The sequence below is a fragment of the Streptomyces sp. NPDC016845 genome, assembly GCF_044332585.1.
Taxonomy (GTDB): Bacteria; Actinomycetota; Actinomycetes; order Streptomycetales; family Streptomycetaceae; genus Streptomyces.
Genome location: NZ_JBIRPI010000001.1, coordinates 90177 through 147543 on the forward strand (window position 1 = coordinate 90177; position 57367 = coordinate 147543).

Sequence of the window (57367 nt, forward strand, 5' to 3'; positions counted from 1 at the left end):
AGAACGCCACTCCGCACCAGCGCGTCATGAAGCAGCACGCCGACGCCAACACCTCGGCCGTCCGCATGGACGACCTGGACACCCCGATCTGGGCCGCCGCCACGGAGGCCTGGCAGGACGTGGTCCGCCTCGGCGAGAAGAACGGTTTCCGTAACTCGCAGGCGTCCGTCATCGCCCCGACCGGCACCATCGGTCTCGCGATGTCCTGCGACACCACCGGCCTCGAGCCCGACCTCGCCCTGGTCAAGTTCAAGAAGCTGGTCGGCGGCGGCTCGATGCAGATCGTCAACGGCACCGTCCCGCAGGCTCTGCGCCGCCTGGGCTACCAGGAGGAGCAGATCGAGGCGATCGTCGCCCACATCGCCGACCACGGCAATGTGATCGACGCCCCGGGCCTGAAGACCGAGCACTACGAGGTCTTCGACTGCGCCATGGGCGAGCGTTCCATCTCCGCGATGGGCCACGTCCGCATGATGGCCGCGATCCAGCCGTGGATCTCCGGCGCCCTCTCCAAGACCGTCAACCTGCCGGAGACGGCGACGGTCGAGGACGTCGAGGAGGTCTACTTCGAGGCCTGGAAGATGGGCGTCAAGGCGCTCGCCATCTACCGCGACAACTGCAAGGTCGGCCAGCCCCTCTCCGCGAAGACCAAGGAGAAGGAGAAGGCTGAGGTCACGGAGAAGACCGAGGCGGAGATCCGCAAGGCGGTCGAGAAGGTCGTCGAGTACCGCCCGGTCCGCAAGCGTCTCCCCAAGGGCCGTCCCGGCATCACCACCTCTTTCACGGTGGGCGGCGCCGAGGGCTACATGACCGCCAACTCCTACCCGGACGACGGTCTCGGTGAGGTCTTCCTGAAGATGTCCAAGCAGGGCTCGACGCTCGCGGGCATGATGGACGCCTTCTCCATCGCCGTCTCGGTGGGTCTGCAGTACGGCGTGCCGCTGGAGACGTACGTCTCGAAGTTCACGAACATGCGCTTCGAGCCGGCCGGTATGACGGACGACCCGGACGTGCGGATGGCGCAGTCGATCGTCGACTACATCTTCCGCCGCCTGGCGCTCGACTTCCTGCCCTTCGAGACCCGCTCCGCGCTCGGCATCCACTCCGCCGAGGAGCGCCAGCGCCACCTGGAGACGGGCTCCTACGAGCCCTCCGAGGACGAGGTCGACGTCGAAGGACTCGCGCAGTCCGCGCCTGTCCAGGCGGCGCAGCCCGAGTCCCTGAAGGCCGTCGAGACGCCGAAGGCCGAGGCCGCCGCCGTGCAGCCCGTCCCGCAGCAGGCGCACACCAGCGCCGAGCTCGTCGAGATGCAGCTGGGCATCCAGGCCGACGCCCCGCTCTGCTTCTCCTGCGGTACGAAGATGCAGCGGGCCGGCTCCTGCTACATCTGTGAGGGCTGCGGCTCCACCAGCGGCTGCAGCTGATCGCTTGATCCGGAGGGGCGGCGGGACCGTACGGTCCCGCCGCCCCTCCGGCGTAGCTACCGATCGAGGGCGCCCATCGCGGCGGCGAACGTGGTGAGGTCACCGTCGAAGCCGCGTATCACCTCACGGAACGACCACTCGCCGTCGGCGCCCCGGGCGAATTCGCCGAGTGTGGCCGCAGAGTTGCCTGCCACCGCCGAGAGGTCGTGCTGCGACAGATCGGTGTAGCCCTTGCGGATGCGCACCGCGGTGTTCGACACGTCGCCGAAGACCAGGGTCCGCTCCTGCCGCTCGTTCTGCTGGAGGACGACGCCGACCAGCACGCGCGCGTACGTGGGCGAGAGCCGCTCCAGCTCGAGGCTCATCACCTCGTCGAACCCGAAGCCCTGACCCGTCCTGCTGTCCCGGTCGAGGTGGATGGTCCCGTCGGGGGAGCGGCTGTCGAAGTGGACCAGGTAGGCGGGGCTGCCGTGCGGGTCCTCACCGGTGTATGTCCCGGCGACGAGATCCAGGTCGTGCGGGGGCGAGCCCAACGGGCTGGGGTCCCATTTCAGGCCGACCTCGACCCGCTCGATCCCCTTGCGGAGACTGCTCACGAACTCCCCCTCTGTGACGTGATGTTGCTTGCTACGAACACGCTACGTCCTCCCACTGACACAGCGTGGCGGGTGCCGTCCGAGAACGGGGCGGTAGGAGCGGCCGCCGCATCGATCATTGATCCATGACCTGGAACGCGGAAGAACTGAGCAGCGAGGCCTAGCTGGAGCGGATCGGCTTCGAGGGTGATCCGGAGCGGGACGCGGAGACACTGCGCGCCCTGCACCGTGCCCACCTGGCGGCGTCCCCGTTCGAGAACCTGGAACTGATGCTGGGCAGGCCGGTCCCCCTCGACCTGCCCGCGGTGCAGGAGTAGCTGGTGCACAAGCGACGCGGCGGCTACTGCTACGAACGCAACCTGCTGTTCGCCGCCGTGAGCGCATCGGGTTCGCCGTCCGGGGCCTCGGCGCCCGCGTGCGGTTGAACACCACGTCCCTGCGCCCAATGACCCACATGCTGACGCGCGTACAGGTCGACGACGAGGAATGGCTCTGCGACGTCGGGTTCGGCGCGGCGGGGCTGCGGGAGCCGCTGCTGCTTCGCGACGGGCAACAGGTAACACAAGGAGCGTGGGAATTCGGCATCGTCAAGGAGGGCGAGGACGTCTGGGTGCTGGGCGGCAGGCGGCCCGACGACTGGCACGACGTGTACGCGTTCACCCTGGAGGAGCGCCACCCTGTCGACTGCACGGTGCTGAACCACTACACGTCCAGCCACCCACGGTCCACCTTCATGAGGCGGCCTGTGGTGCAGTACGGCACCGAGGACGCCCGCCGCATGCTCACTGGCGAGGCGTCCGTCATCGCCTACGCGGACGGGCGACGCGTCGAACGGGCCGTGCGGGCAACAGAGTTGCGTACGGTGCTCGACCAGGAGTTCGGCGTCGAGCTGAGCGATGACGACCTCTCCGCATCGGTGCGCACGCACTACACCGGAGAGTGACCTCAGGCCACGCACCGCGCCGTACGATGGCGCGGTGCTGGTCAAGTGGATTCGCTGCGCCGTGGTGGACCGTCGGGGGTTCGAGCGGGGTCAGCGGAAATGGGCGGGGCTCCTGGGGGAGCCGGGGTTCCGGGGGCAGGGCGGGGGCTGGAGCAGAAGACACCCCGACGTGGCGCATGTCTTCGGTTTCTGGGAGAGCCGTGCCTTCTACGACTCCTTCATGGCGCGCACCCACGACCGGCTCGCCGCGGGCCAGACAGGCACCTACCGCGACATGCAGGCAAAGCTGTTCGACCACCTCTTCGACGTGAAGACGGGCTTCGAAGCACGCTTCACGGACGCCGATGTCGTCCGCGTCGCGCACTGCAAGGTGCGGGCCGAGCGGGCCGAGCACTTCACGCTGATGCAGCAGAGGGTCTGGAACCCGGCGATGGCCGGCTCGCCGGGCATGGTCCGCGGTCTCTTCGGGGAGGCGCCGGGCGACGAGTTCCTGGTCCTTTCCATGTGGCTGTCGGCGGGCGAGCACGGCAAGTACCAGGTCCAGCGGGTGGAGCGGCTGTCCGTGCGCGCCGAGACGGAGCTCGACATCGAGGCCGTCGACGGTGACATCGTGCAGCTCGAGCCGACCTGGACGGTGTGAACACGCGACCACGCGCGCGTGCCGCGCAACTGGGAGAGGCGCCTGCGAAGCGCTTCGAGAACGCTTCAGACACTTCGAGAACACTAGAGACACGTCACATCCGCCGGATGGAGCCCGTACGAGTGCTCGAAATCGGCCAGACCGATCTAGTGTTTGGGCATGGCACGACCGCGGCGCATCGTTCTTGTCCGACACGGCGAATCCGAAGGCAACGCCGACGACACCGTGTACGAGCGTGAGCCCGACCATGCCCTGGCGCTCACCGAGGCCGGATGGCAGCAGGCCGAGGAGACCGGCAAGGGGCTGCGGGGGCTGTTCGGCCGCGAGCGGGTGAGCGTGTACGTCTCGCCCTATCGGCGCACCCACGAGACGTTCCAGGCGTTCCGGCTCGACCCCGATCTCGTCAGGGTGCGCGAGGAACCCCGCCTCAGGGAGCAGGACTGGGGCAACTGGCAGGACCGCGACGACGTACGCCTCCAAAAGGCTTACCGCGACGCCTACGGACACTTCTTCTACCGCTTCGCCCAGGGCGAGTCCGGGGCGGACGTGTACGACCGCGTCGGGGCGTTCCTGGAGAGCCTGTACCGCAGCTTCGAGCATCCGGACCATCCGCCGAACGTGCTGCTGGTGACGCACGGCCTGACCATGCGGCTGTTCTGTATGCGCTGGTTCCACTGGACGGTCGCGGAATTCGAGTCGCTGTCGAATCCCGGGAACGCCGAGATGCGGATGCTCGTTCTCGGGGAGAACGGGAAGTACGCGATGAACCGGCCATTCAAACAGTGGTGCGACCCCCGGTCCTACGGGGCCACCGGATAGAGTGGCAGGCCGATGACCATTGGCTCCTCTCCCGACAGGCGCTTGGACCGCGCCCTGTCCAGTCTGCGCGGACTGTCCGTGGGAGACGCCCTGGGATCGCAGTTCTTCGTGCCGGTGAACTATCCGCTGCTCAAGCGCCGGGCGGTGCCGGACGGGGTCTGGCAGTGGACCGACGACACCGAGATGGCGTGTTCCGTGGCGGCCGTCCTGGCCGCGCACGGTCGCATCGACCAGGACGCTCTGGCGCGGTCGTTCGCCGAGCACCATGACTTCGACCGCGGGTACGGACCTGCGGTGAACAGGCTGCTGCGGCAGGTGAGAGAGGGCGGCGACTGGCGGTCGCTGGCGTCCGCACTGTTCAAGGGCCAGGGGTCGTGGGGCAACGGGGCGGCGATGCGTATCGCCCCACTCGGTGCCTACTACGCCGACGACCCGGAGCAGGCCACGCACCAGGCGGAGATCTCGGCATATCCGACGCATCAGCACCGGGAAGCCGTCGTCGGCGCTATGGCGGTGGCCGCCGCCGCGGCGCTCGCGGCCACCCCGGCCGGCCCCCCGACCCCGCAGGAACTGCTCGACGGCGTGATCGCGCTCGTACCGCGCAGTGCGGTCGAAGCGGGACTGCGCCGGGCCAGGGACATGCTCGACTACGGCGACCCGGCGACCGTGGCCGCGGTGCTCGGGTGCGGGCGGCGGACCACGGCGCACGACACCGTGCCGTTCGCCCTGTGGTCGGCCGCGCGCGGACTCCACGACTTCGAGCACGCCTTCTGGAGCACCGCCCAGGTCGGCGGAGACATGGACACGACGTGCGCGATCGTGGGCGGCATCGTCGCTTCGGACGGGCGTGCCCTGCCGCCGGCCGAATGGCTGGAGCGGACCGAGGCGCTGCCGGACTGGGGCACCGGCCGTGACGGTCTGATCTCGGCGCGAACAGCGGCACCGTGAGTGCCGACCGGGTCTCGCGGTCCAGTGGCACCCACGACCCCGCACGGTTTCAGCCCGCAGGCCCCGTCGCGCTCGCAGTGCCGGAGAGCGCCGCCAGGTCGCTCTTGCGGACTTTGATCACCAGCAAAGCGACGGCCAGGGCGAGGACCGCCATGGCCGCCGCCGGTATGAAGGCCGTCGAGATGCCGTGTGCCAGCACCTCGTAACTCCATGGAGCGGGCAGCTCGTGCGTCTTGGCGAACTCGGCCTTCTGCTCCGGTGTGGCGTGAGCCATGAAGTCGGCCACCTGGTTCTTCGCCTCGTCACGGCTCGCCGCACCGAAGACAGTGGTCAGGATGGAAAGCCCCAGCGAACCGCCCACCTGCTGCGTCGTGTTGAGCAGGCCGGATGCCGCCCCCGCCTCGTGCGGTGCGACCCCGGAGACCGCGGTGAGCGTCACCGTGACGAAGTTCAGGCCCATCCCGAGGCCGAATATGAGCATCGGCCCGAGGACCCCGCTCACGTAGGAACTGCCAGGGCTGATGAACGTCTGCCAGACGAGCCCGACCACCACGAGGGCCGATCCGCCCGCCAGGAACGGCTTCGGCCCGAGCACCGGCAGGAAGCGCTGCGACAGACCCGCGCCGATCGCGATCGCCACCGTGACCGGCAGGAAGGCGAGACCCGCCTTGATCGGCGAGTAGCTCAGCACGTTCTGCACGAACAGCACGATGAAGAAGAACATGCCGAACATGGCCGCGGCGAGGCTCAGCATGATCACGTACGTGCCGGACCGGTTGCGGTCGGCGAACATCCTCAGGGGAGTGATCGGCTCCTTCGCCCGGCTTTCGATGGCAACGAACGACAGCAGCAGCACGACCGAGGCGCCGAACGACGCGAGGGTCAGGTTGTCCCGCCACCCCTCCTCGGCGGCGCGTATGAACCCGTACACGAGGGAGGCCATGCCGAGCGTGGACGTGAGCGCGCCGGATATGTCGAAGCGTCCCGGGTGGCGCTCCGACTCGCTGATGAATCTGGGCGTGAGGACCGCGATCAGGATGCCGATGGGTACGTTCACGAACAGCACCCAGCGCCAGTCGAGCCACTCCGTGAGCATGCCGCCGGCCAGCAGGCCGACGGCGCCGCCGCCCGCCGAGACCGCGGCGAAGACTCCGAAGGCGCGGTTCCGCTCGGGACCTTCGGGGAACGTGGTCGTGATGAGGGCCAGTGACGTGGGTGACGCGATCGCGCCACCGACGCCCTGAAGGGCGCGCGCGGCCAGCAGTTGCCAGGGTTCCTGAGCGAGTCCGCCCAGCAGGGAGGCGAAGGTGAACAGCAGGATGCCGGCTATGAAGACCCGGCGGCGGCCGAGGATGTCACCGGCGCGGCCGCCGAGGAGCAGCAGCCCGCCGAAGGTGAGCGTGTAGGCGCTGACGACCCAGGTGAGGTCGGTCGTAGAGAAGCTGAGGGCGTTCTGGATGTGTGGGAGCGCGATGTTCACAATTGTCGCGTCGAGGACCACCATGAGTTGGCAGGCGGCGATGACGGCGAGAGCGATGCCGGGGTGCCCCTCCCGACGGGCTCTTCCCGGCTTCTGATCGTGCGTTAACTGAGAGGTTGACACTATGGATCCCCCACGAACGATTTAGTGAACGAGCCCGTTCACTGTCGTGTCAACGGTAGTGACTCCCCTACAGTGAACGCAACCGTTCACTGAGATTGCTGCCGTACGTCTCGTGCCGCTCGCCCTGCTCAACGGAGAGATGACGATGGTTACTTCGCGCTGGACGGCCGATTCCGCTCAGACGGCCGCCTCCATGCGCAGGCGTGGACCCGTGCTGGAACGGGCCATCTTGGACGCCGCGCTCGATCAGCTCAGTACGGTCGGCTGGAACGGCCTCACCATGGAGGGTGTGGCCGCCGGTGCGCAGACCGGCAAGGCCGCGGTGTACCGGCGCTGGCCCTCGAAGGCGGACCTCGTCGTGGACGCCCTGCAGTCGGGGCTGCCCACGCTGGAGGACGCTCCCGATCTCGGCGACGTCCGCGAGGATCTGTTGGAGCTGTGCCGCCAGATGCGGGCGGCCATGTATTCACGCCCCGGATTCGCGATTCGCTCTGTGCTTCACGAATGTGATGCATTCACCGCTGAACGGTTCCATGGTGTGATCGTCGAGGGTGTCGTCGAACCCAGCGTCCAGATGATCAAGAAGGTCCTTCAGCGCGGGATCGAGCGGGACGAGGTACGGCCCGACGCCGTGAGCGATGCGGTGTGCGACGTCATTCCCGCGCTGATGATGTACCGCTCAAAGGTGTGCGGAAGTGAATGGGGGGAGGCGGATCTGGTGGCGATGATCGACCAGGTCATGGTCCCCCTGCTCCGGCGCCACGGGGACTGAGGCCAACCCGGTGTCGAGGTGTGACGTAGGCGGCGTACGCTGTATGCCGCCATGCCGTACGAACCACCCACCCACACCGTCGAGCGCTCACTGCGCGCTCGCACCGGCGTCAAGATCGTTGCCGGTGTCGACGAGGTCGGCCGCGGTGCCTGGGCGGGCCCGGTCACGGTCTGCGCCGCCGTCACAGGACTGCGGCGCCCGCCGGAGGGGCTCACCGACTCCAAGCTGATCAGCCCCAAGCGCCGCGAGGAACTCGCGGAGCTGCTGGAGAGCTGGGTCACCGCACATGCCCTCGGTCACGCCTCGCACGAGGAGATCGACGCCATGGGCATGACCGCGGCTCTGCGTCTCGCCGCCACCCGCGCCCTCGAGGCGCTCCCGGTGCGGCCCGAAGCGGTGATCCTCGACGGGAAGCACGACTACCTGGGTGCGCCCTGGCAGGTTCGTACGGTGATCAAGGGGGACCGTTCCTGCATCGCTGTCGCCGCGGCGTCGGTGATCGCCAAGGTCCGCCGCGACAAAATGATGGCCGAACTGGGCACCGACCATGCACACTTCGGGTTTGCGGCCAACGCCGGATACCCGTCGCCGGTGCACCGTGCCGCGTTGGAGGAGTGGGGGCCCACCCCGCACCACCGGCTCACGTGGGCGTATCTTGATGCGCTGCCCCAGTGGCGGCACCTCAAGAAAGCCCGCAGTTGGGCGGAGGGGAACGCTCCGGAGATCGAGGGCCAGCTCGGCTTCGACTTCTGACCATTGCCTTCGCATCTATGTGCCACCCGCTGACGCGAACCGCACCCGCGTTTGATAGATATCAGCTCATGCCTCTCATTCCCGAGGAGCCTCAGATTCACGAGAGTGCCCAGGGTCCCCGCACCGCGCCGACCCCTCGCCCTGTACCCGGCCCGCGTCCCGCGGCGCCGCCGCGACCCGGCCGCCCGGGTCCCGCAAGGCCCGCACCGCCCGCTCAGCGCACCGCGCGCGAGTCGGTGTCCGCCGCGAAGCCGGGACCGACGGCCCCCGCCGTCCCCTCGACCTCGGCCGCCCAGCCGCAGGTCCAGCTCATCCCGGCCTCGGCCGACGGTGCGCTGGACGCCGCGGAGGAAGCCGTCGACCTCCTGCTCGACACGGGCCGCGCGCCCGGCGACGTGCTGGTGATCACCACCGGCGACCCGCACCCGTGGGCCGCGCACGAGCTGTCGTTCGGTGAGGACGCCTATTGGGCGCAGCACGACGCGCGCGATGACGTCTTCTATGCCGACGCCTCCGCGCTGGGCCGTGCCGCTGCGCGCCCGGTGGTCGTCGTCGCCGTGAACGGCGGCGCCGACGACGCGACCACGCAGGCGCTGCCGCTCGCCCTCGGCCGGGCCGACGCCCTGCTGATCGTGTGCGGTGACCCGCAGCGCGTGAACACGCTGCTGGGCGCCGGAGTCTGACACGCCGCTTGCCGGCTGCCCGCACCGTTCGACGGTGTCCGGGGAGTCCGGCAGGCCGGTGCGCGGCCGCCCTGGCGGGCTTCAGCGAGCCGCCGCGCGGCGGAGCGTCTCCGTCGCGGCACCACCGGTCCGTGGCGTCGGCTCCCCTTCGCCGCCGAGCATGTCCGTCACGGAGCCCACGCTCGGGCGACGGCCGCCACGGCCCTCGCCGAGTACCTGCCAGCCGTCGCGCGTCATCGTGATGTACGCGCCACAGCGCAGCCCGTGCAACGTGCAGGCGTCCCGCAGCCCCCACATCCAGGCCCCGTCCTCCTCCGTCCAGCGAGTGTCGCCGTCGCGGCAGTACAGCAGGACCGCCGTACGGACCGGGGTACGGCGGCGCAGGTCGTGCGGGATGATCCGGCGCAACTGCGCGAGCAGGGAGTTGCGGAACGTCCAGCCGTCGGTACCGCTCTCGCGGCGGGTGAACGAGGCGCTGGCGCTCAGCCGCTCCTCCGGGTCGAGAACGGCCACCACGGCGGTCCGGGGTATCGGCCGGTGCCGCGCGTGCAGGCCGCTGACGACGTCACGTGGGCTGCGCAGCAGCGGAATGCCCGCCGCCGCCCACTCCGCGGGCTCCAGCAGCCTGGTCGGTCGGTCGGTGGCAGCGGCGCGCATCAAGGACGCGGACATCGACGCGGCCGAGGACGGAGCGAATCCGAAGGTCACGGTCCTCCCTTCGGCTGGACGCCCGTACGCGGGCAGAGGTCGGACTGGGAAGCGCGCCGCGGCACAGCCCTGCCGGGTCAAGGGGGCCACGCGGGGAGCACTGCCAATTCTTCCCGCCGCGCAGGCGCACGGCAACGAGCAATTGCGGTCCGGAGCCGGTATCTGGCGATGCGTCTTCAATGTTCTTTCCCACCGCCGGGGACTCCGACGCATCAGTCAGCCCTGTACCGCGAGGACCAGCGGCAACACCCCCGTGGCTCCGGCCCGTCGGAGCAGCCGGGCGGCCATCGCCAGCGTCCAGCCGGTCTCCGTGTAGTCGTCGACGAGGAGCACCGGGCCACCCGCGCGTGTGAGCGCTTCGGCCAGTTCGACGGGCACTGTCAAGGTGCCGTCCAGGGCGCGAAGACGCTGTGCGCTGTTGCTGCGCGGGATGTGGGTGGTGTCGCTGCCCGGCGCGTACTCGATGCGCCCCAGGAGAGGCATGCGGCCCACCTGAGCGATGCCCGCTCCCAGCGATTCGATGAGCTGGGGCCGCGTATGGGACGCCAGGGTGACCACGCCCATGGGGCGCGGCTGCGCATCCGGATCCGCGTTCGCCCATCCGCCCGGTCCCTTGGCCCAGTCGGCCAGGACCTCGACGACGGCCCGCGCGACGTCGTCGGGGACCGGCCCGTCGGGGGCCTGAGGCGCGAGCAGCGGGCGCAGACGATTGCCCCAGCCGATGTCCGAAAGACGTCCGAGCGCCCGCCCCGCGCCCGCCTGTTCGCCCGCCGGGATGCGCCCCTTGAGATCGATGCCGACGGCCGAGAGCCCGGTGGGCCACATCTTGCGGGGCTCCACCTCGACACCTGGACGCCCGAGTTCTCCCCGGGCCGAGTCCAGCGCGTCCTGCGGAACGGTGGCTTCGAAGCGGGCGCCCGCGCAGTTGTCACAGCGTCCGCAGGGCGCCGCCGCCTCGTCGTCCAGCTGGCGCCGCAGAAACTCCATACGACAGCCGGTCGTGGTGACGTAGTCGCGCATCGCCTGCTGCTCGGCCTCACGCTGCTTCGCGACCCAGGCATAGCGCTCGGTGTCGTAGGTCCACGGCCTGCCCGTGGCGACCCAGCCGCCCTTCACGCGATGCACGGCACCGTCCACGTCCAGGACCTTGAGCATGGTCTCCAGGCGGGAGCGCCGCAGCTCCACCAAGGGTTCGAGGGCCGGGAGCGAGAGCGGCCTGTCGGACTGCGCGAGTACGTCCAAGGTGCGCCGCACCTGCTCCTCCGGAGGAAAGGCGAGCGAAGCGAAGTAGCGCCAGATCGCCTCGTCCTCCTTGCCCGGGAGCAGCAGTACCTCCGCGTGCTCGACGCCGCGCCCCGCGCGCCCCACTTGCTGGTAATAGGCGATCGGGGACGAGGGGGAGCCGAGATGCACGACGAACCCGAGGTCCGGCTTGTCGAAGCCCATGCCGAGCGCGGAGGTGGCCACCAGCGCCTTCACCCGGTTCGCCAGCAGGTCTTCCTCGGCCTGCTGGCGGTCCGCGTTCTCCGTCTTGCCCGTGTACGAGGCCACGGTGTGCCCGCACTGACGCAGGTAGGAGGTGACCTCTTCGGCCGCGGCGACGGTGAGCGTGTAAATGATTCCCGACCCCGGCAGCTCGTCGAGGTGCCCGGCGAGCCAGGCCAGCCGGTGCGCGGCGTCCGGCAACGGCAGCACGCCGAGGCTCAGACTCTCGCGGTCGAGCGGGCCGCGCAGCACGAGGGCGTCCGAGCCGCCGCCGGTGCCGAGCTGATCCGCGACGTCCGCCGTCACGCGCGCGTTGGCCGTCGCCGTCGTGGCCAGGACGGGGACGCCCTGGGGCAGCTCGGCCAGCATGGTGCGCAGGCGCCGGTAGTCGGGCCGGAAGTCGTGTCCCCAGTCCGAGATGCAGTGCGCTTCGTCGACGACCAGGAGGCCGGTGGCTGCCGCCAGTTGCGGCAGGACATTGTCCCGGAAGTCCGGGTTGTTCAGCCGTTCGGGGCTGACCAGCAGCACGTCGACATCACCGGCCGCCACTTCGGCCCGTACGGCGTCCCACTCCTCCACGTTCGACGAGTTGATCGTGCGGGCGCGGATGCCGGCCCGCGCCGCCGCCTCCACCTGGTTGCGCATCAGCGCGAGCAGCGGGGAGACGATCACGGTGGGGCCGCTGCCGCGCTCACGCAGCAGCGCCGTCGCGACGAAGTACACCGCGGACTTGCCCCAGCCGGTGCGCTGTACGACGAGGGCGCGTCTGTGCTCCGCGACCAGGGCCTCGATCGCGCGCCACTGGTCCTCGCGCAGGCGGGCCGTCCCGGTCGGGTCGGACACCAGGCGCGCGAGTACGGCATCGGCCGCCGTCCGCAGATCTTCGTTGCTCATGCCCCCTATGCAACCCGATGGGACTGACATCGCGCGAATGAGGGCGGCGACCTGTGGACAACTCGTGTCGTGTCCCTGATCGAGGTTATCCACAGCCCGAAACGGAGCGTGCCGATTCACGGCATGGTCGTCCCATGACGAATCACAACCAGCCCGCCGGTGCGACCGGCCAGGCGAAGATCACCCTGAGCACGGCCGGCGAACTCGCCGAGGCGCTCCCGTACTTGCTCGGGTTCCGCCCCGACGACAGCGTCGTCCTCGTCGCCCTGCACAAAGGACGCTTCGGCGGCCGGGTGCGCCTCGGAATTCCCGAGCGTCCCGAGGACTGGCCGTCGGTGGCGCAGCAGATGGCCCACTGCCTGATCGGCGAGTGTGAGCGGCGGGACGGGAGGCCGGACAGCGTCGTCGCCTTCCTCTGCCAGGACGCGACGGTCATGGCGCCGGACTCCGCGCAGCGGGTCATGGAGCGGCTGCGCCCCTTCGCCCAGCTCCTGCGCACCGCGTGCGGCTGCCTGGACGTGCCCGTCACGGAAGCGCTGTGCCTCGCGAACGGCAGGTACTGGTCCTACTGCTGCCCGCGCCCCGAGTGCTGCCCACCGGAGGGCAACCCGATCAACACGGGCGAGACGTCGGTGATGGCGGCGACAGCGGCGTACGCCGGCATCCACGTGCGCGGATCGGTGCAGGAAGTCCGGGCGCGTCTGGCCCCGCTGCAGACAGCGCTCGTAGCGGAGCAGACGCGGGCGCTGGACGCGGCCGCGATGGAGCTCGTGCCGAGGATCTTCGCCGGTGTCTCCCGCGAGGAGGTGGAGGCGGAGACCCTCGACCTCGCCCGTCGCGTCATGCGCCGCCTCTTGGACGCGCCTGGCGAGGACGCGGATCTGGAGGCCGACCTCAGGGACGACGAACTGCTGGCCCACGACGAAGCCGCCACGCTGATCCTCGGTCTTCAGGACCGGGAGACCAGGGATCGGGCGGCCGAGTGGATGGAAGGCGCGGAAGCCGACTGCGCGCTTCGTCTGTGGAGGGCACTGGCACGCCGCTGCGTCGGCCCCTACGGGGAGTACGCCGCGGCGCCCCTGTCCCTCGCCGGCTGGATCGCCTGGTCACTAGGCGACACCGTCGAGACGGACCAGGCACTCGAGATGGCCCTCACCGTCGACCCGCGCTACGTCTTCGCCCGGCTCCTCAACGCGGCGAGGGCCGACGGCGTCGACCCGGAGCCGGTACGGCGGTCGCTGCGCGGACAGCGGGCAGGCCGGGAAGAGAGCGCCGACGCGGCCTCGGAAGCGCGGGTCCCGGAGTCTGCGCCGGGTGGCGGCGACGCCGTGGAGGAGGCGGGGACCGGTGGTGCCGACACCGCGACGGACGCCGGAGCTTCCCGGGCGGCCCGTGGTCTGGAAGCCGCGCTGCGGCGTCGCGGCGAACGCCGCCCACGCGCGGGGACCCGTCCAGCGCAGGCCGGGGCGCGGGCACCGCGACGGCCTTCCGGCAGCCGCCGCGTCAACAGGCAGCGCACCCGGGACGAGGGGTGAACAGCGCCGCGGCGCGGGCCCACCGCCCAGAAGGCGGGTGGTTCGCCCCACTGTGGCGTTACTTGCGACGGGGCGGCTCCGTTCATCCGGGTGCAGGCAACGGCGGCAGGACTTCGTCGGCGCGTTCAGCAGCCAGGCAGGGCGCCGAAGCTGTCGGCGACCGCGTGACAAGGGAGGCGCCTGATGCGGGAGTTGCAGCGAAGGCCCGTCGTGGACGAAGGACCTTGTTGTTGTCGGCGGACCGGCTGGTACGGGCTTCGGGGGCGCGCGGCGCGGGTCGTGCGTGTGGCTGTGGCTGTGGGTGGATCGGGGGATGGGGCGTTGGCTTTGGGCGCTACTTGCGCGGAGTTTCGCGGCGGCCGGGCTGTGCGTCCGGCCGACGCGGCACGGAGCGGCCGGGAGGCCCGGTCAAGGCGGAGTCCGACTGCGCGCACCTCGCAGGCGGCCGGGCCGGCGGACAGGCGGTCACCGTGACAGCGGACGTCTCAGGGCAGCCGACGGCGGGGGCTGCCCGGAAGGGGGTCCCTCGGGATGAGCCAGCCGATCACGCGGTCAGCCCTGTGCTGGGCGCTGGGCCGCCGCCATCCAGCGAGGATTCTGGCGCGACGGGGTACGAACGAAAATTCGGCCCGCCAAGGTGCGAGCAGGACGCCAATGCGTCAGGACACGGGCAGACTCCGGTTCCGTCGGGAAGTGACCGGGATGCGACTCTGCCAGTGCCAGACCACGGTTCCACGTCCTCCTGGCCCTCTCAGACGCCCGACCTGTCGGAGCCCTCGCAATACTCCGGCCCGTCGGAGCTCCGCAAGAAGCCGGACCTCCCGCTACCTCACCGGGGCAGCTCCCCACCGCGGCTCCCGCGGGACCCCAGCACTCCGAAGCTCGAGCACAGCCGTACCCCGTCGGCCCTCGACCCACCGCAGCTCCGCCAGGACCGGTCGGCCCGGCCTCTTTCGCCCGACCGACGCCCCTTGCTGCAACCGACCCGCCGACCAGCTACCGCCCCCTCGCGAACCATGTCGAGGCAACCGGCCTCAACGCCGAGACCCGCCTCGGAGCTGCCTCCCGTCCACCGGATACTGATCTGCGTTGCCCTTCCGGCCATGGCCATCTCCGCCGAGCACGGACAACTGACCGGACAGGGGCTCGAAGGCTTCTACCGAGGTGGGCGGCGGCTGCTGTCGCGCTGCCGGGTCCAGGTGGCGGGCCGGGAGCCGATCGCCGTAGGGGCCCGTATGGTCGCGGCCGATCGCGCCCGGTTCGTGGGCGCGGTGCGGGCGGCGCCGGACGCGGGGCCCGACCCGGACGTGCTCGTGGAGAGGATCCGGCACGCCGACGGTACGGAACGCATCGCCCTGCACAGTTCGGCCTCGAGACCCTTGCGGGTCCCCCTGGAGGTGGCGCTCGGCACGGACCTGGCAGAACTGGGCGCGGTAGCCGCTGGGAATCCGGGCAGGGAACTGCCCGCGACGGTGCATGACGGGGGGATGCGATGGTCGTCCTCCGCAGGCCACACCCTGGTCACAGCCCATCCGCCGCCCACGGACGCGCTGGCTTCCGCAGGGCTGCTTCGCTGGGAGTTCGAGCTGCCCCCGGGCGGCACCCGCACGGTGGAACTGCGCGTGCGAGCGGACGGGGGAGGGGCGAGCAGAACCCGAGGACGCAACACGGTCGTCCCGTTCGCCGTGGCCCAGGCTGAAGGGGACGACCCGCGCGTGGGGCCGCTGCTGCGCACCTGCATCGACGACCTGCGGGCGCTCCTGCTGTGGGACCCCGCGCATCCGTCGGACGTGTACGTGGCAGCAGGAGCGCCCTGGCGCTGCGGCATGGCGCCGGCCGAGGCGTTGGCCGCTGCCAGAATGGTGCTGCCTCTTGGAACGCGTCTCGCCGGCAGCACGTTGCGTGCCCTCGCCCGCACACAACGACACGCGCCGGGCCGGGACTTCGGGCGCCTCCCGGGACCGATGCGGCACATGGGCGCCCGACTGCCCCCGAGCTGTACCGGCATCGAGGCCACGCTCCAGTTCCCCGTGCTACTGGCCGAAGCACGTCGCTGGGGGCTCCCCGAGCGGGAAGTGGCCCAGCTGATTCCTGCGGCGGAGCGGTGCCTGCAATGGCTGCGCGCCGCGACCGGTGCGGGCACGTACCTGTCCGATCCCGGACCGGGAGCACCCCTGCGCTGCGAGACGCAGGCCCATGCCCACCGCGCCGCCGTCCTCGGCGCCGAGCTGCTCGACGCGTACGGCAGACCCGGGGCTGTGGAGCTGAGGCAGTGGTCGAGCGAGCTGAGGCTGCGGTTTCGGCAAGACTTCTGGGTCGACGACAGGACCGGCGGCGGACCCGCCGCCGCGCGGACCGCGGACGGCCGCCCGATCACGCACCTCGGCAGCGGCTCCGCCCACCTTCTGGACACCGGGCTGCTCGGAGCGGGTGCCTTCGCGCCGGGCTTGCTCGACAAGGTGCAGACCGAGCAGCTCGCGCGCCTGCTGAGCAGCCCCGACCTGGATTCCGGCTGGGGGCTGCGAACGCTCGGTACGAAGGAGGCCTCGTACAACCCGTTCGGACATCGAGCGGGAGCCGTACGGGTGCAGGAGACCGCGATCGCCGTAGCCGGTCTGGCCGCCGCCGGGTACGAGAAGGAGGCGTCCTCCCTACTTGGCGGGTTTCTGGCAGCCGCCGAGACGTTCGAGTACCGGCTGCCGGAGATGTACGCGGGGGAGCAGCGCGTGCGGGGCGGTGCTCCACTGCCGCACCCTGCCGCCTGCAGACCGGCTGCCGTCGCCGCGGCGGCCGGGGTACACCTTCTGGCCACGCTCGCGGGCATCCGTCCGGACGCACCTGCGGGGGCGGTGACACTGGCTCCGATGAGCAGCGCGCCGCTCGGCGAGATCGGCCTGACAGGGCTCCGCGTGGCGGGCCACGCCTTTTCCGTACGGGTCAGCCGACTCGGCCTCGCGATGGTCGAGGAGGCGGCGGACGTTCTGCAGTTGGGCGTGTGAGCGAGCGGGCCCCGGACGCTCCGAGGGCTGCCCCTGACCCGGCCCTGGAGCGGCCGGCCGACGGCCAGGGAGCGGTCATGAAGCGGGAAAGCAACGAGTGAAGGGAGTGTTTATCGTCAGGCAGACGACTATGATCGTCGCATGTCGCCCTACGACCCGTCGGCCTTCCCGCCCTTCGCTGTCACCGTCGACCTGGTCGTGCTCACAGTGCGCCGACACGCGCTGTGCGCGCTGGTGGTGCGCCGCGGGGAGCCGCCGTTCCAGGGGCGCTGGGCACTGCCCGGAGGGTTCGTACGGTACGACGAGGACCTGAACGCGGCGGCCGCGCGCGAGCTGTCCGAGGAGACGGGGCTGTGCGCCCACGACGCGGACGCGCCCGCCCAGGACAACGGGGCGCACCTGGAACAGCTGGGGACCTACGGCGACCCGAAGCGTGACCCCCGTATGCGTGTGGTGAGCGTCGCCCACCTCGCCCTCGCGCCCGACCTGCCGGCGCCGCGAGCGGGCGGCGACGCGCACAGCGCCCGTTGGTCTCCGGTCGAGGAGTTGCTGAACCAGGACGGGTACGAGCGCGAGGGCAGGGAGAGCGAGCTGGCCGCACCGCTCGCGTTCGACCACACGCGGATCCTGTCGGACGGGGTCGAACGGGCCCGATCGAAGATCGAGTACTCGTCGCTCGCCACGGCGTTCTGCCCGCCGGAGTTCACGGTCGGGGAGTTGCGCCGCGTCTACGAAGCGGTCTGGGGTGTCGCCCTGGACCCGCGCAACTTCCACCGCAAGGTCACCGGAACACCGGGGTTCCTCGTGCCGACCGGGGGCACCACCACACGCCAGGGCGGCCGGCCCGCCCAGCTTTTCCGGGCGGGCGGCGCCACGTTGCTCAACCCGCCGATGCTGCGCCCGGAAGTCTGACCCAAGCACGTCGGGTCGCCTCAACTCGTGCGCTCAACTGGGGCGTTGCGCGCCAGCAAGTATCGCTCGGCACGTCCGTTGCGCGAGGCCGAGGCGCAGGCCGATCAACGGTTCCCTTCGCGCACATCGGTGCGAGGAGGCCGGTCCTCCGTAAGACGCGCACGACTTTGCGGACGCCTGCGCCCGCTTCCTGCCCGAAAAGCCGGAATTAGCGCGTTATCTTGCTGAAGTACCCACGAGGCTCGCCCGCCGCCCGAGCGGTGGACGGGCCCCGGCCGCCGGGCGGTCGCCCATCCTGCGAGAGAAGCGATGATCCAGGCCATCGGACTGACCAGCAACGCCCGTAAGGAGCGCCGGCCCACGGTCGACGACGTGTCCTTCGACGCGCGAACGGGCCGTGTCACTGCGCTGCTCGGTGATCGAGGAGCCGGAAAGACGACCGTCGTGCGGCTCATGCTCGAGTTGCAACAAGGCCGTGGCATCACCTACTTCAGAGGCCGCCCTCTGCACCGTGTACACCACCCCGCGCGCGAGGTGGGAGTTCTGCTCGGTGAAGTGCCCGGCCATCCGGCCCGCACGGTCCGAGGCCACCTGCGCATGATCTGCGCCGCAGCCGGGGTGCCGGTCCTGCGCGCGGACGAAGTCCTAGAAGCCGTGGGCCTGGTGAGTCTGCGGGACGAGCGCCTCGGTACCCTGTCCCGCGGCATGGACCGGCGGCTCGGCCTCGCCTGCGCTCTGCTCGCGGACCCGCATACGCTGGTGCTCGACGGCCCCGCCGACGGACTGTCGATCCGAGAGAACAAGTGGCTGCACGGCATCCTGCGCGCGCACGCGGGGCTCGGCGGCACGATCCTGTTCACCACGGACGATGCCAGGGAGGCGGCGCGTACCGCGGACCGCGTCGTCACGCTCGTCGAGGGCCGCGTGCTCGCGGACCAGGACGCCACCGATTTCGCGCGCACGCGACTGCGGCCCCGGATCGCCGTCCGCAGCCCGTACGCGGCGCGCCTAGGCGTCCTGCTGACCAAAGAGGCACGCGCCGCCAAGCGCACCGTCGAAGTGGTCACCGAGGACGGCAGCCACCTCCTCGTGTACGGCAGCACCTGCGCGGAAGTCGGAGAGACGGCATTCCGGCACGGCATCCTGGTCCACCAGATCGCCGACGAGACCGGGGACGCGGGCCCCACGACGCCGCGCCCCCTACCGCCCGGCAACACTCCACCCCCGACCGTCGCCGGGCCCGAGCAGCCCACCTCTCTGGGGCAGCCCACCATTGCGATGCAGCCCACCACTGCGGGGCAACCGGCGACTCCAGGACAGCAGACCACCACCGTGATGCAGCCCACCGAACCGGCACGGCCCGCCACACCGAATCGACCCACCACGGCCGCACCCACGCAGGGAACCAAGCCCCCGCAGGCAACCGCTCCGCCCGAGCAGTCCACCGCCCCCGTGCAGACGCCCCCGCGCGCCACCCCTAAAGCGACTACCCCCGCGAATGCGTCACCACCGGCGAACGCGTCACCACCCACGAACGCGTCACCACCCACGAACGCGTCACCACCCACGAACGCGCCAGCACCCACGAACGCGTCAGCACTGGCGAACGGAACCGCGCCAGTGCTCCCTACCACCCTCACCGGCACCCCAGCGCCCCCCGCCACCAGCCCGGACCCGAGCCCCCGGACCAGCACGTTCATCCCTCTCGTCGACACGTCCGCCCGTGCCGTGACCCCCGATCACGACGCCTCCGACGCCCCGCGGCCCCCGCGACCCATCACATCCCTCTCCCCGCTCCCACCCCCCATCACCGTCCACCCCGCCCGCAGCCCCCTGCGCCCCATCCGCTACGAGCTGCGCCGGGTCACCGGTATCCCGACCGGCTACGCCACCGTCGGGCTCGTGCTGGCCGTCTCTGCAGTCCTGTCCGTACTGCTCGCCCGCGTCGGACACACGCCGCAGCCCCGCCTGCTCGCCGCTTGGCCACAGGAACTGCCCCTGCCGCCCGCCGCCCTCGGTGCAGGGCTGCTCGGCGCGTTCGCCTTCGGTGACGAATTCCGTCACCCCGCGCTCGCGGCGGACCGCGGCACCGTCCCCCGGCGACTGGGGCTGCTCGCCGGCAAACTGCTCGTCAGCGCGGCGACCGCTGTCCTCATGGCCGGCCTTGTCGTCGGCTGCGACACCGCGCTGCTCCACCTCGTATACGGATCGGAGCTCACGGAAGTTCCCGTCGACTGGTCCACGTTGACGGCGAGTTGGCTCGCGCTCGTCGTCGCGTGCGGATGGGCGGGGGTGCTCGCATCCGGAGTCTTTCGCTCCACCGTGGCAGGGCTCGCAGCCGTGGTGGCCGTCCCCATCGTCGTCATGCCGCTCGTACAAAAGGCGCTCGAAGGGCCGTCTGTGCGAACGGCCTCCGGGCTTCCCGCGAGGCTGCGCGACCTCGCCCTGGTGCACTGGCCATTCGGCGCGGAGCGCTTCGTCGCCGGGGCCCTGCGACTGCTCGCCGAACCCGTGGGCGGCGCAATGATGTTGTCGCTCGGCGCTCTGCTCTGCGTCTATCTGCTCGTGGTGCTGCGTCCCAGGATGCGATGACTCCGACCGGTCCCTGGCAACCGTCGACCGTGCCAGGGACCGGAGCAGACGCCACACCGGACGCGGCGCCATGTTGCACACCGGACGCCCTCAGCGCTGCCGCTGCACACAACTCCCCCTGTTTCGTCCGCTTCTTTCCGATAAGGCGTCAATTGCAGCGAGGGGGGAGATCACCCTTTCGTGTGCTTTTCACCAAAGACCTCAAGGGAGTTGGGGCCGGAGCCGACAACTCATTCCGTGAGTACCCTTGCGCACACCATGATGACCGCCGCCCGCTCCGCCGACTCAGGCCTCGTCGGACCGGGCGAACTCGACCGCTACCCCTACACGGGACCGGGCGCCGACCGCGTCGGCGCCCCCGTCTGGGACGGCCCGGACCAGGATCTCGGCCGCGTGGGCCGGCGCGCCGCGGGCAGCCGGGGCCGCGGTCTGCATGGCCAACTGGTCCAGCAACTGGGGCAGATGATCGTCTCCGGCGACCTCGGCGCGGACCGGCCGCTCGTGCCCGAGGAGATCGGCCAGCGCTTCGAGGTGTCCCGCACCGTCGTCCGCGAGTCCCTGCGCGTCCTCGAGGCCAAGGGCCTGGTCAGCGCCCGGCCGAACGTCGGCACGCGCGTGCGCCCCGTCAGTGACTGGAACCTGCTCGACCCCGACATCATCGAGTGGCGCGCCTTCGGGCCGCAGCGCGACGACCAGCGCCGTGAGCTGAGCGAGATGCGCTGGACGATCGAGCCGCTCGCCGCGCGTCTCGCCGCCGGGCACGGCCGCGAGGACGTGCAGCAGCGCCTCGTCGACATGGTCGAGATCATGGGGCACGCGCTCACGCAAGGGGACTCGATCACGTTCTCCCGCGCCGACGCTGAGTTCCACTCGCTGCTGATCCAGCTCGCCGGGAACCGCATGCTGGAGCACCTCGCCGGCATCGTCTCCGCCGCCCTCCAGGTCTCCGGCGGACCCGTCACCGGCTGTGACCGGCCGAACGAGGCTGCCGTCGCGCACCACGCGCGCATCGCCGAGGCGCTCGCCACGGGCGACGGGTCCGGCGCCGAGGCGGCCATGCGCCAGCTGCTGTTGGTCCACCCCGATGTCGAGCGTGTGGTGCCCGCGCCACGTGAGCACTGACCGTCCCGGTTCCGCGGCGGAACGAGGAGTACGGACCTGGTGTCGCCGGACGGCGCCCGCTGGGCGCCACGCGCGCGTAGGCGGGCGCTGTCCGGCGGATCGGCCGTGTGGGTGCGTCGCCCATACCCTGACCTGATCTGACTGGGTACGTAGGTTTTTGACCAATTACGGGGTGTGACTCGGGCCACGCAGATTGGGCGTAACGCTCCACGGAGCAACGCGATGACCTAAGAGGTGACAGCCGAGGAGGGAATACAGCAGCCGTACGAGGCGCTGTCCATCTCCCCGGCCCCCGCCCGCGCCGTCGGCCCATCCCCAAGTCGTCGGTCGTCGGCTCCGGTCCACACAGGACGGGGCCGGAAGCCGTTTTCCAACGTTCCGAGAGGTTGTTCGTGTCGGCCAGCACATCCCGTACGCTCCCGCCGGAGATCGCCGAGTCCGTCTCTGTCATGGCGCTCATTGAGCGGGGAAAGGCTGATGGCCAGATCGCAGGCGATGACGTGCGCCGTGCGTTCGAAGCCGACCAGATTCCGGCCACTCAGTGGAAGAACGTTCTGCGCAGCCTCAACCAGATCCTCGAGGAAGAGGGTGTGACGCTGATGGTCAGTGCCGCTGAGCCCAAGCGTCCTCGAAAGAGCGTCGCAGCCAAGAGTCCGGTCAAGCGCACCGCCACCAAGACTGTCGCGGCCAAGACGGTCACCCCCAAGAAGGTCGCTGCCACGACCGCTCCGGAGCCGACGGCCCCCGAGGTCGGCGCCGAGGAAGCCGAGTCGGTCAAGAAGACCACTGCCAAGAAGACGGTCGCCAAGAAGGCCACCGCGAAGAAGACCGTCGCCAAGAAGGCCACCGCCAAGAAGACGGCCGGCAAGAAGGACGACGAGCTTCTCGAGGACGAGGCCACGGAGGAGACCCCGGGTACGGCCAAGGCCGGCGAAGGCGAGCCCGCCGAGGAGGGCCAGGGCTTCGTCCTGTCCGACGACGACGAGGACGACGCGCCCGCGCAGCAGGTCGCGGCCGCCGGCGCCACCGCCGACCCCGTCAAGGACTACCTCAAGCAGATCGGCAAGGTCCCGCTGCTCAACGCCGAGCAGGAGGTCGAGCTCGCCAAGCGCATCGAGGCCGGTCTCTTCGCCGAGGACAAGCTGGCCAACGCCGACAAGCTCGCCCCCAAGCTCAAGCGCGAGCTGGAGATCATCGCCGAGGACGGCCGCCGCGCCAAGAACCACCTTCTGGAGGCCAACCTCCGCCTGGTGGTCTCCCTGGCCAAGCGCTACACCGGCCGCGGCATGCTCTTCCTGGACCTCATCCAGGAGGGCAACCTCGGTCTGATCCGCGCGGTCGAGAAGTTCGACTACACCAAGGGTTACAAGTTCTCCACGTACGCCACGTGGTGGATCCGTCAGGCGATCACGCGCGCGATGGCCGACCAGGCCCGCACCATCCGTATCCCGGTGCACATGGTCGAGGTCATCAACAAGCTCGCGCGCGTGCAGCGCCAGATGCTCCAGGACCTGGGCCGTGAGCCCACCCCGGAGGAGCTGGCCAAGGAGCTCGACATGACCCCCGAGAAGGTCATCGAGGTCCAGAAGTACGGCCGAGAGCCCATCTCCCTGCACACCCCGCTCGGCGAGGACGGCGACAGCGAGTTCGGTGACCTCATCGAGGACTCCGAGGCCGTGGTCCCGGCCGACGCCGTCAGCTTCACGCTCCTGCAGGAGCAGTTGCACTCCGTGCTCGACACGCTCTCGGAGCGCGAGGCGGGCGTCGTCTCCATGCGCTTCGGTCTCACCGACGGTCAGCCGAAGACCCTCGACGAGATCGGCAAGGTCTACGGCGTCACGCGTGAGCGCATCCGCCAGATCGAGTCCAAGACGATGTCGAAGCTGCGCCACCCGTCCCGCTCGCAGGTCCTGCGCGACTACCTCGACTAGTCGACGCCCGGCCGGAGCCCCTGTGCGGCTCTGCAGAGGCCCGGCACGTTCCCCGCTCGGGGAACGTGCCGGGCCTCTGTCGTACACGCTCTCGTACGTGCTCCGGTACGCGTTTCAGGAAAGATCCTCGCGGTGCGGCGAGCGCACGGCTCAATCACTCTAGGTGTTTCATAACAACCTAGAGTGAGGAGATTGTATGCGTCGTCCATTCACCGGAGCGCTGACCGTGCCGCTGGCCGTGCTGGTCGCAGCGGCCGTGCTGCCCCTGGCGCCGTCGGCCCCCGCGGCCGCTGATGAAGTGATCATCGGCGGCAGCCCCGTCAAGACGTCCGACCACCCGTGGGTGGTCGCGCTCTCCAGCCGTGACCGGTTCGGCGGAGCGCGCTCGGGGCAGTTCTGCGGAGGCGTGGTCGTCGGCCGCTCCACGGTCATCACAGCGGCGCACTGTATGAGCGAGGAAGTGCTCGGGGTGCCGCGCACCAGGGTCAGCGACCTCAAGGTGATCGCAGGCCGGACGGATCTGCGGACGTCGGAGGGGGCCGAGATCCCGCTGAGCAGCGAGTACGTCAACCCGGAGTACGACGCCCGTACCAACTCCGGCGATGTGGCGGTCCTCACCCTGTCCAAGCCGCTGCCCGCGGGAGACGTGCTCCCGATGGCGGCGGAGGGCGATCCTGCCTACGCGCCGGGGACGGACGCGAGCGTCTACGGGTGGGGCGACACGACCGGGGCCGGTGCCTATGCGGACACGCTGCGTGCCGCCCAGGTGAAGGTGCTGGCGGACGACGTCTGCGAGAAGGCGTACCCCGGCAGCGCGGACGGGAAGTACATCGCGGAGACGATGCTGTGCGCCGGGGAGCTGGAGGGGGGCAAGGACGCCTGCCAGGGCGACAGCGGCGGCCCGCTGGTCGCCAAGGGCAAGCTGGTCGGCCTGGTCTCCTGGGGGAGCGGCTGTGGGCGTCCCAAGAGCCCTGGTGTCTACACCCGGGCATCGGACGTGGTGAAGGTGATGCAGCAGCACGGCTGACGTGTGGATACGAGGACGGGCGGCCTCCCCGGGTGGGGGGAGACCGCCCGATCACCGGCCTGGTGCCGGAGCTGGCTCGTCGTGGGTGCGAGGCGTCAGCGTTCCTCGGTCTCGGCGCTTGCCGGAACGGCGGTGAGCCGCTCCGTCTCGTCCTGTATTTCAGCGGCGATCTTCTTGAGTTCCGGCTCGAACTTGCGACCGTGGTGGGCGCAGAAGAGCAGTTCACCACCGCTGGACAGCACGACGCGCAGGTACGCCTGGGCGCCGCAACGGTCGCAGCGGTCAGCGGCCGTCAGGGGGCTCGCGGGGGTCAGAACAGTAGTCACGTCGCCTCTTCTCTAGCTCGACGAGCTGTCGTACCAGGGTCAACATCCAACCAGGCCGAAAACGTTCCCGCTCGCGGCTTTTCCTCGAAAATTTTCTTCGAGACCGGCTGTGTGTTGCCGGGTGGCGGCGAATGTGCCGTATTGCGTCTCTTACGTGTACGGGTTCGCGCGTTCTGTCAGGTCGGTCCTCCCCGGCTGGCTTGCCGGTTGTTCAAGAGGACGTGCCCGGAGCCTAAATGGTTCATGCCTCGAAGGGAACGTGATGTGTGCGTCACCTCATCGAAGGATCGAACAAGCTTACGAGGGTGGATTAGTCTGGGCGGAGGCGAGGGTGGCGTTACAACGGCTCTACCAGGCCTCGGTACCCTCTGACGGGCGACCAGCGCCGGCCCTGTACCCACAAGGGCCCCATCTGAAATTCAGCGAGGAGCGAACCGCGTGACCGCCGACACGTCCGTGCCGTCCACAGCGTTGCTGACCGGAGCAGACCGGGACGGTTCCAACTACACCGCGCGGCACCTTCTCGTCCTCGAGGGGCTCGAAGCCGTACGCAAGCGTCCGGGCATGTACATCGGCTCGACCGACAGCCGCGGTCTGATGCACTGCCTCTGGGAGATCATCGACAACTCGGTCGACGAGGCCCTCGGCGGCTTCTGCGACCACATCGAGGTGATCCTGCACGACGACGGCTCCGTGGAGGTGCGGGACAACGGCCGCGGCATCCCCGTGGACGTCGAGCCCAAAACCGGCCTTTCCGGTGTCGAGGTCGTCATGACCAAGCTCCACGCGGGCGGCAAGTTCGGCGGAGGCTCGTACGCGGCCTCCGGCGGTCTGCACGGCGTGGGCGCCTCCGTGGTGAACGCGCTGTCGGCGCGGCTCGACGTCGAGGTGGACCGTGGCGGGCACACGCACGCGATCAGCTTCCGGCGCGGTGTCCCCGGCGCCTTCTCGAAGCCCGGTCCCGACGCGCCCTTCGACCCCTCGGCCCGGCTGAGCAAGGTCAAGAAGATCCCGAAGGCCCGCCTCGGCACCCGTGTCCGCTACTGGGCGGACCGGCAGATCTTCCTCAAGGACGCCAAGCTCTCCCTCGAGAACCTGCACCAGCGCGCCCGCCAGACCGCCTTCCTGGTCCCCGGCCTGACCATCGTCGTGCGCGACGAGTACGGGCTCGGCGAGGGCGGCAGCAAGGGCGAGGAGAGCTTCCGCTTCGACGGCGGCATCAGCGAGTTCTGCGAGTACCTGGCCCACGACAAGGCGGTCAACGACGTCCTGCGCGTCACCGGCCAGGGAACCTTCAAGGAGACCGTCCCCGTGCTCGACGAGCACGGACAGATGACGCCGACGGAGGTCACCCGTGAACTCGGCGTCGACGTCGCGCTGCGCTGGGGCACCGGCTACGACGCGACCATCAAGTCGTTCGTGAACATCATCGCGACGCCCAAGGGCGGCACCCACGTGAGCGGCTTCGAGCGCTCACTCACCAAGACGATGAACGAGGTGCTGCGAAGCCAGAAGCTGCTCAGGGTGGCCGAGGACGACATCATCAAGGACGACGCCCTGGAGGGCCTCACGGCCGTCGTCACGGTGCGCTTGGCCGAGCCGCAGTTCGAGGGCCAGACCAAGGAGGTCCTCGGCACCTCGGCGGCCAACAGGATCGTCGCCAACGTCGTGGCCAAGGAGTTCAAGGCGTTCCTGACCTCCACCAAGCGCGATGCCAAGGCGCAGGCCCGCGCCATCATGGAGAAGGCCGTCGCCGCGGCCCGGACACGCATCGCGGCACGTCAGCACAAGGACGCGCAGCGCCGCAAGACGGCCCTGGAGTCGTCGTCGCTGCCCGCGAAGCTCGCCGACTGCCGCAGCGACGACGTCGAGCGCAGCGAGCTCTTCATCGTCGAGGGCGACTCCGCGCTCGGCACCGCGAAGCTCGCCCGGAACTCCGAGTTCCAGGCCCTCCTGCCGATCCGCGGCAAGATCCTCAACGTTCAGAAGTCGTCCGTCTCGGACATGCTGAAGAACGCCGAGTGCGGCGCGATCATCCAGGTCATAGGGGCGGGATCCGGCCGCACCTTCGACCTCGACACGGCGCGGTACGGAAAGATCATTCTGCTCGTCGACGCCGATGTCGACGGCGCGCACATCCGCTGCCTGCTGCTCACGCTGTTCCAGCGCTACATGCGGCCCATGGTCGAGGCCGGCCGCGTCTTCGCCGCCGTTCCGCCCCTGCACCGCATCGAACTGGTCCAGCCGAAGAAGGGCCAGGACAAGTACGTGTACACGTACTCGGACCGTGAGCTGCGGGAGACGCTCCTCGAGTACCAGCGCAAGGGCGTGCGCTACAAGGACTCGATCCAGCGCTACAAGGGTCTGGGCGAGATGGACGCGGACCAGCTGGCCGAGACCACGATGGACCCGCGCCACCGCACGCTGCGCCGGATCAACATCGGCGAGCTGGACGCCGCCGAGCAGGTCTTCGATCTGCTGATGGGCAACGACGTGGCGCCGCGCAAGGAGTTCATCAGCAGCTCCGCGGCGACGCTCGACCGCTCGCGCATCGACGCGTAACCGACCCGCGCCATCGTGCGGCTCCACCCTCGGGTGGAGCCGCACGATCCGCCTGGGATCCATCCTGGCTCCGCTCCCCTGACCTGCCGCTCTCCGTAGCGTCGAAGGCGTCGCACCACGTCGCTCGCGACCGCTCACGGAGGCAGCCATGTCCGGGATCCCCGAACTCCTGACGATCCTCGTTGTCGCCGTGCTGGTCCTCGTGCGCCAGTTCAGGCCGGCGCGCCTGACCACGGACCGCAAGTGGTGGCTGCTGCCCGCGATCCTCGGCTTCAGTGCGCTGCACAACGGCTCCCTCTCGCCCACAGCCTCTCCGCCCAGCTCGTGCACCTGGAGGCGGCCCGGCTCCTCATCGAGCGCGGAGCCGACCGGGACCAGATCCCGGAGCGGGTCGTGGCGGCCCGCTCCATGGCCCGCGACGGGCTCACCGAGACCCGGCAGGCGCTTGTCCGCGCTGCGGTCCGTTACGCGTACAGGAACGGACTCGCGAAGCCACCGGAGGCGTTCATCACCTAATGGGGTGAAGGACTTGAGAGGAGAGTCCGGGATCTTCCCGGTCTGTCCATCCTTGGCCACGCGGCCGTAGTGGGCCGCGGACAAGGAGAGTTCGGTGGAGAAGCACGACGGGCGCGAGACGGCGCGGCCCCGGACCGGTGATCGCGGTGGTACGGGCGATCCCTGGAACGACGCGCCTGCCGCGGGGTGGGGCGACTGGAGCGGCACGGGTGCACCGGCGCCCTCCGTGCCCCACCAGGCCGCGCCCCGGGAGCGGAGCGCGGCGGGGGTCTATCTGGAGGTGCAGCGCAGTGCCGCCTTCCAGGAGGTGCGCGGACGCTACCGAAGGTTCGTCTTCCCCGCGGCGGCGGTCTTCTTCGCCTGGTACCTCGCGTACGTCGTGGCCGCCACGAGCGCGCCCGCGCTGATGGCCCGGCCGGTGGTGGGGGCGGTGAACGTGGCGATGGCGGCGGGGCTCGGCCAGTTCGCCAGCACGTTCCTGCTGACGTGGCTGTACGCGCGCCACGCCCGCCTGCGCCGGGACCGTCTCGCGCTTGAACTGCGCTGGAACACACAGGAACTGACCCGAGGGGCCCATGGCCGCGAGCGGACAGACGGTCATCCACGCATGAACGGTTCCCCGGACATGTACAGCTCCCCGAACGTGAACGGTTCCGCGGACCTGCACGGTTCGGTGTGGAGCGAGGGCGGGCAACGGTGACCGGGACACATCAGACGTTGGCGTTGGTCCTGTTCAGCGCGTTCGTGGCGGTCACGCTCGCCATCACGACCTGGGTGGGACGCAAGCGGCGCGGCTCGGCCGAGGAGTTCTATGCGGGCGGCCGCCTCTTCTCGCCGATGGAGAACGGATTCGCCATCGCCGGGGACTACATGTCGGCCGCGTCGTTCCTCGGTATCTCCGGCCTCATCGCGCTCTACGGCTACGACGGGCTGCTCTACTCCGTGGGCTTCCTGGTCGCCTGGCTCGTCGTGCTCTTCCTCGTCGCCGAACTGGTACGCAACTGCGGGCGGTTCACGATGGCCGACGTCGTGGCGTCACGGATGCGGGAGCGCCCCGTACGCATCGCGGCGGGAACTTCTTCGGTCACCGTGTCCGTTCTCTACCTGGTGGCGCAGATGGTGGGTGCGGGCAGCCTGGTCGCGCTGCTGCTGGGTGGCGAGAGCGGAGCGGCGCAGGCATGGACCGTCGTCGGCGTGGGCGCGCTCATGGTGATCTATGTGTCGTTGGGAGGGATGCGGGCCACCACGTGGATCCAGATCGTGAAGGCCGTTCTGCTCATGGGCGGGACGATCACTTTGACCGTGCTCGTCCTGGCGCGTTTCCACGGTGACGTCGACCATCTGCTGCGCTCGGCCGCGGCGCGCAGCGGGCACGGCTCCGACTTCCTCGTGCCCGGTCTGAAGTACGGCGGGAGCTGGACCGCTCGCCTCGACTTCATCAGCCTGGGCCTCGCGCTCGTCCTGGGCACGGCGGGCCTGCCGCACATCCTGTCGCGCTTCTACACCGTGCCGACCGCGCGGGCCGCCCGCCGCTCGGTGGTGTGGTCCATCGGGCTCATCGGCAGCTTCTACCTGATGACGATCGTGCTCGGGTTCGGCGCGGCCGCCCTCGTGGGCTCCGCCGCCGTACGCGACTCGAACGCGGCGGGGAACACGGCGGTTCCGCTGCTCGCTCTCGACTTGGGCGGCGGCGCGGACTCCACGGGAGGCACCGTGCTGTTCGCGATCGTCGCGGCGGTCGCCTTCGCCACCATCCTGGCCGTCGTCGCCGGGATCACGCTCGCCTCCTCGGCGTCCGTGGCGCACGATCTGTACGCCTCGCTGCGGCGCGGGCGCGGCGGGAAGCAGCGCAGCGAGGTCGCGGTGGCGCGGGTCGCCGCGGCCGGTGTCGGTGTGGTCGCGATCGCGCTCGGGCTGCTCGCGCGCGATCTGAACGTGGCGTTCCTGGTCGGCCTGGCCTTCGCCGTCGCCGCGTCCGCCAACCTGCCCGTGCTGCTGTTCTCGCTGTTCTGGCACGACTTCACGACGCGCGGGGCGGTGTGGTCGGTGTACGGCGGACTCGTCCCGGCGCTTGTTCTCGTCGCGCTGTCACCAGTGGTCTCGGGGAGCCCGACGTCCCTGTTCCCGGGGGTCGACTTCCAGTTCTTCCCCTTGGAGAACCCGGGGCTCGTCTCCATCCCGCTCGGCTTCCTGGCCGGCTGGCTGGGCACCATGACCTCCGCCGAGCCACCGGACGAGGCCAGGCACGCGGAGACCGAGGTGCGGTCCCTGACCGGCGCCGGGGCGGCCTGACCGGGCGCCGCCCTCAGCGGCCGGCGGCCCACTCGTAGCGGTGCTCGGGCCGCCCCGTGTCGCCGTACTTCAGGCTCAGCCGCACCCGCCCCGTGCGTTCGAGCAGCTTCAAGTAGCGCTGGGCGGTCTGGCGGCTGAGCCGGGTCAGGTCGGCCAGCTCCTGCGCGGAGAGCGGCCCCTCGGCGTTCATCATGGCCTTGCGCACGAGTTCGGCGGTGGTGGGGGAGTGGCCCTTCGGCAGCTCGGGCGCGGGGGTGGCCGACAGCGCGCCGAAGAGCCGGTCGACCTCCGCCTGCTCGGCCTCGCCGCCGCCGTCGAGGGTGCGGCGCAGCGTCGCGTACGCCTCCAGCTTGCCGCGCAGGCCCGCGAACGAGAACGGTTTGACGAGGTACTGCAGCGCCCCGTGGCGCATGGCCGCCTGGACGGTCGCCACGTCGCGCGCCGCCGTCACCATGATCACGTCGATCTGGTGGCCGCGCTCCCGCACGGCTCGGGCGACGTCGAGGCCCGTCTCGTCCGGCAGGTAGTGGTCAAGGAGGACGAGATCGACGTCGCGGTCCTCGATGCGTTCCAGGGCCTCGGCCGCACTGTGCGCCTTGGCGACCACGCGGAAACCGGGGACCTTCGCCACGTAAGCGGCGTTCACGTCGGCGACGCGGGTGTCGTCGTCCACGACCAGGACCTCGATCATCGGACCTCCTCGGCCGGGTTCGGGACGGTGCCGTCGGCGGGCTCGACATGGACATCGACCGAGCCGACCGCGTCGGCGCGGGCACCGGGCCCACCGACCACGTCGGCACAACCATCGAGCCCACCGCTGCCCTCGGCGCGGAGTTCAGGCCTACCGCTGCCCTCGGCGCGGGCATCAGGCCCACTGTCGCCCTTCGCGCGGCCACCACGCCCACCGACGGCCTCGGCGAGGGCCTCCGGCAGGACGACGACGAACTCGGCGCCTCCCGCGGGCGACGCCGTCACCGCGGCCGTGCCGCCTTGCCGCTCGGCGAGCCGCCGGACGAGCGCGAGGCCGATGCCGCGCTTGCCGTACGCCGGCGGCTCCTTCGTGGTCCAGCCCTCCATGAACACCGTCTCGCGCTGATCGGCGGGGATCCCCGGACCCGTGTCGCGCACCCGTAGGACCGCCGCGGGCCCCTCCGCCCGCAGAACCACCTCCACGCGCGCGTGCCGCCCGGAACCGGCCGCAGCGTCGACGGCGTTGTCGACCAGGTTGCCGACGACGGTGACCAGCCCGCGGGGGTCGATGAGCCGGTCCGGCAGCGCGGTGTCGCGCGAGATGTCCAGCGCGACCCCGCGTTCCGCGGCGACCGTCGCCTTGCCCACCAGCAAAGCGGCGAGCAACGGGTCCTGGATCTTCTCGGTTATCTGCTCCGCGGTGACCCGGTGCGCGCCCGCGACCTCGCCGACGAACTCGGCCGCCTCCTCGTACATCTCCAGCTCGAGAAGGCCGAGGAGCGTGTGCATGCGGTTGGCGTGTTCGTGGTCCTGGGCGCGCAGGGCGTCGATGAGCCCGCGCGTGGAGTTGAGTTCGCGGCCGAGCTGCTCCAGCTCCGTACGGTCGCGCAGGGTCGCGACGGCGCCGCCGTCGTCGGTGGGCATGCGGTTGGCCACCAGGACGCGTTGACCGCGCACGGTCAGCAGATCGGTGCCGGAGACGTGGCCCGCGAGCACGTCCGTCGTACGCCCCGGACCCAGCGCGTCCTCCAGGAGCTGCCCGCCGGCCTCGGCGCCGAGGCCGAGGAGCCGCTGCGCCTCGTCGTTCAGCAACCGGATCCGTCCGGCGCTGTCCAGGGCGACGACGCCCTCGCGGATGCCGTGCAGCATCGCCTCGCGCTCGGCCAGCAGCGCGGAGATGTCGGAGAACGCCAGGTCACGGGTCTGCCGCTGCACACGCCGCGAGATCAGGTAGGCGGCGAGCGCGCCTACTGCCAACGCTCCGCCCGCGTAGGCGAACAGCCCCGGGATCGCGTGGATCAGGCGGGCGCGGACGCTGTCGTACTCGATGCCGACCGACACCGCGCCCACGATGGCCCCGTCAGCGCCCCTCAAGGGCACTTTGCCGCGCGCGGAGCGCCCGAGGGTACCGTCGTCGATCTCCATCACGTCGCGGCCCGCCAGAGCGTCACTGGGGTCGGTCGAGACGACCCGGCCGACCTGGCCGCGGTCGGTGTGCGACCACCGCACCCCTTCCTTGTTCATGATCACGACGTACTCCGCGCCGCTGGCCCGCCGGATCCGCTCAGCCTCGGCCTGCACGGGACCGCCCACCGTCGGACGCGAGGACCGCAGGTCGGCGGCGATCTGCGGCTGTGCCGCCGTGGTCTGCGCGATGGCGAGGGCACGCCGCATCGCCTGGTCGTCGAGCTGATCGCTCAGCGGGGCCAGGAACAATCCGGTCGCGAGCACCGCCACCCCGGCGGCGATCGCCACCTGCATCAGAAGTACCTGCGCGAACACACGCCTCGGCAGACCGAGACGCAGGCGGCGGGCGGGGGTGGTCGGGCTCATGGTGACGAACGGTACGGGTCCTTCCGCCCCCGTTCGAAGCCCTTGTGGCGCGGATCTCGTACGACGATGCCGACGCTCGGGGGTACCCACCCGCGCGGGCCGACACCCGCCCGGGTCACTCCTCGGCCCGGCCGGGCGGTGACGGCAAGGGCTGTGGCGGACGCGGACCCACGTAGTGGCCGGTGGGCCGCATCCGCAACGGCCGCTCCTTGTACTCCTCCAGGGCGTGCGCGATCCAGCCCGCGGTGCGCGCCACGGCGAAGATCGTCTCCCCTGCCTCGGGCGCCATCCCGTACGTGGTGGTGAAGGCGGCGAGGGCCAGATCCACGTTGGCGCGCAGGTCCGTGTGGCGGGCGGTCGTCGCCACGACGTCGCCGGCCGCTGCCAGCGCGGGATGCGCGGCGGGCAGGTCCTCCAGAGCGGCGAACAGCGCCCGCGCGCGTGGGTCCTCGCCCTTGTAGAGGCGGTGGCCGAGCCCCGGCACGCGGCGGCCCGCCCGCAGCTCGTCCGAGACCACCGGGCCGGCGCTGCCGCGGTCCAGGACGTCGAGGAGCATCCGGTGCGCCAGGCCGCTGGCAGCGCCGTGCAGGGGGCTCTCCAGGACGCCCAGGCCCGCGGATACGGCCGCGTACGTGTGCGCCCTGGCGGACGCGGCGACGCGGACCGCCAGCGTGGAGGCGGCCAGGTCGTGGTCGACCAGCAGGGCGAGGGCCATGTCCAGGACGCGCAGTGCCGCTTCGTCGAGCTCCAGGTAGGACAGACGGCCCCACAGACGCCGGGCGATCGGCTCGCCGTCCGTGTACGTCTCCCGTTGCAGGGGTTGCGCCGCCGCGAGCGTCGGGATGAGGGAGCGCGCGGCGCCGAGCACGGACTGTTCGGACAGGTCGTAGCGCATGGGGTCGGCGGTCGCGGCGGCGACCGCCGCCACCCGCAACCGGTCCGCCGGGCTGCTGTGCTCGGGCAGACCGTTCACCGCGCGGCGGGCCGCCGCCAGCGACTCCTTGGAGGCGACGAACCGTGCGCCGGGGCGCAGGGCGCCCGTCCACAGCCACTCCGCGACCTCCTCGTACGAGTGACGGGCCGCCAGCTCCACCGCGTCGACCCCCCGGAAGAAGTACCGGTCCGCGTCGATGAGCGTGATCCTGGTGCGCACGGACAGCTCGTCGGGGCTCGAACTAGGAGCGCCGTCCCGCCTGTTGCGACGGGCGAGAGCCTCCACCTCGGCGGCGTCGAAGGTGCTGCCGCGTCTGCCCTGGCCGCGTCGGCTGGTCAGCTGCCCCCGGCTCACGTAGGCGTACACCGTCTCGGGCTTCACGCCGAGCAGCTCGGCGGTCTCCTGAGTGCTCAGTCGGCGGGTGGCCTGGGCCGGTGCGGGTTCTTGATCCCTCATGCGCGTCACCGTATCCGCATCGTGTCGTATTGATTGAATCAATATTGACAGGGATCCAGTCAAGCATGGACAGTCGAATCAAGTTCAGGGAGGAAACATGCCGAACAACGGGACCTCGGCCGCCGCCGCAGCCACCGCTGCCGCCACCACGGCCACCCCTGTCGTCGACGTACCGCGCGGACTGGCGGGCGTCGTCGTCACCGACACCGCACTCGGTGACGTCAGGGGGCAAGAGGGCTTCTACCACTACCGCCAGTACTCGGCCGTCGAACTCGCGCGGACCCGCAGCTTCGAGGACGTCTGGCACCTGATGGTCCACGGCGAACTGCCGGACGCGGCACGGGCGGCGGCCTTCGCGCGCGAGACCGCGGGAATGCGCGTCCTGCCCGATGATGTGCGGGCCGCGCTTCCCGCCATCGCCCGCGCGGGCGCGGTCTCCGGGCCGCTGGCCGGACTGCGGACGGCCCTCTCGCTCTTCGGTGCCTCGCAAGGCTTCCGGCCCGTGTACGACATCGATGCCGGCCGGCGCCGGGCGGACACGCTCGTCGCGGCGGCGGTCGTTCCCACGATCCTCACCGCCCTGCACCGGCTCGGCGAAGGTCTTGATCCGGTGGAGCCGAGGGCGGACCTGCCGTACGCGGCCAACTATCTGTACATGTTGACGGGGGTGGAGCCGAACCCCGCCCACGCGAGGGCCGCCGAGCAGTACCTCATCTCAACCATTGATCATGGATTCAACGCGTCCACCTTCACGGCGCGCGTGATCACGTCCACCGGAGCCGACGTGGTCGCCTGTCTCGTCGGTGCGGTCGGCGCCCTCTCGGGTCCCTTGCACGGCGGAGCGCCCAGCCGCGCGCTCGACACCCTGGACGCGATCGGAACTCCGGACCGCATCGATCCCTGGATCCGTGAGCGGGTCCTGGCCGGCGGCCGGATCATGGGGTTCGGGCACCCTGTGTACCGCACGGAGGACCCGCGCTCGCGGATGCTGCGCGGTATCGCCGAGGGGTTCGGCGGCCCGCTGGTGAAGTTCGCCGTCGAGGTCGAGCGCCAGGTCGAGGCCATCCTGGCGGAGCTGAAGCCCGGCCGTGAGCTGCACACGAACGTGGAGTTCTACGCGGGCGTGGTCATGGAGCTGTGCGGACTGCCCCGCACGATGTTCACGCCGACGTTCGCCGCGGCACGCGTGGTCGGCTGGAGCGCCAACATCCTGGAGCAGGCCGAGGACTCGAAGATCATCCGCCCGGCGGCGCGGTACGTGGGGGCGGAGCCGCCGGTGGCGGTGCCCACTCTGCACTGAGATGCCATGACGGCCACCGACGGCGCGAGCATCGTCGGCGGCCGTCATGGGGGCGGTTCTCACGAAGGCCGAAGACCGCGGAGAAAGACGGGAAGGCGGAGGAACGAGAGGGCTAGCGGAACGAGAGGACTCGCGGAACGAGAGGGCTCGTCAGGCGTCAGGAATGTCGCTCTTGGCGCGCAGCAGAGTTTCCCGGTTCACGATGACGATGCGCTCGTGGTCGGCGACCCCCGCGTCCGCCGGAAGTTCCTTCTTGAGCTCGGCGGTGGCCTCCGTGCCGATCACGGCGAAGTTCCCGTCGCTGAGTTCGAAAACATCGGGGCAAGTGGCGCCGGAGGCACTTCCGCGAGCGCTCGGGGGCACCCCGATGCGACGTACGATTTTCAAGGGGACCGGTTCCTTCTGGGAAGAGCGATGTTACGGCGCAAGCGTAGTGTGCCGAACGTTGCTGGAGGGTGCCGATACCTGTTCGTGCAGGGGGAGTTGACCGAAAACTTCACTGAGACGGGTGAGTGGCGGGAAGGGCGGCAGGGCCGGTCGGTGCAGGAGGGGCACCCGACTCAGAGGGACGGTGGTTCGCCCACCACCCACCACTCGTCCGTGTCCGACTCGTCCCGCTCCTGAAGGAGCGTTTCAGCGATGTGCCCGACCTCCGCTTCCGTGGAGTTGGGGTCGAGTGAGGCCCTGTGGGGGCGGGTGGCTTCCCAGTACTCCCTGATGTACGCGCTCTGGAAAAGCTCGCGCAGATGTCCCCGGAGCTGACGCCGGTCCAGGACGCCCGCCTCGTACAGGTGGAAGGCGTTGACGTACCAGAGATTGGCGTAGAGGTACTGCCGTCGTCGCTCCGGCGAGAGGTTCTGTCCGTAGCCGTCGATCACGACGGCCAGGGAGGGGTCGTCGATGGCCTTGCTCAGGAGCTCCCAGTGCATGCGCTGCTGATGGGCGCGGGCCAGCCGCCACTCCGGCACCGTCCTCGCGCGGCCGGGACCGTACTGCTGCCACAGATGTGCCGTGGCGGTGCCCGCGAGCGCACCCGTGATCATTGCGGCGACCAATGGTCGCCACATCCTCAAGGTCTGTGTGGCCATGTCAACCCCCGATTCAGGCGACCGCCCGCCGGACGCGGGTCGACGGGCTTGCGGACCGGCGAGCAAGGCGATGGGCGGCGCGCTTGCCGTCTCCCAAGGGTGCCGAGCGGCTCTGATCGGCCGGGAGGCGGAGAGGAGGCGCACGGAAGCATGCTCGGGTCGAAAACCGACGCCATATCGAACGCCTGCCCAGTGCGGGCGCCGGCAATCGTGCACTTCGCTGCCTATGACCACATGCCGCCATGCCTCAAGCTCACATGTCGCCACGCCTTAAGCCCACATGTCGCCACGCCTTAAGCCCACATGTCGTCACGCCTGAGGTCACATGCCGCCACGCCTAAGGTGGGGGCACAGTATTCGTACGAGGGTTGGAGAGAGCGCGTTGAGCAAGGCGAGCAACCCGGGCGGTGTGAGCCGGCAGATCCCCGTCGTCGTCCTCGCGGGGTTCCTCGGATCGGGCAAGACCACCCTGCTCAATCACCTGCTGCACCACAGCGCCGGCTCGCGGATCGGCGCGATCGTCAATGACTTCGGGGCGATCGAGATCGACGCCATGGCCGTGGCGGGACAATTGGGCGACTCGACGGTCTCGCTCGGCAACGGGTGCCTGTGCTGCGCCGTGGACGCCAGTGAACTTGATGTCTACCTGGACAAGTTGACTCGCCCCGTCAATACCGATCATGAGATGGACGTCATCGTCATCGAGGCGAGCGGCATCGCGGAACCGCAGGAACTCGTCCGCATGGTGCTCGCCAGTGAGAACCCGCGCATCGTGTACGGCGGGCTGATCGAGGTCGTGGACGCGGCCGAGTTCGACGCGACCCGGGAGAAGCACCCCGAGGTGGAGCGGCATCTGGGGATCGCGGACCTCGTCGTCGTCAACAAGGCCGACCGGGTCGCTGACGCGGAGCGGGAGCGCGTCCTGACCGCTGTGCGCGGGGCGGCAGGGCCCGCCGCCGTCGTCCGCGCCTCGTACGGACGCATCGACCCGGAGCTGCTCTTCGACTGCCGTCCCGCCACGGAACGCATCGGACAGCTCTCCTTCGACGATCTGCACCGCCACGACGAAAGCCATCACGACGAAAGCCACGACGAAAGCCATAGCGAGAGCCACACCGAGGCCCACGACGAGCGCCATGACGGCAGCCATGACGACAGTCACAACGAGATCCGCAGCGGCGGCGAGCCGCACGCCGCGCACCTGCACTCCGCCTACGACAGCCTCGCCTTCACCTCCGACGTGCCCATGGACCCGCGCCGGCTGATGGACTTCCTCGATGGACGCCCCGAGGGGCTCTATCGCATCAAGGGCTACGTCGACTTCGGCGCGGCCGATCCGGCCAACCGGTACGCCGTGCATGCCGTCGGGCGGTTCCTGCGGTTCTACCCGGAGCCCTGGCCCGTCGGCGACGAACTCGACGCCGAGCCGCATCTCACCCAGCTCGTCCTCATCGGAGCCGGGATCGACACGGTGACGCTCCGCAAACAGCTCGACACCGCCAAGGACACGGACAACGCCCCGCACACCATCGACGAGCACGGCATGTGGGGCGTCCTCCGCTACGTACAGGACAAGGGCGAGGACCCCGGTGACGGCCCGCGCGAGGCCGACGCCGTAGAGCCCGAGATGTAATGCCCCGTGAGGCCAGCTTGTAGCGGGTCAGCGCCCGGTGCACGGTGGACGGGTTCAGTTTCAGCAGGTAGGCGATGCGGGCCGGTCCCCAGCGAGGCGGGAAGCGGACCGCGATGATGCGCCGCTCGGTGCGGTTCGGGGTCCGGCCCGGGCTGTGATGCGGTGGCGACGAGGTGTCGCTCATGGCTGCCGCGCCGAGCGTGCGGTAGTGGTCCGCCCACCGCCGGGCCGTGGTCGGCGAGATCTGGAAACGCTCGGCGGCCCTGCGCAGCGGCCAGCCGTCCTCGACCGCGCAGCGGGCCAGACGCAGACGGCCGGTCTCGGTCAGGGGCGCATTGCGGTGGGCATGAGGGCCTTTCTGTCGGTGTAGACGTCGCAATCCACACCGAACCGGAAGGCCCTCACCTGTCCAAGCACCTGTCCAAGCACCTGTCCAAGCACCTGTCCAAGCACCTGCTCAAGCACCTGTTCAAGATCCCTCAACCGCGACCTGGCTCACCCGGCCACACCCCCCAGACAGAACTCCTAGACCGGCCCGGCCACTGCCGCGACCGTCTTCGGCAGCGAGATTCCCGATCCGTCGCGGCGCGGGTCCATCTCGGTCAGCTCGGCCGGCAGCCCATTCTTCTGCGCCGCGCGCGCGGGGGCCGGGCCCGCCCAGGCGAGGCTCAGGCAGTCCTCGCCCTTCAGGAACCGCTGGCATCGCACGCCACCGGTCGCGCGGCCCTTGCGCGGGTACTGGTCGAACGGGGTGAGTTTGGCCGTCGTCTGGACCGAGTCGTCGAGCGTGCCGCGCGAGCCCGCCACCGTGAAGACGACGGCGTCGGCCGCCGGGTCGACCGCGGTGAACGAGATGACCTTCGCTCCGGTCGCCAGCTTGATGCCGGCCATGCCGCCCGCGGGACGGCCCTGCGGGCGCACCATGGAGGCCTGGTAGCGCAGCAGCTGCGCGTCGTCCGTGACGAATACCAGGTCTTCCTCGCCGGTCCGCAGCTCCACCGCGCCGACGATCCGGTCACCGTCCTTGAGGGTGATGACCTCCAGCTCGTCCTTGTTGCTCGGATAGTCCGGCGTCACGCGCTTCACGACGCCTTGCTCGGTGCCGATCGCGATGCCCGGCGACGACTCGTCGAGGGTCGTCAGACAGACGACCTTCTCGTCCGCGCCGAGCGTGGAGAGGAACTCGGAGAGCGGGGCGCCGCCGGAGAGGTTCGGCGCGGAGGCTGTGTCCGGGAGCTGCGGCAGATCGATGACGTTCAGGCGCAGCAGCCGGCCCGAGGAGGTGACCGCGCCGATCTCGCCGCGGGCCGTCGCCGGTACCGCGGAGACGATCACGTCGTGCTTGGTGCGCTTCGCGTCCTCGTCGGCGGCGAACGGCTCGCCGTTGGCCGTACGGGCAAGCAGGCCGGTCGAGGAGAGCAGTACGCGGCACGGGTCGTCGGCCACCTGGAGCGGCACCGCGGCCACGGCCGGGCCCGACGACTCGAGCAGCACGGTGCGCCGGTCGGTGCCGAACTTCTTGGCCACCGCCGCCAGTTCCGTCGAGACGAGCTTGCGCAGCTCCGCGTCGGAGTCGAGGATCCCGGTCAGCTCGTCGATCTCGCCGTTGAGCTTGTCGCGCTCGGACTCCAGCTCGATGCGGTCGAACTTGGTGAGGCGGCGCAGCGGCGTGTCCAGGATGTACTGCGTCTGGATCTCGCTCAGCGAGAAGCGTCCGATGAGCCGCTCCTTGGCCTGCGCACTGTTGTCGCTGGAGCGGATGAGGCGGATGACCTCGTCGATGTCGAGCAGCGCGACGAGGAGGCCCTCGACCAGGTGGAGCCGGTCCCGCTTCTTGGTGCGGCGGAACTCGCTGCGGCGGCGCACGACCTCGAAACGGTGGTCCAGGTAGACCTCGAGCAGCTCCTTGAGGCCGAGCGTGAGCGGCTGACCGTCCACGAGGGCCACATTGTTGATGCCGAAGGACTCCTCCATCGGCGTCAGCTTGTAGAGCTGCTCGAGGACGGCCTCCGGGACGAAGCCGTTCTTGATCTCGATGACCAGGCGCAGGCCGTGCTCGCGGTCGGTGAGGTCCTTGACGTCGGCGATGCCCTGGAGCTTCTTGTTGCCGACAAGCTCCTTGATCTTGGCGACAACCTTCTCGGGGCCGACCGCGAAGGGCAGTTCGGTGACGACGAGGCCCTTGCGGCGCGCCGACACCGTGTCCACGGCGACCGTCGCCCGGATCTTGAAGGTGCCGCGCCCCGACTCGTACGCGTCCTTGATGCCGGACAGGCCGACGATCCGGCCGCCGGTGGGCAGGTCGGGCCCCGGCACGTACTTCATGAGTGTCTCGAGATCGGCGCCCGGGTGCTTGATCAAGTGCCGGGCGGCGGCGATCACTTCGCCCAGGTTGTGCGGCGCCATGTTGGTCGCCATGCCGACCGCGATGCCCGACGCCCCGTTCACCAACAGGTTCGGGTACGCCGCCGGGAGGACCAGGGGCTCCTGCTCCTGTCCATCGTAGTTCGGAGCGAAGTCGACCGTGTTCTCCGCAATCGACTCCGTCATCAGGTCGGCCGCCGGGTCCATGCGGCACTCGGTGTACCGCATCGCGGCCGGACGGTCGTCATTGCCCAGGGAGCCGAAGTTCCCGTGCCCGTCTACCAGGGGGACGCGCATGGAGAACGGCTGGGCGAGACGGACCAGGGCATCGTAGATCGACGCGTCGCCATGGGGGTGCAACTTACCCATGACCTCGCCGACGACGCGGGCGCACTTCACATAGCCGCGCTCGGGGCGCAGGCCCATCTCGTTCATCTGGTAGACGATCCGACGGTGGACGGGCTTCATCCCGTCGCGGGCGTCGGGCAGGGCGCGCGAGTAGATGACCGAGTACGCGTACTCCAGGTAGGAGCCCTGCATTTCGTCGACCACGTCGATGTCGAGGATCCTCTCCTCGAAATCGTCGGGCGGCGGGGTCTTCGTGCTGCGGCGGGCCATCGCTGCTGCGGCTCCTTCACCAACATCTACGGGAACATCTTTGGGAACTGTCGCGGACCATTGTGGACCGCCCCACTGACAACGCTGATCGCGACCCGTCCGAACGGGGCCGTCGACGGTCCGCGCGGAAGCCGCCGCGCTCGCTTACGGCGTACCCGGAGCGGGAACTTCGCCAGGTGGCCGCAGGCTTGCATACAGTGGCAGGACTGGCAGCGGTTTCGCCTTCACACAGTGGTCCGCGTCCTCAGTGCTTCCCGGTGTCACCAGTGCCACCAGTGGTACCAGCGGTATCAGTTTCTCAGCATTTTTCGATGTTCACGGTTCCCCCGCGATCGAAGGGACGTACATGCCCATGGGTCACACGGCCACCGCCGAGGCCGGCTCCGGCGGCCTGACAGCGACCGAGCACCGGCTGGCCAACGGCCTGCGTGTCGTGCTCTCCGAGGATCACCTGACCCCGGTCGCGGCGGTCTGCCTCTGGTACGACGTCGGCTCGCGCCACGAGGTCAAGGGGCGTACGGGCCTCGCTCACCTGTTTGAGCACCTGATGTTCCAGGGCTCCAAGCAGGTGCACGGCAACGGCCACTTCGAACTCGTCCAGGGTGCGGGCGGTTCGCTCAACGGCACGACGAGTTTCGAGCGCACGAACTACTTCGAGACCATGCCCGCCCACCAGCTGGAGCTCGCGCTGTGGCTGGAGGCCGACCGCATGGGCTCGCTCCTCACGGCCCTGGACGAGGAGTCGATGGAGAACCAGCGCGACGTCGTCAAGAACGAGCGGCGCCAGCGCTACGACAACGTGCCCTACGGCACCGCGTTCGAGAAGCTGACGTCCCTCATGTACCCGGAGGGCCACCCGTACCACCACACGCCCATCGGCTCCATGGCCGACCTGGACGCGGCCACCCTGGAGGACGCGCGGGCCTTCTTCCGCACCTACTACGCGCCCAACAACGCCGTGCTCTCCATCGTGGGCGACATCGACCCCGAGCAGACGCTCGCCTGGGTCGAGAAGTACTTCGGCTCGATCGCGGGACACGACGGCAAGCCCGCCCCGCGCGACGGCGCGCTGCCCGACGTGCTCGGCGAGCAGCGCCGCCAGGTCATCGAGGAGGAGGTCCCGGCGCGCGCCCTCATGGCGGCCTACCGGCTGCCCGAGGACGGCACGCGCGCGTGCGACGCCGCCGACCTCGCCCTGACCGTCCTCGGCGGCGGCGAGTCGTCCCGGCTCTTCAACCGCCTGGTGCGCCGCGACCGCACCGCCGTGGCCGCCGGGTTCGGCCTCCTCCGCCTGGCGGGGGCGCCCTCCATGGGCTGGCTGGACGTGAAGACCTCCGGAGACGTCGAGGTGCCGGTCATCGAGGCCGCCGTCGACGAGGAGCTCGCCCGGTTCGCCGAGGAGGGCCCCACGCCCGAGGAGATGGAGCGCGCCCAGGCGCAGCTGGAGCGAGAGTGGCTGGACCGGCTCGGCACCGTGGCGGGCCGCGCGGACGAACTGTGCCGCTTCGCCGTCCTGTTCGGCGACCCGCAGCTCGCCCTCACCGCCGTCGGCCGCGTCCTGTCCGTGACGGCCGAGGAGGTCCAGGAGGTCGCCAAGGCGCGTCTGCGCCCCGACAACCGTTCGGTCCTCGTGTACGAGCCGACGGCCCCCGCCGACACCGATGACGAGAGCGTCCCGAGCGACGAGGAGGCGGGCGCGTGACCGAGCAGCTCGCGACCATGGACTTCCACCCTCAGCCCCAGGCGGGCACCGCCAAGCCCTGGGCGTTCCCCGCCCCCGAGCGCGGCGAGCTGGCAAACGGCCTGACCGTGCTGCGCTGCCACCGTCCGGGGCAGCAGCTCGTCGCCGTCGAGATCAACCTCGACGCGCCGCTCGACGCCGAGCCCGCGGGCCTCGACGGCGTCGCCACGATCATGGCGCGCGCCTTCACCGAGGGCACCGACAAGCACTCCGCCGAGGAGTTCGCCGCCGAACTGGAGCGCTGCGGCGCCACGTTGGACGCCCACGCCGACCACCCCGGCGTCCGGGTCTCCCTCGAAGTGCCCGTCTCCCGCCTCCCCAGGGGCCTCGCGCTGCTCGCCGACGCCCTGCGCGCGCCCGCCTTCGCGGACAGCGAGATCGAGCGCCTGGTGCGCAACCGCCTGGACGAGATCCCGCACGAGAGCGCCAACCCGGCCCGGCGCGCCGCCAAGGAGCTCTCCAAGCAGCTCTTCCCGGCCGACGCGCGCGTGTCGCGCCCGCGCCAGGGCACCGAGAAGACCGTCGCCGCCATCGACGCGGCCGCCGTACGCGCCTTCTACGAGAAGCACGTACGCCCCGCCACTGGCACGGTCGTCGTCGTGGGCGACCTGGCGGGCACCGACCTCGACGCCCTGCTCGAGGACACGCTCGGCGCCTGGACCGGGAACACCACGGAGCCCCGCCCGGTCCCGGCGGTCACCGCCGACGACACCGGCCGCGTCATCATCGTGGACCGTCCGGGCGCGGTGCAGACGCAGCTGCTCATCGGCCGGATCGGGGCCGACCGGCACGATCGCGTGTGGGCCGCGCAGATCCTCGGCACGTACTGCCTGGGCGGCACGCTCACCTCGCGCCTGGACCGCGTCCTGCGCGAGGAGAAGGGCTACACCTACGGTGTGCGGGCCTTCTCCCAGGTGCTGCTCTCCGCGCCGGACGGGACGGGTGCCGCGATGCTCGCCATCAGCGGCTCCGTGGACACCCCGAACACCGGACCCGCGCTCGACGACCTGTGGAAGGTGCTGCGCACCCTGGCCGCCGAGGGTCTCACGGACGCCGAACGGGACACGGCCGTGCAGAACCTGGTAGGGGTGGCGCCGCTCAAGTACGAGACGGCCGCGGCCGTCGCGAGCACCCTCGCCGACCAGGACGAGCAGCACCTGACGGACGACTTCCAGGCGCAGCTGTACCGCCGGCTCGCCGAGACGGGCACCGTGGAGGCCACCGCCGCCGTCGTGAACGCCTTCCCGGCGGACCGCCTGGTGACGGTCCTCGTGGGTGACGCCGCGCAGATCGCGGAGCCCGTCAGGGCTCTCGGCATCGGTGAGGTGACCGTCGTCGCGGGCTGACCCCCGCCCCGTACGCCCCGGTTCGTCCCACGGAGCCCTGGCGGCCACCACGGCCGCCGGGGCTCTCTTGGTGTGAGTCGGCACGGATTGGCGTGGGTCGGCACGAGTTCCCGTATATGCCCGTTTTGGTACGGAGGTTGCCCGTCTGGCCTGTGGTGTGCGCTACAAAAGCCGGGATCCGTTTGTCGAACAAATGTGGTGCCCCTTAGCGTCAGTGCGGCTGTCCGCCAGACATGCGTCGCGCCCGCGACACCGGACAGTCATCGCCGAGTCCCCCACGGCGCGAGCCAGGGGAGCCGGGGACCCACCGCAGTCCCTGGGGTGAATCGGGCGCTCTTCCGGCCGTGAGGCAGGGGAGAGGGCCCGTAGGAGACCTTCCTGCTCCGAACCCGTCAGCTAACCCGGTAGGCGAGAGGGAAGGAAAGGATCAGCCACCGCATGGCGTTCACCCGTGCCACCGGGAAGCACCGTCGTCCGAGCCGCATCACGCGCACCACCGCGCAGGTCGCGGGCGTCGCCGCGCTCACCACGACCGGTGTCGTCGGCGGCCTCGCCGCCCCCGCGCTCGCCGCCCCCGCGGCCCCCGAGCAGAACGGCCTGACCCAGGCGATCGCCATCGGCGACTCCCTGGCCGCCCAGATCGACGCGCAGGCCACCGCCCAGCAGAAGGCCGCCGACGCGGCCGCCGCCAAGGCGAAGGCCGAGGCCGAGGCCAGGAAGAAGGCGGAGGAGGCCAAGCGCGAGGCCGAGGCGAAGGCCGCCAAGGAGCGCGAGGCCAAGGAGCGCGCCGCCCGCGAGGCCGAGCGCAAGCGCCTGCTCAACAGCTTCGTCGCGCCGATCTCCGGCTCGTACGTCTCCACGGGCTACCAGGCGAGCAGCGGCCTGTGGTCCTCCGGCAGTCACACCGGCATCGACTTCCACGCGGCGAGCGGCACGTCCGTGCACGCCGTCGGCGCGGGCACCGTCGTCGAGGCCGGCTGGGGCGGCGCGTACGGCAACAACATCGTGATCAAGATGAACGACGGTACGTACACCCAGTACGGTCATCTGTCCTCCATCGGCGTCTCCGTCGGCCAGGCGGTCACCCCCGGCCAGCAGATAGCCCTCTCCGGCGCCACCGGCAACGTCACGGGCCCGCACCTGCACTTCGAGGCCCGTACGAGCCCGGAGTACGGCTCCGACATGGACCCCCTGGCGTACCTGCGTTCGCACGGCGTCAACGTCTGACGTACGCGGCAACCGCCCCGCAAGGCCCGCAAGCCCTGAAAGCCCCGGCTCACCGAGCCGGGGCTTTCGCGTGCGACCGGGCCGCCCGCCGACTTCCCGGCCGTCCGGTCCTTGCCGTCTGGCCAAAAGTTATCCCTGAATTCCGGTCCGGCGTCGGAAATTCGGGAACCGTGGAATAGAGTCGGAGCGAAGTTGCTGTGAGCGCGCCCGCAAGGGCGTCGGTCAACCGCTTTGTGCGGGGATCAATAGCGGAGGTCGAAGCATGCGGATTCCCGCGCACTCGGTATGCACCGCGATTCGCGACGACATCGTCACGGGCGTCCACCCGCGCGGCAGCAGGCTCACCGAGGAGCTGCTCGCGCGCCGCTACGGGGTCTCGCGCGTGCCCGTGCGCGAGGCGCTGCGCACCCTGGAGGCCGAGGGGTTCGTCGTCACGCGCAGGCACGCGGGCGCGTGCGTGGCCGAACCCACCGGACAGGAGGCCGCCGACCTCCTGGAGGTCCGGCTGCTGATCGAACCGCTGGGCGCCGCACGGGCCGCGCAGCGCCGCACCGAGGCCCATCTGAAAGTCCTGCGCGGCCTGGTCAGGCTGGGTCAGGAGCGCTCCAGGGCGGACCGGGACGAGGATCTGCGCTCCCTGGACGGCTGGTTCCACGAGACGCTCGCGCAGGCCTCCGGCAGCCCCGGCCTGATCGCCCTGCTCGCTCAGCTCCGGCACAAGATCGCGTGGATGTACGCCGTGGAGAGCCCGGACCGGCCGGCCGAGTGCTGGGCCGAGCACGGCGCCATCGTCGACGCCGTGGCGCGCGGTGACGCCGAGCGCGCCCGCACGCTGACCGCCCGCCATGCCGAACGCACCGCGCCGGCCCACAAACTGCGGGTCCCGCGCGCGGGCGGCCCGGTGAGGACTTCGCAACATGCCGTAAACACGGCGAGGCTCCGGAATTAACAGAAAGCCCGTATACAAAGTGGTGGAGAATTCTTCGCTTATCGCGGGACCGAATTGGGCCGAAGTTCGAAAACGACGAAGCCGCGCGTCCCGAAAGGAATCGCGCGGCTGCGCCGTGAAAAACAGATCAGACGGTCTCGGGCAGCTCGTCGAGGCCCTCGGCGACCAGCTTCGCCAGCCGGTCGAGCGCGGCGTCCGCGCCCTCGGCGTCGGAGGCGAGGACGATCTCCTCGCCGCCCTGGGCGCCCAGGCCGAGCACGGCGAGCATGGACGCGGCGTTGACGGGGTTGCCGTCGGCCTTGGCGATCGTCACAGGGACGCCGGCCGCGGTGGCCGAGCGGACGAAGATGGAGGCGGGGCGGGCGTGGAGGCCCTCGGCCCAGCCGACGTTGACGCGGCGCTCAGCCATGTGATGCTGCCCTTCAGATGTTCCAAGGTTGTCTAGACCATTCTCACACACCGGGGAGCGTCGATCGACGTGGACCCGGGCCCCGTCGCTCGCCGCCTCTCGGCCATCCATAGCCTGCCTCCCACGCGCGCGGGACGCGACCCGTACGGCTTGTCGGTGCCCCGCTCTACTCTTGCGGCATGGAGACCGGCATGGAGACCCCGTCGGACGGGCACGCCTACCCCGCCCACTGGGAGGCGGACGTGGTGCTGCGCGACGGCGGCACCGCCCGCGTCAGGCCCATCACCCCGGCCGACGCGGAGCGCCTGACCAGCTTCTACGAGCAGGTCTCGGACGAGTCGAAGTACTACCGCTTCTTCGCGCCCTACCCGCGCCTGTCGGCCAAGGACGTCCACCGTTTCACCCATCACGACTACGTGGACCGCGTGGGGCTCGCCGCCACGGTGGGCGGCGAGTTCATCGCCACCGTCCGCTACGACCGGATCGACGCCACGGGCCGCCCCGCCTCCGCCCCCGCCGACGAGGCCGAGGTCGCCTTCCTCGTCCAGGACGCCCACCAGGGCAGAGGGGTGGCGAGCGCCCTTCTGGAGCACATCGCGGCCGTCGCGCGCGAGCGCGGCATCCGCCGGTTCGCCGCCGAGGTGCTGCCCGCCAACACCAAGATGATCAAGGTGTTCCGGGACGCCGGATACGTCCAGAAGCGCAGCTTCGAGGACGGCGTGGTCCGCCTCGAGTTCGGCCTGGAACCCACCGAGGCGTCCCTCGCGGTGCAACGCGCGCGTGAGCAGCGCGCCGAGGCCCGCTCCGTGCAGCGCCTCCTCGCCCCCGGCTCCGTCGCCGTGATCGGCGTCGGACGCGCACCGGGCGGAGTCGGCCGCGGCGTGCTCGACAACCTCAGGGACGCCGGATACACCGGCCGCCTCCACGCGGTGAACAAGGCGTTCCCTGAGGGCCTCACCGAGATCGACGGCATCCCCGCCCACCGCCGCGTGCGCGACATCGACCCCGCCGACCGCGTCGACCTGGCCGTCGTCGCCGTCCCCGCTCCGTACGTGCCCGAGGTCGTCGCCGAGTGCGGCGAACGCGGCGTACAAGGGCTGATCGTCGTCTCCGCCGGCTACGCGGAAAGCGGCGCCGAGGGCCGCGAACGCCAGCGGGAACTGGTCCGGCAGGCCCGCACCTACGGCATGCGCCTCATCGGGCCGAACGCGTTCGGGGTCGTCAACACCTCACCCGACGTCCGGCTCAACGCCTCCCTCGCCCCCGAGATGCCACGGCCGGGGCGCATCGGCCTGTTCGCCCAGTCCGGAGCCATCGGCATCGCCCTCCTCGCACGCCTGCACCGCAGGGGCGGCGGCGTCACCGGCGCCACCGGCATCTCCACGTTCGTCTCGGCGGGCAACCGCGCCGACGTCTCCGGCAACGACGTCCTGCAGTACTGGTACGACGACCCGGACACCGACGTCGCCCTCATGTACCTCGAATCCATCGGCAACCCGCGCAAGTTCACCCGCCTCGCGCGCCGCACCGCCGAGGCCAAGCCGCTCGTCGTCGTGCAGGGCGCCCGGCACAGCGGCATCGCCCCCACCGGGCACACCGTCCGGGCCACCCGCCTCCCGTACGCGACGGTCTCCGCGCTGCTGCGCCAGGCGGGTGTCATCCGCGTGGACACGATCACCGAACTCGTCGACACCGGCCTCCTCCTGGCCCGCCAGCCGCTCCCCGCGGGGCCGCGCGTCGCCATCCTCGGCAACTCCGAGTCGCTCGGCCTGCTCACCTACGACGTGTGCCTCTCCGAAGGACTGCGCCCCAAGCCGCCCCGCGACCTGACCACGGCGGCGACCCCGGCGGACTTCCGCGCCGCGCTCGACGAGGCGCTGGCCGACGACAAGACCGACGCCGTCGTCGTCACCGCGATGCCCGCGGTGGGGGAGGACCCGGCCGGGGACGCGGAGCTCGCGGCCGCCCTCAGCGCCGCCGCCGCGGTGGCCCCCGCCAAGCCCGTCCTCGTCGTCCACGTCGAACTGGGCGGCCTCGCCGAGGCGCTCTCCGCCGCGGCCAGCACCGGGCCCAACGCGCCCGACACGCGCGCGTCCCTGCCCATGCCCGCACCCGAGAGGGCACCCGAGGGCGCGCCGCGCCTCATCCCCGCGTACCCCGCGGCCGAGCGCGCCGTCCGCGCCCTGGCCGAGGTCGTGCGGTACGCCCAGTGGAGGCGCGACGCGGCCGAGCCCGGCAAGGTGCCCGAGTACGAGGACGTCGACGTGGCCGGGGCCGCCGCCCTCATCGACGAACTGCTCGCCAAGGAGGGCGACCCGCGCGGCCTCGAACTCACCGCCGAGCAGGCCCGCGACCTCCTCGCGCGCTACGGCATCGCCATTCGGCAGACCCTGCCCGCGCCCGACGCCACCGGCGCCGCCGAAGCCGCGCGCGCCCTCGGCTACCCCGTCGCCCTCAAGACGACCGCCCCGCACCTGCGCCACCGCGCGGACCTCGGCGGCGTACGCCTGGACCTCGCCGACGAGACGGACCTGCGGCGCGCGTACGAGGAGCTGACCGAGCACCTTGGCACCCCGGCCGAGCTGCGGCCCGTCGTGCAGTCCATGGCCCCGCGCGGCGTCGACACCGTCGTACGGGCCGTCATCGACCAGGCCGCGGGCGCGGTGCTCTCCTTCGGCCTGGCCGGCGCCCCGTCCGAACTGCTCGGCGACACCGTGCACCGCCTGGTCCCGGTGACCGACCGGGACGCGCAGTCGATGATCCGCTCCATCAAGACGGCACCGATGCTGTTCGGCTGGCGCGGCGCCGCCCCCGTCGACACCCCCGCCCTGGAGGAGCTGCTCCAGCGGGTCTCGCGCCTCGTCGACGACCACCCCGAGGTGGTCGGTGTCACGCTCGAACCCGTGGTCGTCGCCCAGCACGGCCTGACGGTGCTCGGCGCCACGGTCCGTCTCGCCCCGCCCCCCGCCCGCGACGACCTCGGCCCGCGCACCCTGCCCGTCGCCTACTGACCGCAGGCCTCCCGGCGGTTATCCACAGGCGCACCGGCAGCCTTCGTCCGGCCTTAGGATGGACCCCATGGCCAAGACCAGTACGACGACCCAAGGGCTGCGAGCGGCGATCGAGCGCAGCGGCTACTACCCGGCCCTCGTGGCCGAGGCGGTGGAGGCCGCGGTCGGCGGCGAGCCGATCTCGTCGTACCTCGTGCACCAGGAGACCACGTTCGACGCGAACGAGGTCCGCAGGCATGTCACCGTCCTGGTCCTGACCGGCACCCGCTTCATCGTCAGCCACACCGACGAGCAGGCCGCCGACACCACGTCCCCGACGCCGTACGCGACCACGTCCACGGAGTCCGTGAAGCTCGACCGGATCTCCTCGGTCGTCCTCAGCCGTGTCGTCGCCAATCCGGAGAAGTACGTACCGGGCACGCTCCCGCGCGAGGTCGTGCTCACCATCGGCTGGGGCGCCGTCTCCCGTATCGACCTGGAGCCCGCCGCCTGCGGCGACCCCAACTGCGAAGCGGACCACGGCTACACGGGCAGCTCCACCGCCGACGACCTGAGCCTGCGCGTCAGCGAGGCGGGCGACGGACCCGAGACCGTGCGCCAGGCCCTCGCCTTCGCGCAGGCGCTCTCCGAGGCCACCGTGGACGCGGGACGCCGATGACCCAGGCCGCCTGGGACGACGTAGAGCCGCTGCCCGTCCACACCGCTCCCGTCCCGGCGTACGGCACCGGATCGCTCGCCGACCTGCTGCCCACCCTCGGCTCCCACCTGGGCGTCCCCGGCTGCGAGGCCGTGATCCCCGAACTCACCCCGGCCGACCGTGCCTGCGTCTTCCTGATCGACGGCCTCGGCTGGGAGCAACTCAAGGCGCACCCGGGCGAGGCCCCGTTCCTCAGCTCCCTCATCGCGTCCTCGCGCGGCGGCACCGGCGCCCCGATCACCGCGGGCTACCCCGCCACCACCGCGACCTCCCTCGCCTCGGTCGGCACGGGCCTGCCGCCCGGCGCCCACGGCCTGCCCGGCTACACGGTGCGCAACCCCGCCACCGGCGAGCTGATGAACCAGCTCCGCTGGACCCCGTGGACGAAGCCGCACGTCTGGCAGCCGTACCCGACGATCTTCCAGCGCGCCCATGATGCCGGTGTCCACACGGCACAGGTCTCCGCGCCCGCCTTCCAGTCGACGCCCCTCACCAAGATCGCGCTCAGTGGCGGCACCTTCCACGGCCGCCTCTCCGGCGAGGACCGGATGGACCTGGCCGCGGCCCAGCTCGCCGTGGGGGACCGGTCTCTGGTCTACACGTACTACAGCGAGGTCGACGGCAAGGGCCACCGCTTCGGCGTCGACTCCGACCCCTGGCGCGGCCAGCTCATGTACGTGGACCGGCTCGCCCAGCGCCTCGCCGAGCAACTCCCGCCGCGCAGCGCCCTGTACGTGACCGCCGACCACGGCATGCTCGACATCCCCTTCGACGAGCAGTCGCGTATCGACTTCGACGAGGACTGGGAGCTGAGCGCGGGCGTCGCCCTGCTGGGCGGCGAGGGGCGCGCGCGCCACGTGTACGCGGTGCCCGGCGCGCAGGGTGACGTGCTCGCCGTCTGGCGCGAGGTACTCGGCGAGCAGTTCTGGGTCGCGAGCCGCGAGGAGGCGATCGCGGCGGGCTGGTTCGGGCCGCAGGTCGACGTACGGGTCCGCGAGCGGCTCGGCGACGTCATCGCCGCCGCCCGCGACGATGTGCTGATCACCGCCTCGCGCACCGAGCCGAAGGAGTCCCTGATGGTCGGCAACCATGGCTCGATGACCCCGGCGGAACAGCTCGTACCGCTCCTCGAAGTACGCCCCTGAAACCCGCTCCCCCTGTCGTCCGTCTCATCTCACGTGAAAGGTGCTCGTACCGCCATGCCCGAGCTGGTGTTCTTCTCCGGAACCATGGACTGCGGAAAGAGCACGCTGGCTCTGCAGATCGAGCACAACCGCTCGGCCCGCGGACTCCAGGGCATGATCTTCACCCGTGACGACCGGGCCGGCGAGGGCAAGCTCTCCTCCCGCCTCGGCCTGGTCACCGACGCCGTCGAGGTCGCCGACGACCTGGACGTGTACGCGTACGTCGTGGACCGCCTCTCGCAGGGCGGCAAGGTGGACTACGTGATCGCGGACGAGGCGCAGTTCCTCGCGCCGGGCCAGATCGACCAGCTCGCCCGCGTCGTCGACGACCTCGACCTCGACGTCTTCGCGTTCGGCATCACCACCGACTTCCGCTCCAAGCTGTTCCCCGGCTCGCAGCGCCTGGTCGAACTCGCCGACCGCGTCGAGGTGTTGCAGGTCGAGGCGCTCTGCTGGTGCGGCGCCCGCGCCACGCACAACGCCCGCACCATAAACGGCGAGATGGTCGTCGAGGGCGCCCAGGTCGTCGTCGGCGACGTCAACCACGCCGAGGACGAGATCGGCTACGAGGTGCTGTGCAGGCGCCACCACCGCAAGCGCACGACGAGCGCGACGGCGCGGGCGGCGGCCCTGTCGCCCGACGTGCTCCCCGTGGCCTGAGGCCGCCCGTTCTCCGGCCGGATCAGGACGGCGGCGACGTCACGAGCGCGAACTCCGCCCCCTCCGGGTCCGCCACCCGCGCGACCCTGCCGAGCGACCCGTTCCGTGCGGCCGTCACGGTGTGGCCGCCCAGGTCGGCGACCCGCTCCACCGCCTCGTCCACGTTGCTGACCTCGAAGTACGTCATCCAGTGCGATCCGCGATGGCGCGGCAGGGCATGCCCCACGCCCTGCACCGAGGCCACCGGACGCCCCTCCACGAGCAGCGTCAGACAGTCGAAGTCGGCGGAGACGACGGCCTCCTCGGTGTAGCCGAAGACCGACTGGTAGAACTTCGAGACGCTCGAGGTGTCCCGCGTCACCAGCTCGTTCCACGCCACCGCGCCGGGTACGCCCGTCACCGTCATCCCCAGGTGCTCCGCCGCCTGCCAGATGCCGAACACGGCGCCCGACGGGTCGGAGCCGATGGCCATGCGGCCCGCCTCGCCCGCGTCCAGCGGGCCCACGCCGACGGTGCCGCCGCACTGCCGCACCGACGCGGCGGTCCCGTCCACGTCGTCCGAGGCCAGATAGGGGGTCCAGGCGATCGGCAGGTGCCGGTCGGGCGGCAGTTCGCCGATTCCGGCCACCTCCCTGCCGTCGAGGAGGGCCCGCGCGTACGGGCCGAGCTGCTGGGGGCCCGGCCGGAACTCCCAGCCGAACAGTGCCCCGTAGAACTCCTGGGTCGCGGCCATGTCGTGCACCATCAGACTCACCCAGCAGGGTGTCCCCGGCGCACGCCTGGCTGCTGCCTCGGTCATCGTCACTCTCTCCTCGGAATGGAACCCTCGGAACGGACCCCTCAAGGGCCCGCACCCGGGAACCCACGTATCGTCGCGCCCGTGCTCGATGGTGGCACTCCGTGCCGCGGGGCGCTTCCTGGCCGCGCCGAATCCGCTGGGCTCCGCACAGAGAATGCCCGAAACGTTGTTTCTCAGACGTTTCCGCGCCACGACCCGGCCGTGTCCGACCGAATGACGCTCGGTAGTCGATCGAGCACGCTATCCGAAGGTGGGCGCTCGGGCCAGACCATGAGCAAGGATGACCCCCATGAATGCCATCATCACCGCATCCGACCTCGCGGGCGAGCTGGCGGGCGAACACCCGCCCGTGTTGCTGGACGTCCGCTGGCAGCTCAGTACCGCGAAAGCCACGGGGGAGCCGGCGTTCGACGGCCGCGCGGAGTACGTCGCGGGCCATGTCCCCGGCGCCGTCTTCGTCGACCTCGACACGGAACTCGCCGGTCACGCCGGTGCGGGCGGCGGCAGGCACCCGTTGCCCGACCTTGCCGCCTTCGGCGCGGCGATGCGCGCGGCGGGCGTCTCGGCCGACCGTGACGTCGTGGTGTACGACGGCGGGCAGGGCTGGGCCGCGGCCCGCGCCTGGTGGCTGCTGCGCTGGACGGGCCACCCGTCCGTACGGGTCCTGGACGGCGGCCTCGCCGCCTGGGACGGCCCGCTCAAGGAGGGGGCCCGGACGCCGGGCGAGCCCGGCACCTTCGAACCTGCACCCGGTGCCACCGGCCTCCTCGACGCGGACGGCGCCGCCGCTCTCGCCCGCTCCGGGCTCCTCCTGGACGCCCGCGCCGCCGAGCGCTACCGGGGCGACGTGGAGCCCATCGACCGCGTCGGCGGCCACATCCCGGGCGCCGTCTCGGCGCCGACCACGGAGAACGTCGGGGCGGACGGCCGGTTCCGCCCGGCCGCCGAACTCACCGACCGCTTCAAGGCCCTGGGCGCGACCGGGGGAGCGGGCGAAGTCGGCGTCTACTGCGGCTCGGGCGTGTCCGGCGCCCACGAGGTCCTGGCGCTCGCGGTGGCGGGCATCGACGCACAGCTGTACGTGGGCTCGTGGTCGGAGTGGTCCGCCGACACGTCCCGCCCGGTGGCGACGGGCCCGGACCCGCAGTAGCGGTCACGCGTACGTCGTAGGGCCCGCGCCGATCAGTCCGCGCGGGCCACTCACATACGGCTGCACTCAGCAGTACTCACTCCTGCTTTTTGAGTACTTACTCCTGCTTCTTGCGGCGCGTGCCGAAGACGATCTCGTCCCAGCTCGGCACCGCGGCGCGGCGTCCGGGGCGCACCCCGTCGGCCTCGGCCTGGCGGTCGGTGGTGCCGGTGAGGCGGTCCCGGTGGCCCGCGACGCTGCGCGGCATCAGCACGTCCGCGTACGCGGCTCCGGCCCCGGCCGACGCGGCGGGCGCGGCGGGCTCCTCAAGCTCGACGGCGGCGGGCGGCTCCGGCTCCTCCTGTGGCGGCTCGGGAGCCGTCGTCGGACGCTCGGGCACCACGATGTCGCCGCGGTAGCTGGGGACGGCCTCCAGGAGGCTTGTCAGCGAGTCGCGCTCCGAGGAGGAGGCGATCGCCGGCAGGTTCTCCTCGGCGGGCGGCTCCGGCGGCGCGGGACGCTCCAACTGCCGGTCGAGAGCGCGGTCCAGGGGGCGGTCCCTGGGCAGTCGCGCGATCCGCGGCACGAAGGGGAACGTGGGTTCGGGCGCGCCGATGTCGTCGGACTCGCCGATCAGCGAGCGCGCCTCGTCGTCCACGGCCTGGACGAGCCTGCGGGGCGGGTCGTACGTCCAGCTCGCCGAGTGCGGTTCGCCCGCGACCCGGTAGACGAGCAGGACCTCCCAGGTGCCGTCGTCGCGGCGCCAGGAGTCCCACTGCACGGTCTCCTTGTCGGCGCCGCGCAGCAGCAGCCGCTCCTGCACCGCCTCGCCGAGCTGGGGGCCGGTGTTCTCGCCGGGCCGGCGCACGGGGGTCTTTCTGGCCCGCTCGGCCATGAAGGCGCGCTCCGCGAGCACGGGGCCCTCGAAGCGGCGTACGCGGTCCACCGGGATGCCCGCGAACTGGGCGACCTCCTCGGCGGACGCGCCTGCCCGTATACGCGCCTGAATGTCGCGTGGGCGGAGGTGGCTCTCCACCTCGATCTCGATCTGGCCGAGGCGCGGACGATCGCCGCGCACGGCGGCCCGGAGGCGCTCATCGATCGGAAGCGTGTACTCCGTGCTGTCCGCAGCCTTCAGCACCAGCCGTGTGCCGTCGTTAGAGACGGCCACGACACGCAGTTCGGGCATGGGGACCTCCCGGGTGGTGCCTGCCGACGTCACGTGCGTCGCTGCTTCCGCTAGTCGAGTGTGGCCTGCCCGGGTGCAGCCTGCCACAACCTTGCCGAGTTGCCCGGCGTGTCGGGCATCGGCCCGAGAGCGCCGTTATGGCACGGTTATCCGTTCGCAACGCTAAGTGACAAAAGTCGTCACCCTGTGCAACGAGCCCCCTCCCGGTGGTCCTGGAAGGCCCCGGACACCCTGGCGGGAGACCGGACCCAGGGCTCGCAACAGTACTCCATTCGGGCCACTCGCGTGGATCGGCGCGCCGCCGAAGTTCTCGTGCCGTGCGGGAGTTGGGCCCGGGGCGCCTTGGGTGTGTGTCCGATTCGCGACGGATGCGCGTGGCGTGCTTCACGGAATCTCCAGAAACGGAACTGACTGCTTCGGCCATACGTCCCTTTCTCATACGGCACAGGAAGTTCGCGTAGCCTCGGGAGCTTCAGTGTGAAATAAGGCGGTATGTCGAGAAAGGCTGGTCAGAACCGGAGATGGGTGAGAGGCCGGACAACTCCCGCGACGAGCAAGGCGGGCAGGGTGCGCCCCAGGGGAAGAAGCGGCTGGATCTGAGCGTGCCTCAGGTGGCGGGCAGTGCCGTCGCCGCGGTCGTGGCCGCCAAACTCGCCTCCAGCTTCGGCGTCTACGGGACGATCCTCGGCGCCGGCGTGGTCAGCGCCATCGCCACCTGCGGCGGCACCGTCTTCCAGCACTTCTTCCGCCGCACCGGTGAGCAGATACGTGACGTCGCGGTGCAGACGAAGCCCAAGGGGCAGCAGATACCGGTGACGGCGCAGGGCCGTCCCGTACCGCGCACGTTCCGCTCGGACGCCTCGCTGGGCGCCACGGACGCCACGGACGTCACGAAGGCCATGGAGCCCGGCGCGCTGCCCACGACCACGACGTGGGGGACGGGGGCGGAGGTGGCCGCCACGGAGGGGCTGCTCGGTACGACGGGTCGGGACTCCGAGGAGACGCGGCTGCTCGGCACGGCGGCCGCGGACTTCGGGGAGGCGCGGCTGCTCGGCACGGTGACCACAGACTCCGCTGAGACGCGGCTGCTCGGTACGGCGGCCGCCGACTTCGAGGAGACGCGGCTGCTCGGCACCGCCGACCCGGACAAGACGCAGCTCCTCAGGGCCGGCGCGCCCGGCGTCGACGACGCCACGCGCGCGTTGCGGCCCGCCGCGGAGCTGCCGCCCGCCGACGAGGAGTTCACCGAGGGCACCGTCCACCGCACTCGCGTCAAGAGCTGGAAGCGGCCGCTGATCGCCGCGGCCGTCGTCTTCGGCGTCACCATGGGCGGCATCACGACGTACGAGCTGGTGGCGGGGCACAGCTTCAGCGGGGACAGCGGCAGCACCACGTTCCGGGACGCCCTCAGCGGGCACCGCTCGGCCGGGGACGACGACGGGGACGGCGACTCCACCCCCGGCACCACGCAGCCGTCCGACGGCAGCAGCAGCGGTTCCGACAGCGGCTCGCAGCAGGGCGACGGCTCCTCGACGGACGGGAGCGGGACGCCCACCCCGACGCCGAGCGACAGCGCCGGTTCGGGCGACGGCTCCGGCTCCGGCACGGGCTCGGACACCGGCTCCGGCACGGGTTCGGACCCTGGCTCGGACAGCGGTTCGGACAGTGGGTCGGACTCCGGTGACGGCCGGTCGACGCCGACCACGACGCCCACGCCGACCCCGTCGCAGAGCGCGGGACCGGGCGCGGACACCGGGTCGGGCACGGGGGCCGGTCAGCAGAGCCCGGCCCAGTGAAGGCGCTCAGTCGCCGAGGATCCGGCGCAGGTAGGCGTTGCCGAAGAGCCGGTCCGGGTCCAGGCGGTCGCGCAACTCCGTGAACTCGCCGAAGCGCGGGTACGCCTCGGCGAAGTACGCCGCGTCACGCGTGTGCATCTTGCCCCAGTGCGGGCGCCCCTCGTGCGCGGTGAAGATCCGCTCGGCGGCCGTGAAGTACCGCTGGTACGGGGTGCCCTTGTACATGTGGACC

At 70.9% G+C, this 57367-nt stretch carries 46 protein-coding genes, 3 pseudogenes and 1 riboswitch (2 of these 50 only partly in view); of the genes and pseudogenes, 33 read left to right on the forward strand and 16 right to left on the reverse strand.

Annotation, left to right across the window (positions count from 1 at the left end):
* Positions 1-1424: the final stretch of a vitamin B12-dependent ribonucleotide reductase gene (locus tag ACH4RC_RS00370; RefSeq protein ID WP_398193208.1), read on the forward strand. 1483 nt of this gene lie to the left of the window's left edge; only the last 1424 of its 2907 coding nucleotides appear in the window; its start codon lies beyond the left edge, outside the window; its stop codon occupies positions 1422-1424.
* 56 nt (positions 1425-1480) lie between these two features.
* On the opposite strand, the gene ACH4RC_RS00375 is transcribed toward ACH4RC_RS00370, so the two are convergent.
* Entirely contained in the window at positions 1481-2020 is a 540-nt protein-coding gene (locus ACH4RC_RS00375; RefSeq protein ID WP_398193210.1) for a TerD family protein, read from the reverse strand.
* 260 nt (positions 2021-2280) lie between these two features.
* Between ACH4RC_RS00375 and ACH4RC_RS00380 the strand changes: the two genes are divergently transcribed.
* The 6 genes from ACH4RC_RS00380 (at position 2281) to ACH4RC_RS00405 (ending at position 5370) form a co-directional block, all read left to right on the forward strand.
* The gene (locus ACH4RC_RS00380; RefSeq protein ID WP_398195593.1) at positions 2281-2337 is read left to right on the forward strand and encodes a hypothetical protein; all 57 of its coding nucleotides are present in this window, start codon (positions 2281-2283) and stop codon (positions 2335-2337) included.
* Between the two features lie 3 nt (positions 2338-2340).
* Complete coding sequence (locus tag ACH4RC_RS00385) at positions 2341-2445, forward strand: arylamine N-acetyltransferase (protein ID WP_398193211.1); 105 nt, start codon at positions 2341-2343, stop codon at positions 2443-2445.
* Positions 2436-2963 carry an arylamine N-acetyltransferase gene (locus tag ACH4RC_RS00390; protein WP_398193213.1) on the forward strand — a complete coding sequence of 176 codons (528 nt, stop codon included), beginning with the start codon at positions 2436-2438 and terminating at the stop codon, positions 2961-2963. The genes ACH4RC_RS00385 and ACH4RC_RS00390 overlap by 10 nt, the downstream gene beginning before the upstream one ends.
* A gap of 34 nt (positions 2964-2997) precedes the next feature.
* Positions 2998-3603 (forward strand): YdbC family protein, encoded by a 606-nt coding sequence (locus ACH4RC_RS00395; protein WP_398193215.1) that lies wholly within the window; start codon positions 2998-3000, stop codon positions 3601-3603.
* A gap of 159 nt (positions 3604-3762) precedes the next feature.
* Positions 3763-4422 (forward strand): histidine phosphatase family protein, encoded by a 660-nt coding sequence (locus ACH4RC_RS00400; RefSeq protein WP_398193217.1) that lies wholly within the window; start codon positions 3763-3765, stop codon positions 4420-4422.
* A 12-nt stretch (positions 4423-4434) separates the two neighbouring features.
* Positions 4435-5370, forward strand: coding sequence for an ADP-ribosylglycohydrolase family protein (locus ACH4RC_RS00405; RefSeq protein ID WP_398193219.1), 936 nt, complete (start codon positions 4435-4437; stop codon positions 5368-5370).
* A gap of 49 nt (positions 5371-5419) precedes the next feature.
* Here the strand turns inward: ACH4RC_RS00405 and ACH4RC_RS00410 are convergent, their stop codons facing one another.
* Positions 5420-6973: an MFS transporter gene (locus tag ACH4RC_RS00410; protein WP_398193220.1), complete on the reverse strand. Its 1554-nt coding sequence runs from the start codon at positions 6971-6973 to the stop codon at positions 5420-5422.
* Between the two features lie 145 nt (positions 6974-7118).
* Here ACH4RC_RS00410 and ACH4RC_RS00415 point away from each other — a divergent pair, with 145 nt between their 5' ends.
* From ACH4RC_RS00415 to ACH4RC_RS00425, 3 genes are all read left to right on the forward strand, one after another.
* Entirely contained in the window at positions 7119-7745 is a 627-nt protein-coding gene (locus tag ACH4RC_RS00415) for a TetR/AcrR family transcriptional regulator (RefSeq protein ID WP_398195596.1), read from the forward strand.
* Positions 7746-7796: 51 nt separating this feature from the next.
* On the forward strand, positions 7797-8498 hold the full coding sequence (locus tag ACH4RC_RS00420; protein ID WP_398193221.1) for a ribonuclease HII: 702 nt from the start codon (positions 7797-7799) through the stop codon (positions 8496-8498).
* A 68-nt stretch (positions 8499-8566) separates the two neighbouring features.
* On the forward strand, positions 8567-9181 hold the full coding sequence (locus ACH4RC_RS00425; RefSeq protein WP_398193223.1) for a hypothetical protein: 615 nt from the start codon (positions 8567-8569) through the stop codon (positions 9179-9181).
* 81 nt (positions 9182-9262) lie between these two features.
* Here the strand turns inward: ACH4RC_RS00425 and ACH4RC_RS00430 are convergent, their stop codons facing one another.
* Positions 9263-9889 carry a hypothetical protein gene (locus ACH4RC_RS00430; RefSeq protein ID WP_398193224.1) on the reverse strand — a complete coding sequence of 209 codons (627 nt, stop codon included), beginning with the start codon at positions 9887-9889 and terminating at the stop codon, positions 9263-9265.
* A 216-nt stretch (positions 9890-10105) separates the two neighbouring features.
* Complete coding sequence (locus ACH4RC_RS00435) at positions 10106-12268, reverse strand: RecQ family ATP-dependent DNA helicase (protein WP_398193226.1); 2163 nt, start codon at positions 12266-12268, stop codon at positions 10106-10108.
* 134 nt (positions 12269-12402) lie between these two features.
* Here ACH4RC_RS00435 and ACH4RC_RS00440 point away from each other — a divergent pair, with 134 nt between their 5' ends.
* From ACH4RC_RS00440 to ACH4RC_RS00470, 7 genes are all read left to right on the forward strand, one after another.
* A complete protein-coding gene (locus tag ACH4RC_RS00440; protein WP_398193228.1) occupies positions 12403-13803 on the forward strand; it encodes a DUF4192 domain-containing protein in 1401 nt (466 codons plus the stop codon).
* Positions 13804-14906: 1103 nt separating this feature from the next.
* Positions 14907-16802 carry a glycogen debranching N-terminal domain-containing protein gene (locus tag ACH4RC_RS00445; protein ID WP_398193230.1) on the forward strand — a complete coding sequence of 632 codons (1896 nt, stop codon included), beginning with the start codon at positions 14907-14909 and terminating at the stop codon, positions 16800-16802.
* A 141-nt stretch (positions 16803-16943) separates the two neighbouring features.
* Positions 16944-17714 carry an NUDIX domain-containing protein gene (locus ACH4RC_RS00450; protein ID WP_398193231.1) on the forward strand — a complete coding sequence of 257 codons (771 nt, stop codon included), beginning with the start codon at positions 16944-16946 and terminating at the stop codon, positions 17712-17714.
* A gap of 309 nt (positions 17715-18023) precedes the next feature.
* Positions 18024-20306: an ATP-binding cassette domain-containing protein gene (locus tag ACH4RC_RS00455; RefSeq protein WP_398193233.1), complete on the forward strand. Its 2283-nt coding sequence runs from the start codon at positions 18024-18026 to the stop codon at positions 20304-20306.
* A 237-nt stretch (positions 20307-20543) separates the two neighbouring features.
* Entirely contained in the window at positions 20544-21428 is an 885-nt protein-coding gene (locus ACH4RC_RS00460; RefSeq protein WP_398193235.1) for a FadR/GntR family transcriptional regulator, read from the forward strand.
* Between the two features lie 386 nt (positions 21429-21814).
* Positions 21815-23359: an RNA polymerase sigma factor gene (locus tag ACH4RC_RS00465; RefSeq protein WP_398193237.1), complete on the forward strand. Its 1545-nt coding sequence runs from the start codon at positions 21815-21817 to the stop codon at positions 23357-23359.
* Positions 23360-23555: 196 nt separating this feature from the next.
* On the forward strand, positions 23556-24386 hold the full coding sequence (locus tag ACH4RC_RS00470; RefSeq protein ID WP_398193239.1) for a serine protease: 831 nt from the start codon (positions 23556-23558) through the stop codon (positions 24384-24386).
* A 95-nt stretch (positions 24387-24481) separates the two neighbouring features.
* Here the strand turns inward: ACH4RC_RS00470 and ACH4RC_RS00475 are convergent, their stop codons facing one another.
* Positions 24482-24712 carry a hypothetical protein gene (locus ACH4RC_RS00475; RefSeq protein WP_361077104.1) on the reverse strand — a complete coding sequence of 77 codons (231 nt, stop codon included), beginning with the start codon at positions 24710-24712 and terminating at the stop codon, positions 24482-24484.
* Positions 24713-25150: 438 nt separating this feature from the next.
* Between ACH4RC_RS00475 and ACH4RC_RS00480 the strand changes: the two genes are divergently transcribed.
* The 4 genes and pseudogenes from ACH4RC_RS00480 (at position 25151) to ACH4RC_RS00495 (ending at position 30082) form a co-directional block, all read left to right on the forward strand.
* Complete coding sequence (locus ACH4RC_RS00480; RefSeq protein ID WP_398193241.1) at positions 25151-27274, forward strand: type IIA DNA topoisomerase subunit B; 2124 nt, start codon at positions 25151-25153, stop codon at positions 27272-27274.
* Between the two features lie 297 nt (positions 27275-27571).
* A pseudogene (locus ACH4RC_RS00485) lies at positions 27572-27721 on the forward strand (histidine kinase); the annotation flags it as partial.
* A 163-nt stretch (positions 27722-27884) separates the two neighbouring features.
* Positions 27885-28370: pseudogene (locus ACH4RC_RS00490) on the forward strand (DUF485 domain-containing protein); the annotation flags it as partial.
* A gap of 116 nt (positions 28371-28486) precedes the next feature.
* Complete coding sequence (locus ACH4RC_RS00495) at positions 28487-30082, forward strand: cation acetate symporter (protein ID WP_398193242.1); 1596 nt, start codon at positions 28487-28489, stop codon at positions 30080-30082.
* A 13-nt stretch (positions 30083-30095) separates the two neighbouring features.
* On the opposite strand, the gene ACH4RC_RS00500 is transcribed toward ACH4RC_RS00495, so the two are convergent.
* The 3 genes from ACH4RC_RS00500 to ACH4RC_RS00510 all read right to left on the reverse strand — a co-directional run bounded on the left by ACH4RC_RS00500 (position 30096) and on the right by ACH4RC_RS00510 (position 33995).
* Positions 30096-30773 (reverse strand): response regulator, encoded by a 678-nt coding sequence (locus ACH4RC_RS00500; RefSeq protein WP_398193243.1) that lies wholly within the window; start codon positions 30771-30773, stop codon positions 30096-30098.
* On the reverse strand, positions 30770-32605 hold the full coding sequence (locus ACH4RC_RS00505) for an ATP-binding protein (RefSeq protein WP_398193245.1): 1836 nt from the start codon (positions 32603-32605) through the stop codon (positions 30770-30772). The genes ACH4RC_RS00500 and ACH4RC_RS00505 overlap by 4 nt, the downstream gene beginning before the upstream one ends.
* 115 nt (positions 32606-32720) lie before the next feature.
* Complete coding sequence (locus ACH4RC_RS00510) at positions 32721-33995, reverse strand: citrate synthase (RefSeq protein ID WP_398193247.1); 1275 nt, start codon at positions 33993-33995, stop codon at positions 32721-32723.
* A gap of 97 nt (positions 33996-34092) precedes the next feature.
* Between ACH4RC_RS00510 and ACH4RC_RS00515 the strand changes: the two genes are divergently transcribed.
* Positions 34093-35295, forward strand: coding sequence for a citrate synthase/methylcitrate synthase (locus tag ACH4RC_RS00515; protein ID WP_398193249.1), 1203 nt, complete (start codon positions 34093-34095; stop codon positions 35293-35295).
* Positions 35296-35445: 150 nt separating this feature from the next.
* On the opposite strand, the gene ACH4RC_RS00520 is transcribed toward ACH4RC_RS00515, so the two are convergent.
* Together ACH4RC_RS00520 and ACH4RC_RS00525 are read right to left on the reverse strand one after the other, a co-directional pair.
* Positions 35446-35682 carry a hypothetical protein gene (locus ACH4RC_RS00520; RefSeq protein WP_398193250.1) on the reverse strand — a complete coding sequence of 79 codons (237 nt, stop codon included), beginning with the start codon at positions 35680-35682 and terminating at the stop codon, positions 35446-35448.
* 173 nt (positions 35683-35855) lie between these two features.
* Positions 35856-36338 carry a DUF6082 family protein gene (locus ACH4RC_RS00525; RefSeq protein ID WP_398193251.1) on the reverse strand — a complete coding sequence of 161 codons (483 nt, stop codon included), beginning with the start codon at positions 36336-36338 and terminating at the stop codon, positions 35856-35858.
* 427 nt (positions 36339-36765) lie between these two features.
* Here ACH4RC_RS00525 and ACH4RC_RS00530 point away from each other — a divergent pair, with 427 nt between their 5' ends.
* Entirely contained in the window at positions 36766-38016 is a 1251-nt protein-coding gene (locus ACH4RC_RS00530; protein ID WP_398193253.1) for a CobW family GTP-binding protein, read from the forward strand.
* A 10-nt stretch (positions 38017-38026) separates the two neighbouring features.
* Here ACH4RC_RS00530 and ACH4RC_RS00535 read toward each other — a convergent pair.
* Together ACH4RC_RS00535 and ACH4RC_RS00540 are read right to left on the reverse strand one after the other, a co-directional pair.
* A pseudogene (locus tag ACH4RC_RS00535) lies at positions 38027-38395 on the reverse strand (helix-turn-helix domain-containing protein); the annotation flags it as partial.
* A 146-nt stretch (positions 38396-38541) separates the two neighbouring features.
* Positions 38542-40998 carry a DNA topoisomerase (ATP-hydrolyzing) subunit A gene (locus ACH4RC_RS00540; protein ID WP_398193256.1) on the reverse strand — a complete coding sequence of 819 codons (2457 nt, stop codon included), beginning with the start codon at positions 40996-40998 and terminating at the stop codon, positions 38542-38544.
* A gap of 346 nt (positions 40999-41344) precedes the next feature.
* Here ACH4RC_RS00540 and ACH4RC_RS00545 point away from each other — a divergent pair, with 346 nt between their 5' ends.
* The 4 genes from ACH4RC_RS00545 (at position 41345) to ACH4RC_RS00560 (ending at position 46261) form a co-directional block, all read left to right on the forward strand.
* A complete protein-coding gene (locus ACH4RC_RS00545; RefSeq protein WP_398193258.1) occupies positions 41345-42700 on the forward strand; it encodes a M16 family metallopeptidase in 1356 nt (451 codons plus the stop codon).
* Positions 42701-42717: 17 nt separating this feature from the next.
* On the forward strand, positions 42718-44085 hold the full coding sequence (locus ACH4RC_RS00550; RefSeq protein WP_398195598.1) for a M16 family metallopeptidase: 1368 nt from the start codon (positions 42718-42720) through the stop codon (positions 44083-44085).
* A 254-nt stretch (positions 44086-44339) separates the two neighbouring features.
* A riboswitch (cyclic di-AMP (ydaO/yuaA leader) is annotated at positions 44340-44511 on the forward strand.
* Positions 44512-44523: 12 nt separating this feature from the next.
* A complete protein-coding gene (locus ACH4RC_RS00555) occupies positions 44524-45312 on the forward strand; it encodes a M23 family metallopeptidase (protein WP_398193261.1) in 789 nt (262 codons plus the stop codon).
* A gap of 262 nt (positions 45313-45574) precedes the next feature.
* Positions 45575-46261 carry a GntR family transcriptional regulator gene (locus tag ACH4RC_RS00560; protein ID WP_398193264.1) on the forward strand — a complete coding sequence of 229 codons (687 nt, stop codon included), beginning with the start codon at positions 45575-45577 and terminating at the stop codon, positions 46259-46261.
* Between the two features lie 127 nt (positions 46262-46388).
* Here the strand turns inward: ACH4RC_RS00560 and ACH4RC_RS00565 are convergent, their stop codons facing one another.
* Positions 46389-46670, reverse strand: coding sequence for an HPr family phosphocarrier protein (locus ACH4RC_RS00565; protein ID WP_398193267.1), 282 nt, complete (start codon positions 46668-46670; stop codon positions 46389-46391).
* 191 nt (positions 46671-46861) lie between these two features.
* Between ACH4RC_RS00565 and ACH4RC_RS00570 the strand changes: the two genes are divergently transcribed.
* The 4 genes from ACH4RC_RS00570 to ACH4RC_RS00585 all read left to right on the forward strand — a co-directional run bounded on the left by ACH4RC_RS00570 (position 46862) and on the right by ACH4RC_RS00585 (position 52222).
* Positions 46862-49681: a GNAT family N-acetyltransferase gene (locus tag ACH4RC_RS00570; RefSeq protein WP_398195601.1), complete on the forward strand. Its 2820-nt coding sequence runs from the start codon at positions 46862-46864 to the stop codon at positions 49679-49681.
* A 67-nt stretch (positions 49682-49748) separates the two neighbouring features.
* Positions 49749-50339: a DUF5998 family protein gene (locus tag ACH4RC_RS00575; RefSeq protein ID WP_361077160.1), complete on the forward strand. Its 591-nt coding sequence runs from the start codon at positions 49749-49751 to the stop codon at positions 50337-50339.
* On the forward strand, positions 50336-51523 hold the full coding sequence (locus ACH4RC_RS00580) for an alkaline phosphatase family protein (RefSeq protein ID WP_398193270.1): 1188 nt from the start codon (positions 50336-50338) through the stop codon (positions 51521-51523). The genes ACH4RC_RS00575 and ACH4RC_RS00580 overlap by 4 nt, the downstream gene beginning before the upstream one ends.
* A gap of 54 nt (positions 51524-51577) precedes the next feature.
* Entirely contained in the window at positions 51578-52222 is a 645-nt protein-coding gene (locus tag ACH4RC_RS00585; protein ID WP_398193272.1) for a thymidine kinase, read from the forward strand.
* Between the two features lie 22 nt (positions 52223-52244).
* Here the strand turns inward: ACH4RC_RS00585 and ACH4RC_RS00590 are convergent, their stop codons facing one another.
* On the reverse strand, positions 52245-53021 hold the full coding sequence (locus ACH4RC_RS00590) for a VOC family protein (RefSeq protein WP_398193275.1): 777 nt from the start codon (positions 53019-53021) through the stop codon (positions 52245-52247).
* A gap of 289 nt (positions 53022-53310) precedes the next feature.
* On the opposite strand from ACH4RC_RS00590, the gene ACH4RC_RS00595 reads away from it, so the two are divergent.
* Positions 53311-54171, forward strand: coding sequence for a sulfurtransferase (locus ACH4RC_RS00595; protein WP_398193277.1), 861 nt, complete (start codon positions 53311-53313; stop codon positions 54169-54171).
* 97 nt (positions 54172-54268) lie between these two features.
* Here ACH4RC_RS00595 and sepH read toward each other — a convergent pair whose 3' ends face one another.
* On the reverse strand, positions 54269-55339 hold the full coding sequence (sepH, locus tag ACH4RC_RS00600) for a septation protein SepH (protein ID WP_398193279.1): 1071 nt from the start codon (positions 55337-55339) through the stop codon (positions 54269-54271).
* A gap of 521 nt (positions 55340-55860) precedes the next feature.
* Here sepH and ACH4RC_RS00605 point away from each other — a divergent pair.
* Positions 55861-57135 carry a hypothetical protein gene (locus ACH4RC_RS00605; RefSeq protein ID WP_398193281.1) on the forward strand — a complete coding sequence of 425 codons (1275 nt, stop codon included), beginning with the start codon at positions 55861-55863 and terminating at the stop codon, positions 57133-57135.
* 6 nt (positions 57136-57141) lie between these two features.
* Here ACH4RC_RS00605 and ACH4RC_RS00610 read toward each other — a convergent pair whose 3' ends face one another.
* On the reverse strand, positions 57142-57367 hold the final stretch of the coding sequence (locus tag ACH4RC_RS00610) for a D-arabinono-1,4-lactone oxidase (RefSeq protein WP_398193282.1). The gene runs 1106 nt beyond the window's last position; 226 of the gene's 1332 nt are visible here — the last part of the coding sequence; the start codon falls outside the window, past its right edge; it ends in the stop codon at positions 57142-57144.

Excerpts from the sequence above, each read along its gene's own strand:
- ACH4RC_RS00595 (WP_398193277.1), top strand. The coding sequence starts at position 53,311 with ATGAATGCCATCATCACCGCATCCGACCTCGCGGGCGAGCTGGCGGGC.
- ACH4RC_RS00405 (WP_398193219.1), top strand. The coding sequence starts at position 4,435 with ATGACCATTGGCTCCTCTCCCGACAGGCGCTTGGACCGCGCCCTGTCC.
- ACH4RC_RS00425 (WP_398193223.1), top strand. The coding sequence starts at position 8,567 with ATGCCTCTCATTCCCGAGGAGCCTCAGATTCACGAGAGTGCCCAGGGT.
- ACH4RC_RS00420 (WP_398193221.1), top strand. The coding sequence starts at position 7,797 with ATGCCGTACGAACCACCCACCCACACCGTCGAGCGCTCACTGCGCGCT.
- ACH4RC_RS00555 (WP_398193261.1), top strand. The coding sequence starts at position 44,524 with ATGGCGTTCACCCGTGCCACCGGGAAGCACCGTCGTCCGAGCCGCATC.
- ACH4RC_RS00560 (WP_398193264.1), top strand. The coding sequence starts at position 45,575 with ATGCGGATTCCCGCGCACTCGGTATGCACCGCGATTCGCGACGACATC.
- ACH4RC_RS00580 (WP_398193270.1), top strand. The coding sequence starts at position 50,336 with ATGACCCAGGCCGCCTGGGACGACGTAGAGCCGCTGCCCGTCCACACC.
- ACH4RC_RS00445 (WP_398193230.1), top strand. The coding sequence starts at position 14,907 with ATGGCCATCTCCGCCGAGCACGGACAACTGACCGGACAGGGGCTCGAA.
- ACH4RC_RS00505 (WP_398193245.1), bottom strand. The coding sequence starts at position 32,605 with ATGAGCCCGACCACCCCCGCCCGCCGCCTGCGTCTCGGTCTGCCGAGG.
- ACH4RC_RS00470 (WP_398193239.1), top strand. The coding sequence starts at position 23,556 with ATGCGTCGTCCATTCACCGGAGCGCTGACCGTGCCGCTGGCCGTGCTG.
- ACH4RC_RS00400 (WP_398193217.1), top strand. The coding sequence starts at position 3,763 with ATGGCACGACCGCGGCGCATCGTTCTTGTCCGACACGGCGAATCCGAA.
- sepH (WP_398193279.1), bottom strand. The coding sequence starts at position 55,339 with ATGCCCGAACTGCGTGTCGTGGCCGTCTCTAACGACGGCACACGGCTG.
- ACH4RC_RS00510 (WP_398193247.1), bottom strand. The coding sequence starts at position 33,995 with ATGAGGGATCAAGAACCCGCACCGGCCCAGGCCACCCGCCGACTGAGC.
- ACH4RC_RS00525 (WP_398193251.1), bottom strand. The coding sequence starts at position 36,338 with ATGATCACGGGTGCGCTCGCGGGCACCGCCACGGCACATCTGTGGCAG.
- ACH4RC_RS00575 (WP_361077160.1), top strand. The coding sequence starts at position 49,749 with ATGGCCAAGACCAGTACGACGACCCAAGGGCTGCGAGCGGCGATCGAG.
- ACH4RC_RS00450 (WP_398193231.1), top strand. The coding sequence starts at position 16,944 with ATGTCGCCCTACGACCCGTCGGCCTTCCCGCCCTTCGCTGTCACCGTC.
- ACH4RC_RS00545 (WP_398193258.1), top strand. The coding sequence starts at position 41,345 with ATGCCCATGGGTCACACGGCCACCGCCGAGGCCGGCTCCGGCGGCCTG.
- ACH4RC_RS00515 (WP_398193249.1), top strand. The coding sequence starts at position 34,093 with ATGCCGAACAACGGGACCTCGGCCGCCGCCGCAGCCACCGCTGCCGCC.
- ACH4RC_RS00570 (WP_398195601.1), top strand. The coding sequence starts at position 46,862 with ATGGAGACCCCGTCGGACGGGCACGCCTACCCCGCCCACTGGGAGGCG.
- ACH4RC_RS00455 (WP_398193233.1), top strand. The coding sequence starts at position 18,024 with ATGATCCAGGCCATCGGACTGACCAGCAACGCCCGTAAGGAGCGCCGG.
- ACH4RC_RS00540 (WP_398193256.1), bottom strand. The coding sequence starts at position 40,998 with ATGGCCCGCCGCAGCACGAAGACCCCGCCGCCCGACGATTTCGAGGAG.
- ACH4RC_RS00435 (WP_398193226.1), bottom strand. The coding sequence starts at position 12,268 with ATGAGCAACGAAGATCTGCGGACGGCGGCCGATGCCGTACTCGCGCGC.
- ACH4RC_RS00440 (WP_398193228.1), top strand. The coding sequence starts at position 12,403 with ATGACGAATCACAACCAGCCCGCCGGTGCGACCGGCCAGGCGAAGATC.
- ACH4RC_RS00605 (WP_398193281.1), top strand. The coding sequence starts at position 55,861 with ATGGGTGAGAGGCCGGACAACTCCCGCGACGAGCAAGGCGGGCAGGGT.
- ACH4RC_RS00590 (WP_398193275.1), bottom strand. The coding sequence starts at position 53,021 with ATGACCGAGGCAGCAGCCAGGCGTGCGCCGGGGACACCCTGCTGGGTG.
- ACH4RC_RS00585 (WP_398193272.1), top strand. The coding sequence starts at position 51,578 with ATGCCCGAGCTGGTGTTCTTCTCCGGAACCATGGACTGCGGAAAGAGC.
- ACH4RC_RS00415 (WP_398195596.1), top strand. The coding sequence starts at position 7,119 with ATGGTTACTTCGCGCTGGACGGCCGATTCCGCTCAGACGGCCGCCTCC.
- ACH4RC_RS00500 (WP_398193243.1), bottom strand. The coding sequence starts at position 30,773 with ATGATCGAGGTCCTGGTCGTGGACGACGACACCCGCGTCGCCGACGTG.
- ACH4RC_RS00550 (WP_398195598.1), top strand. The coding sequence starts at position 42,718 with ATGGACTTCCACCCTCAGCCCCAGGCGGGCACCGCCAAGCCCTGGGCG.
- ACH4RC_RS00565 (WP_398193267.1), bottom strand. The coding sequence starts at position 46,670 with ATGGCTGAGCGCCGCGTCAACGTCGGCTGGGCCGAGGGCCTCCACGCC.